Origin of the sequence: Dyadobacter sp. CY261 (genome assembly GCF_021440085.1) — a bacterium.
Classification (GTDB): domain Bacteria; phylum Bacteroidota; class Bacteroidia; order Cytophagales; family Spirosomataceae; genus Dyadobacter.
Genome location: NZ_JAKCPW010000002.1, coordinates 403,701 through 461,371, shown reverse-complemented (window position 1 = coordinate 461,371; position 57,671 = coordinate 403,701). Strand labels below are relative to the sequence as shown.

Below are 57,671 nucleotides of genomic sequence, written 5' to 3'. Positions count from 1 at the left end.
TCGTTCCCGGGTTAATGCAATCAGGAAAAATCAATGTCCTGACATTGATCGGTTCCAGTAAGGTGGCCAATGAATTGAAAAAATCGCACCCGAAAGTAAACCGGCTCCGCGCGGTACTGGGGTTAGATGCAAAGAATGCAGCCATTGTAACGCCCGACGCGGATCTCGGCCTTGCAGTAAAGGAAATCATCACCGGATCTCTTTCGTTTAATGGTCAGCGTTGTACAGCGTTAAAGATCATTTGGGTACACCGCAGCGTGGCGGACGCGTTTCTTGAAAAGTTCAGTGCCGCCGTTGCCGAACTGAAGTTTGGTATGCCCTGGGAAAAAGGCGTGTCATTAACCCCGCTTCCCGAAACGAACAAAATCGAATACCTCAGCGACTGCATTGCCGACGCGGAAGCAAACGGCGCGAAAGTGGTCAACGAAAATGGCGGCAAATCGGAAGGTTCATTCTTTTACCCGGCCGTCGTTTACCCTGTGAACAGCAAAATGAAACTGTACCACGAAGAGCAGTTCGGCCCGATCGTACCCGTTGTCCCATTCGACGACCTGGAAGAAACGATCGAATTCCTCATCGAGTCTACGCATGGCCAGCAGGTCAGCATTTTCAGTAACAATGCCGACGAAGTAGCCTCACTCATCGACCCGTTGGTAAACCAGGTGAGCCGTGTAAACATTAACACCCAATGCCAGCGCGGCCCCGACGTATTTCCGTTCACCGGCCGCAAAGACAGCGCAGAAGGTACGCTCTCCGTCCCCGACGCCATCCGCGCCTTCTCGATCCGCTCGCTCGTCGCCTTCAAAATGAATGACGCCAACAAGCAGCTTATCAACGAAATCGTGCATGAGGACACTTCTAACTTTTTGAGTACGAAGTTTATATTCTAGGTTATCAAATTTTTAGCCACGCCGATGCGCCCGTTCAGGAAACTGGACGGGCGTTTTTTCTGTGCCGGAGGATAATTGGTGGTGGCAGGATTAGGGAGAGATTTGTGGGAGGTGTGCTTTGATTTTTATTTAAGCACACTATTTGCATGAATAAGGACATTTATCCGTTTTTTAACCTTGAAGAAGACTTTATATATGCTTTCGTCAGTGAGGGTATTCGCGGAAAAATTCTGAAGGCTGTTTTGATAAGCCCTTTACCTTATCATCCCGAACAACACTTCAATCCCCTCTTCAACCTAGGATTTGGTGATTTTATCGAACTTGATGATGAATGGATGCTCGACGATTCTGTCAGAAGTGGAAACGGCGACATGCCCAAGGTAATAGCAACAGTCGCAAGAATTGCCATGGAATTTCTCCGAAAACACCTTGAGTACGCTCTATCATTTCAGGGATACAATGACCAAAAATCGATCCGGCATGGCAAGAATCACCGCAACATGCTTTATCAGAGAGGAATCAATTCGAATTGGTCAGAGCTTTCAGCTCATTTAACCTTCTGGGGCGATAAGGCGGGACATGTTGAAGAATATGTTGTTGGTAACCAATACGACCAGATCTTGGTCAAACTTAAATAAATGTCTAACTTTAATCAAATAACCCTATGAACACGCACATGGAAAAACATAAGGACATGGAGTACGAAGCTAGAATTGCAGAATTGCTTAAAGACAAGGAGAAAATCATAGCCGCCATCAAAAATTCTCCAGGGTTACAGAGAAGAAACCGGGAAGCCGCTGAAATGTTGTCGAAGCTTAAACCACCTTTTCCCTGGGATGACGACTATGCTCAAAAGAGAAACTGATATATAGCTATCCGAAGAAAACCAGCCGCATTTTTTCCAATTGCATGCGACTGGTCTTGCTTCGTACCCCTCACAAATTCGCGGCAGCCAAAGCCCTCTCAATTTCCCCCTTTGGCGTTACGCCACTTTTCTTCCAAACAACCTGGTTACCGCGATAAAGAATCAGGGTCGGTAATGCCGTTACGCCGATTTCCTTCGTAAGCGCCTTGTTGTTATAAGCTTCGATATTGATCACTTTCACGGTGCTGGCCTGTTCGTTTTTGATAGAGTCAACAATTGGCGCCAGCCTTTTGCAGGAGCCGCAATACTTTGAGCCAAAATCGACAAGCACCAGCTTTTCTGATTTGAGTGAAGCCTGGTAGTCGCTGAGCGAGAGGCCGGGACCTACTGTGGAAACAACCGGCTTTCCCAAACCGATCCATTTGCTTAATCCGCCCGGCAGTTCGGTAACGTCTTTGAAGCCGTTGTCACGTAGGTCTTTGGCGAGCTTACCGCTGCGACCATTGGCAATAGAATAGATGAATGTCGGTTTGCTTTTATCGAGTCTGGCAATGGCTTTGGAGAAATCAGCTTCGTCGGCCACGCTGAAACTGGTGGCCCCTTCCAAATGGTTTTGCGCGTATTCCTCGGGCAGGCGTGCATCCAGGATCTGTGCATTTTTCCCGGCTTTAGCCAGTCGTCCTTCGAATTCTTCGAAGGAGACAAGGTCGCGCTTAGGAGCTGTTTGCGCCAATAGCGCAGTATGGGCGACGAGTAGCCATACTAATGCAAGCAACGGTTTGAAAGTTTTCATTGAAATGTTGTTTAAAGTGATTGTTAGCTTTCGGTGGTTGCCTATCGACTTTTATTGTGAATTTTTGAAATTGTTCAGCAAAACCCTGGCTGCCCGGATATCATAGTCAAACATTTCCGGCTTTTGCCCGGCGATACGCTCGGCGGCCCCGATTGCCGGTGCAGCATCTTTTCCGGTTAAATCCAAAACATTAAGGGCTTGCAGGCGTGCATAAGGGTTATCGCTTTTTAATGATTCCGTCAATGTGGCTACGGCACCGGATTTGTCGGCCCCGGTCACGTACAATGCTTCGGCAGCAGCGATGCGCACGGCTACTTCCGGGTCCTTCAATGCTTTTTGCAATGCATCTTTTGCCGTGGATGCTTGGAGAACGGTTAACCCCGTAGCTGCCCAGTAGCGGATCACCGGATCGTTGTCGGCGAGTGCTTTGATCAACGCCGGTGTGTGAACCGCATTCCGCGAAGTAGCAATATCTGCCATAGCAACTACCTTTTCCAGACTGTACTTTCCACTGCGGGCGTAATCGTACAAGGGCGTAGTTTTGGCAATTTCATAAATAATGGCCTCGGGAATAAAACCAACATCTTTATAGCTCCTGACCCATTGCTCATTAGCTTTCCTCAGCCTTTCCAGTTCCTTTTTATACTTCGGATCATCGGCAAGGTTATGAATGTTATGCGGGTCGGCGTCTACGTCGAAGAGCTCCTCTGCTGGTTTGGGTTCCCAGAATTTGGATTGAACCGCATTCAATTTGCCGGCTTTATAAAGATCTTCCCATGACTTTACAGAAGGTGCCCGCCACAGATATTCCAGGTATTGACCATAGATTTTATTCGGTAAATAATTCCGGATATAACGGTATTTCTTATCCCGAACGGACCTCGACATGTCAATCCGCTCGTCCATTCTTCCTCTAAAACCATATGCATATTGTGGCTCAGCCTTTTGTTGTTTGCCCAAAAATGCTCCTCCCTGCATATACTCAGGCACTTTAATATCCACCAAACTTAAAACCGTAGGAGCGAAATCCAGGAAAGTAACCAACCGATCCGACACGCTGCCCTGCTTATCCTCCGCCAGATGCGCATATTTCGGCGGCAAATGAACTATCAGAGGGATATGCAAGCCCGATTCGTACATAAACCGCTTGCTGCGAGCCAGTACACCGCCATTATCGGCATAGTAAAACACAATGGTGTTTTCGGCCAGGCCTTCATCTTTCAACTCTTGCAGCAACTCCCCGAACTGCCTGTCCATTTCTTCCAGCTTGTCGTAGTATTGCGCCCAGTCGTGCTTCAACTCCGGCGTGGCAGGGTGATAAGGCGGCAACGTTACTTTTTCGGGATCGTGCTTCAAGGCGGGTAGTGGCTCGTGCAGCGAGCTTTCGTGCGATACATTTAAGTTAAAAACGGCGAAGAATGGTCGGCCCGGCTTCCGGTTCCTGTAAGTGGCCTTGGCGCTGGACTCATCCCAGGCATCTGTCTGATCCGTCGTGTTGTAGTCCTTCTTGGCATTGTTGGTGGTATAATAGCCCGCTTCCCGAAGATACTTTGGGAAGAACTTCACAAACGACGGCGACGGATACGTGCTACGCATATGCTCAGTCCCGAGCGAGGGTGGGTACATGCCCGTAATGAGCGTGTTACGCGAAGGCGCACACACGGGTGCGGTTGAAAATGCATTTTTGTAGCGGATGCTGCGGGTCGCAAATTGGTCCAGATTGGGGGTCGTGGCAAATTTATCGCCGTAACTGCCTAGCAGGATCGTGTTGTCTTCACTGACGATCCAGAGAATGTTCGGACGGTCTTGCGCGAAGGCCGGATGTAATGCGATAGTCAATACCGCCAGAAGGATTTTACAGGTCAGTTTATTCATATGCAGTGCATTGTTGTTACATCGCTACCGATTTTATCATTCGCAGCGTTTGTCCTTTCCTACCTATATTACGTCGCTACGCGACTGGCATTTAATACTGCCGATAATTAGCCATTAAACGCTTCAAATCTTATGAGGCAAATGCCGCTAGGCATGTAATATTGGTAGCAATAATGTGTTACACGCCATTCAGCAAATGCGGTCAGGCATGTAACAACAAATCATCGAAACTTCATTTTACACCTAAATGCGCCTGCTGAGCCGGGGCAAGATCGATGGACACTTTATGAATTTTACCTGTAAATGCAAAAGGCACTTTATAGGTGTCCCCTACCGGCGTAAGATCGTCGAAACCGACATTCACGCCTTCATGCAAATACAATGCTTCAGAAGTTTTGGCAAGCGTTCCCTCCCCTACTTTTGTATTGTTTACATATAAGGTAACCGCACCACCGCCATTCTGATCATACTGAACGCTGGCTTTCAATTCTACCTTCCCGGACGGCAATGTGGCATTTGAAGAACTAACCACATATTTGTTGCCATCGCCTACCGCATACACGAATTGCAATTTCTGGTTTTGGATAAAAAAGCTCAGCCCGCCAGCAGCGCCACCTCTTGAAAGTAACATGCCTTCTGTCTCCACACCCGACAAATCCGCATCCGCGACGATTGAAAACGAGCGTTTCAATGCAAACGGGCTCGTCACATCGATGATAGTCGACTGACCTGGGTACAACACAACTTTATCCACATTGTTATAAGCCGTCGGCAGTGTAAATGGCTCGGTACCATCTTTCAATGGATAAACATTGTATTTCAATGCCTCGCTGTCGAACAATGTTTTCAGTTCTTTCAGTTTAGCCGGGTTGGAAGCGGCGAGATCGTTGGTTTCATTGAAATCCTCATTCAGATTATAAAGCTCCCATTTGTCCTTCTCAAATTCCTGTCCCTTCACGTGTAGGGAGCCCGCTTTCCAACCGTCTTTATAAATAGAGCGCGAGCCGCGTATTTCGTAGTACTGAACTATATGCCGGCTTTTTGCACCAGCGTCATTCAGGCTGTATGCCAGGCTCGTTCCCTCGATCGGATCCTGTTTGATGCCGTTCAATGTAAGCGGTGCTTTGATATTCAGCAGTTCCAATGTTGTGGGCAAAATGTCGGAAACGTGACCGTACTGATTACGGATGCCACCTTTTTCCTTAATGCCTTTGGGATAAAAAACGATCAGCGGATTATGTGTACCGCCCTCGGCATTAGCATCCTGTTTCCAGTGGCGGAACGGAACATTCGTAGCAGCGGCCCACCCGAGCGGATAATTCACTTTCGAAAATTCCGTACCGATCAGGTCGATCTGCTCGATATTCTTTTTCAGGCGTTCGTCTTCGGAAATACCTGTGCCGAAATTATTGACGGTTCCGACAAAGGTGCCTTCCTTACTAGCCCCATTATCCCCTACCGATACAATTATAACTGTATTTTCAAGCTCCCCCGCCTCACGGATGTGGTTAATGACACGACCGATTTCATAGTCGGTATATTCCAGAAAACCCGCATAGGTTTCCATAAACCGTGCATATAGTTTCTTTTCATCGGCACCCAATGCATTCCATTCTTTCACACCTGGGTTACGCGGCGGGACTTTCGCAGTTTTTGGCACTACACCGAGCCTGATCTGGTTCGCAAGTACCTGCTCGCGGTAAGCATCCCAGCCGGCATCGAACTTACCTTTGTATTTATCCGACCATTTTTGGGCCACCTGATGCGGCGCGTGCCCGGCACCGGTTGCCACATAGAGAAAAAACGGCTTGTCGGGATTGCCTGATTTCTGGCTCGCCAGATAGCTGATAGCCCGGTCGGCGATTAATTCATTGAAATGCTTGCCATCCTGGTGGTCCGGCTCTCGGTGCGTGCCCTCCCAAAGCTCAGGATGCCATTGATCGATACTTCCGCGTGAAGGGAAACCGTAAAACTGCTCAAAACCTCGCCCGGTCGGCCAGCGGTTGAATGGGCCTGCGGGGGTGAGGTCCGCGAGCGGGGTAATGTGCCATTTACCCAACGCAAATGTGTTGTAGCCGTTGTCTTTCAGGATTTCGGCAATGGTGCCTTTTTCAAACGGCATAATGGCATCGTAACCTGGTGTGCCAATGGCGGTTTCCGGGAAAAGTCCCATATGCACCGAATGTTGGTTGCGGCCTGTGAGCAGCGAGGCGCGTGTCGGTGCGCAAATGGCTGTGGTGTGGAAATTGGTATAACGTAAACCATTGTTTGCCAGACTGTCGAGCGTAGGCGTCTGGATCAGCCCGCCGAATGTGCTGATAGCGCCGTAGCCAATGTCATCCAGCAAAATCCAGACGACGTTGGGCGAGCCTTTTACAGCTTTCTTTTTTTCTGGCCAGGACTGCTGCGTTTCTGCAACCGTCTTCCCAATTTTTCCCTGATATGCAGGTGTCGGAGCATATTGTGCATTCACACTGCTGGCGGCCAGCATAGCCAGCGCCCCAAGCGATAATTTATTCCAAGGACGATAAACCTTTCCCATAACACATTGTTTTTGAATGTATTTAATCAAATTCACTTAATGGTATTCCAATCCACGACGCCCACTTTCGCGGCCCATTGGAGGTATTCCTTTTCCAGTTCTTTTACTTTTTCTGGATTCCGGTCAGCGAGATTATTATTTTCGCTCCGATCGGTTTTGAGATCGTACAGCTCCCACGGCTGATTGATTTCCGCCACCAGCTTCCAGTCCCGCTTCCTTACCGCGCGGCTGCCCTCGTGTTCCCAGAAAATGGTTTTGTCCTGAACCTGCTGGGGATGCTGAAAAAGCCGCGTCAGCGAGGCACCTGGCAGCTGCGTAAGGTTTTCACTGCCAAAAGTTATGGGATATCGAACACCGGCCACTTCGAGAAGTGTCGGCATGATGTCCGTAATGTGGCCCACCTGTTGGCTCAATGTATTGGCCTTTATTCTCCCGGGGAACCAGGCGATGAATGGCGATGCGATGCCTCCTTCATGTGTGTTCTTTTTGAATAATTTAAAGGGTGTGTTGCTGGCATTACCCCAGGCTGGATCGTAGCTGTCGATGGAGTTCACCGAACCGGGCTCCCCCTTCTTTTGGGTTACATAATCCCATTCACGGACGGTATCGCCGCTGCCACCATTGTCCGAGATAAAAATGACCAGCGTATTCCGGTCGCGGCCGGTGGCTTTCAGCTTGGCAAGCACCTGCCCGATGCACTGGTCCATCCGGTCGATCATCGCGGCATAAATGGCCATTCGGGTATCCCATTGGTCCTTTTCAGCCGCGGTCAATGCATTCCATTCCGGCGCTTTTTCGTAGCGTGGGGAAAGTTTCCATTCCTTTTGGATAATGCCGAGTGAAACCAGTTTCCGGTAGCGGCTTTCACGCAATGCATCCCAGCCTTGCAGGTACTTTCCCTTGTAGCGCGCAATATCCTCCGGCAATGCCTGAATGGGCCAATGCGGTGCATTATAGGCGAGGTATAAAAAGAAAGGATTTTTTTGATCCTTAATGCGATCGATGGATTGGATCGCAAAGTCGGTGATGGCTTGTGTGAGATAGCGTGAAGTGTCGTAGCGTTGGATTCCGCGGCCGTTCAGTTGAAATGTAACAGTGCGGCCGTCGTTGTAAAGCGGCTCGGAATTAAAATAGCTGCTCCCGTTATTTTGGAGCGTGAACGACTGATCGAAACCACGGTTCACGGCCCACGCCGATGGTACCAGCCCGACGTGCCATTTACCTGAAACAATCGTGTTATAACCTCCTGTTTTGAGCAGTTGTGCGATCGTCGCACTATTTTTACTCAAATAGCCCTGGTATGCAGGCGAACCCTTGTCCTGTACCATGTCGCCTATGCCTGCCTGATGCGGGTAGAGGCCGGTAAGCAGCGCGGCGCGCGAGGGGCAGCAACGACCGCTGTTGTAAAACTGGGTGATGCGCAAGCCTTCCCCCGCAAGGCGGTCAAGATTGGGAGTATTTATTTCCGACCCAAAACTTCCCAGATCGGAAAAGCCCATATCATCGCCCAGGATCAGGACGATATTGGGCTTATCGGAGGGCCTTTGTGCTGATGCAGGCACTAGCGCAATTACCGCCAGTGCCCATATCAGGCTTGCCCAAAAGGACGCTTTTTTATTCATTAACATTCAATAACAACAGATTACAAACTCGGTGCGGCATTACTCCCAGAGCGGGTTCTGTTTCAGCAATGCATTGTTGTCGATTTCCGATTGCGGGATCGGGAAGTAGACGTGCTTAGGAGCCGCATTGGTTTTGCCTACTTTCTTCTCGTTTGCTACAAACGTACTGTTGTAAGCCGCGTCACGCTGACGGATCAGGTCGAACCAGCGCTGGTATTCGTAGGTCAGTTCCAGACGGCGGTCCAGGTAAACCGAGTCGCGGAACTGGTCTTTCGTCAGGCCGGCTGTCAGATCGGCCAAGCCCGCGCGTTTGCGGACTTTGTTCAGCGATTTGTAAGCTTTCTGCGTAGGTCCGTTCGCTTCGTTCTCTGCCTCGGCGTGGATCAGTAACAATTCCGCGTAACGTATAATGGGTACATTCGCAGCCGACTGGTTAGTCACAGCGGTCGACGCAGGGTCGGCCCATTTATTCCAGAACGGTGTCGAATCGTTTGGTACAGCCGTGTTCACAATAGGAAGCCCAAATTTACGGCCGTTGGAAGGGCTGGTGAAGCTTCTTACAAAAGTGACGTCACGACGCTTATCACTTGGTTTGTATAGTTTATAAATGCTGAAAGACTTGTCGTTACCCTCAGTATAAAACCGCACCATATGCGCGTAGTTGCCATTCAAACCCGGGACACCCGACAGGATCGCGCGCGGCCATTCATTGTTACCCTGCGCCAAGGAGTTGGATTTAAATTGCGCCGAGAAAATGTGTTCCTTATTATTTTTAAATGCCGGCAAGAACACCTCCGCGTAATTGGTAACAAGGTCGTAACCGTAAGTACCGGTACCACCGTCTGCCGACGACAACGCTTCCTCTGCTTTGGTCACCGCAGCCTGGTATTTTGCACTCACTTTGAGCGGCAACGAGGCCTGGGTGAGATACACTTTTGCCAGCAATGCCTTCGCTGCTCCCGCTGTCGCACGGCCCACGTTGGGCGACGCATACGTAGCAGGCAGCACCGCCGCGGCCTCATTGAGGTCTTTTTCGATTTGCGCATAAATATCCGCTGATGGCGATTTGGCAATGGCATAATCCGACGCATTGACATATTTCTGGTATTCAAGGATCAGCGGAATGTCACCATAGAGGCGCACAAGATTGAAATAATACAATGCGCGCAGGAACTTAGTTTCGCCGAGCAAACGGGCTTTCAACGCCTCATCAAACTGAATAGCAGGCACTTTTTCCAGCACCACATTCGCCTTTTTGATCGCCGCGAAATGCTGTTGCCAAAGTTCGTAAATACGGAGATTGGTCGACGAATGCGCCAGTACCGACAGTGAGCGCACATCCGGATTAGTAGCACCAGGCCCCGGATCTTCATCGTCACCGGCCATGTTCATACCGGTGTTAAAGAGCGTGTTGTAGGGTGTCTGGATCGATGCTCCTCCCGAATTCAGGAAAAAATACACGGCATTCACCGCATTCACTGCATCCGCCTGCGTTTTGTAATACTGGTCTTCCGACAAAAATGCCTCGGGTTCTTCTTTCAGGAATTCTTCGCACGACAGCGAAGCAAATGCCGTGAAACCCAACAGAATATATTTAAATGCTTTCATTTCAATCAATTTTGGAATGGTGGTTATCAGAATGTGAGGGACAGACCTACCTGGTAAGATTTGTTGTTTGGATACACGCCCTGGTCAACACCTTTGTTGATCAGCGACTGGCCGTTCAAGCTAACTTCGGGGTCGAAACCTGTGTACTTGGTCCACGTTTTCGGGTTTTGCGCCGATACATACAACCGAAGGTTATCGATGCGCAGTTTTGAAAGCAGCTCTTTCGGGAATGTATAGCCAAATGAGAGGTTTTTGATACGATAATAGGTCGCACTTTCGATAAACCGGTCAGAAATGGTAATTGCGGGATCCTGGTAGGCCGCTTTTACATCGGTATCGGTGTTCGTTGGAGTCCAGCGGTCGAGAACAACAGTCGAGGCATTTACATAACCTGTTCCCAGTTCAAGGTTCGCACGGTTGGCATTGTATAGCTTACCGCCGAGCGATGCCTGGAAGAATACAGTCAGGTCAAAACCTTTAAAGCTGAATGTGTTGGTGATACCACCTGTCAATGCCGGCTGGTTTTTGATCACCACACGGTCGCCTGCCTGGGTGATCACGCCATCACCATTGATATCCTTATATTTCTGGCCACCCGGGTTTTTGTTTTGTTGCGGGGTCAACGGCGCGTCGCCTTCCTGGATAACACCGTCAGTCTGGTATACGATAAATGAACCCAGCGGATAGCCCACTTTGGCAATGGATGGATTAGATATCACCGGAATGATCTGGTCCACACCGTCGCCAAGGCTCAGGATCTTGTTGGTGTTTTTGGAAACAATAAAGATCGTGTTCCATTTGAAAGCACCTTCCAGGTTTCTTGAATTGATATATAGCTCAATACCCTGGTTGGAAACAGATCCGATGTTTTGGTACACCACTGATGCCTGTCCGTTGTAGAAATCCGAGAGACCGGAAGTCCCTGGTACAGTACGTGTTAGCAACAAATCGGTCGTTTTCTTATAGTAGTAGTCAGCAATGATGTTAATGCGGTTTTTGAATAAACCAAGGTCCACCCCAAAATCTGTCTGGAATGTTTTCTCCCAGCCGAGGTTCGGGTTGGGCACGGTGTTAGGGGCGAAACCTGATACTGTTGTGTTCGAAAAGTTGTAACGGAAATAGCTCAGCTGCGACAGGGATTGGTAAGAAGGGATATTCTGGTTACCCGTCTGTCCGGCGCTCAATCTGAGTTTCAACAGGCTGATCTTTTTGAAACGCTGGAAGAATTTCTCTTCATTGACATTCCAGCCGATGGCTGCCGATGGAAAATATCCCCATTTGTTGCCGCTACCGAATTTGGACGAACCATCCGCACGCAATGTAAGTGTGAACAGGTAACGCTCGTCGAAAATGTAGTTGACACGACCCAGGTAGGAAGCCAATGACCATTTGCTAGCCAGTGACCGCGGGGCGATGCTAGTAATACCAGTCGCGAGGTTATTGTATTCAAATGCGTCCGTCGCAAAACCTGCCGCTTCGGCGATAGCACCTTTACTTTCCGATACCTGTGCCGTGAAACCGGCTACCGCATTGATCTTGTTCTTTTCATTGAATTCCTTATCATAGCTGATCGTGTTCTCATTCAACCAGTTGGCAGTAAAAATAGAACCCACGATGGCGTTGCCGCTCAACGCCTGGCCTTCCGCAGTGGTGCTTGGCAGGTAACGGTTCTGCTTGTTGCCAACCACATCGGCACCGACGAGGACTTTGGCTTTCAAACCATCCGCAAGCGTATATTCAGCCGAAACATTACCGAGGAAACGGTTGGTAATGGTTTCATTTAACTGATTGTAAAGCGAGTTGATCGGGTTTTGCAATGCGGATTCGAATGGGCTGTTCACCACAAAAGTGCCATTGTCCTGATAAATAGGCAGCGAAGGAGGTGTTTGCAGCAGGTTACCAACAATGGCGTTAGGCGCTACATTCGCTTTGGTGTTACTCGCGTTCAGGCTGGTGAAAATACGGAGCCGGTCGCTGTACTGATGATCCAGGTTAATACGGGCCGAGAAGCGCCGGAAGTCTGTATTTTGCAGGATACCGTTCTGTTTGAAATAGTTACCTGAAATCGCAAGCCTCGTTTTATCCGATCCTGAAAGAATCGAGAGGTTATGGCTCTGAATGGAGGCGCTGCGGAATGCCGCGTCCTGCCAGTCGGTGCCTGTGCCTGTGGTATCGAGTGAATAACCTGAAATGGTTGGAACAGAAGCCGTTTTACCGGAGTTCGCAGCCGCATCTTTTCTCAACTGCCACCATTGCGCCGCATTCAGCAAAGGCAAAGTACGCAGCACTTTCTGCGAGCCGTAGTAAGCGTCGTAGTTAATGGATGATTTGTTCTTGCTACCACTTTTAGTTGTGATAATTACCACGCCATTAGCACCACGTGACCCATAAATAGCTGTTGCAGAGGCATCTTTCAGAACGTCGATATTCTCAATATCGGCCGTGTTAATAGACGACAACGGGTTGATCTTTGAACCGTCGGTCACACCCGCGTCGGTCAGGCCGTAGTCATTGTTGATCGGGAAGCCGTCGATTACGTAAAGCGGGTCGCTACCGGCGGTAATGGAGTTGTTCCCGCGGATCTGCACACTCACACCGCCACCTGGCTGTCCGGACGTCTGCGTTACCACAGCCCCCGCGACTGAACCTTGCAAAAGGCGCTCTACGGATGCTACCGGCTGACTTTTGATTTCGATAGGTACCGAAGCCACAGAACCCGTTATGTCCTTGCGTTTTTGTTCTCCATAACCAACTACCACGACTTCATCTAGCAGGTTGGCCGTTTTCAAAACGACTTCTACCGGTTCGGTGGGCTGTTCGTAGATGTCGATTTCCTGTTGCTGGAATCCGGTAATACTGATTTGCAATGTGAATGGAAATTCCTTCGCTGGCGGAATACTGAACTTTCCGTCGATATCAGTTAATGCATATTTAGCAGAGCCTTTTTCGACCACCGTTGCACCGGGCAATCCCTGGCCCGATTCGTCTTTGACCACCCCTGTAATGGCGTCCTGCGCCAGGGCACGGTAAAAACCTGTGAGTAATAAGCCCGTCAGCAGAAACAGGCGAAATAAATGTTTCGTCATTATTTGTGGTAAATAAAATGGATAATCGAGGCACAAGAGGGCTTACCTTCATGCATATACGCAGCACCTGTCGACGTTTGCCGGAAAAAGCTGAGCTATGTGAAGAAGTGTCTGATCCGCATATACCTCCTATGCCGACCAGTCAGTGGTTATCAATGGTTCAGAGTATTGTCTGGGGTCAACAACAGGAACAGGACTTGGCTGTGAAACGGGGAAAATCAGAAGCCACCATCCTTCCGGGAAGCGATCTTCCGGGAAGCGATCTTCCGGGAAGCGACCTTCCGAGGATCGGCCTACCGATAAGCAGGCGCTGGATGAGAAGTAAATCTTTCGCTTTCATAGGTACGATAGAATTTTGGATGAATGCTTGCCCGACTGGTGGCTAATCCGGCAATATCATTTTTATATAGTCTATAAATATGATAGACAAAGTAAACTTATTGAGAATTAAAACGCAAGGGTTTTAACACAGAAACTTTTGTGTAGCAGTGATGACGCGTCAGAATATTGTTTTTTTACTATTAGGACATTGACATATCCAAAATACAATGAAGATACCTCATTACTGCGAGGCAGTTACCGGAATAAATACATGGAAAACCGACCCCACTCCGGGCGTTCCTTCGGCTGTGATATATCCGTGGTGGTTCTGAACTATTTTTTTGCAGATTGCGAGCCCGATTCCCGTGCCTTCATATTCATTTTTACCGTGGAGCCTTTGGAAAAGATCAAAAATGCGGTTTTCATAACGTTGATCGAATCCAATCCCATTGTCGGTAACGTTAATCCGGCATAAAGGGCCCTGGCCGTCTTTCTCCTCAACTATTGTCGATGTTACACGTACAACCGGCTGCCGCTCAGGATTGCTGTATTTGATACCGTTCCCTATCAGATTCTGCATAAGCTGGTGAAACTGCACCGGGATTACTGGTAGGACAGGTAATTTCTGTACTTCCACCACTGCATTTTTTTCCAAAATCAGCTCTTCGAGGTCACTTTTCACTTCGTCCAAAATGCTGTTCAGGTCAACCTCCACGAATTTGAAGTTGACGCCGCTGGTTCCCGAATAGCTCAACAGCGCCTCAATCAGGTTTTGCATCCGTGCCGACGCTGTGATAATCCGTAAAAAGTAATCCTTCGTATTTTCCGAAAAATGGTGCGCCTCTTTTTCCATGATCCTGCTGCTGAATGCCCGGATCTTGCGCAAAGGTTCCTGCAAATCGTGCGACGCCACATAGCTGAACGAAGCGAGTTCTTCATTGTTCCGGCGCAGTTCCAAATTCTTTTTATGAAGTGCATCGGTCAGTTCAATATCCTTCGTCACGTCCTGTAACGCGCCGATCATCAGGTGGTTATCGCCTTCTCTTATAAAATTACCACTAAGTCGAAAATGCCTGATTTCGCCGTTCCTTGTAATAACACGATAGGTATTTTGGATGATGACCTTGGTCTCGTAGGCCCGGATCCCGTCACGGATCGCCTGATGGCGGTCGTCGGCGTGAAGAAAGGAAAGAAATTGCCCGAACGATGGTGCAAACTCCTGCGGCTGGTGACCAATCAGGCGGTAGAGATTGTCGGAGCATTCGAGTTCATTTGTCTCTACATTCCAGGCATAGCTGCCGATATTCGCATTCTCCTCCGAATGCTTGAAAAGGGAGTTCTGGATTTTCAACTGCCTGTTCAGGTCTTTCAGTTTAAGATCCGATTTGAGCTCTTCCGAAATATTCCTGGCCGTCACGGTGACACTGTCTTCCAGCTTTTCAATCGAAGCCTCAAACCAAAACAATTCTCCGTCCCTTCTCACGTCGATCTGATAACTATCGGACTGCCCGGTTTCGACACATCTCACTAATTTTTCGAACACCCCGTTCCTGAAAATGCCCGGGTAAACTTCGCGGCAGGTCCGCCCAACGATACTTCCTCCGTCACGCGCTATTTTTGAGAATTGCTCTTCATTGGAATACACAATCCTGAAGTCCATGATCTTGCCCACCTCATTCCGCATGGCCTCGTAGGATGCAATGCTGTTGCTCGCCGTATTGAGTACCGATTGCAGAAACTGTTCCGAATGCTTCAATTGGCGCGTGCGCTCTTCGACCATTCGCTCCAACTGCTCGGAGAACGTGATCTGATCATGAATATCCATACATCCGCCCACGTAACCGATAAATGTTCCGGTAATTGTGTAGCGGGGCACGCCCTTATCGGAAATCCAGCGGTATTGACCGTCGTGCCTACGGAGACGGTAATCAATGCTGAACTCCTTTCGTTCCTCGAAATGCGAAGTGTAAATGGCGAGGCACCTTTCCAGGTCGTCGGGATGGACACCTTCCATCCATCCGTTCCCGAGTTCTTCCTCTATCGTGCGACCGGTAAAATCCAGCCAGCCTTTATTGAAAAAAAAGCAGAGCTTATCGGGGCCTGCGAGCCAGATCAGGACCGGTGCAGTATCCGCAATAGCGCGAAAACGCCCCTCCATTTCCTGTATGTATGCGGGCGTGTCGTCTGCGCCGTCGGCCGCCTGCCACAGCCGGGCCTTGTCCAGCTGCGCTTCCAGCTCTTCAATGCGTTTCAGTAACGCATCCGTTTCTGCATTCATATAGAGGTTTTTCGCCAATTCTATCCCCACCAATTTACGCCGACGCTGGCAAAATAGCAATCAATGCTCATGCTTAAAAGGCGGGAAACCGAAAGAGGCACCGACGATGCTGCGAATTTCATCCTCATCCCAAGGTTTTTCGAGACTGAAATGCGCCAAACGCTTATGGAGCGCGTCCGCAATTAAATTAGCATCTTCAAATCCCGTTAAAAGTACTCCGACCACATTCACGTATTTTTCAGAAATTTGGGCAAGAAATTCAATGCCGGTCATGTATGGCATTCGCTGATCTGTTATCACTACATGCATTTCGTTTTCTTCCAAGACTTCCAAACCTTCTTCCGCCGAGATTGCCGTAAATACATTGAAATCTTTACGGAAAGCAGCCCTAAAGGAATTTAGGTTATGGATTTCATCATCCACATATAGAACATTCGCTAGTTTAAGATTCATCATGGCAGACTTGCCGTCAAGGCTGGTTTAAGGGATGCGATCGGTTTACATCCTCAAAGATCATCGCCGTCCGGAAAAACACAGAAACTACTTTTCAGCCGGTTACAAAAGGAAATCAAAAGGTTTCGTCACTAATGAAACTTATGCGGGCAAAACCAACCGTTGGAAAAGTTTTAGGCAAACAACATGCCGCAAAAGAGTAAGCAAAGTTCCTTTCCGAGTTTTGAAATAGGGAAATTATCTTAATTTTATACGAATTAATTCTATTATCCGCTATGCAGTCCAAGTTCTCGTATGAATCGCTTGATATGGTGATTACCGGCGTCAATGCAGGGATATGGGACTGGGATTTCAAAACAGGCAAGCAGGTTTGGTCCGACCGTTTTTTTGAACTGCTGGGATACCTGCCAGGCGAAATACCTACTGGTTATGAACCATTTGCAGATATGCTGGTACATCCCGATGACAAGCATATCGTGGCCGATGCAATAAGGGAACAATTAGAGAACAATATCCCGTATCTCGTCCAGGTAAGGCTCAAAACCAAAAGTAACGATTACCGCTATTTCGAATGTCGCGGAAATGTGCGGTTTGAAAATGGCAAACCGGAACGAATGGTGGGATCGGTCAGCGACATTCATGAAAAAGTCATCCAAAAAGAACTTCCCGGCAAGCTCGACGGCGTTTTACAAGATCTTACGCAGCGCAAGCTTGTCGAAGAAAAGCTGAGCGTCATATTTCAATATTCTACCGACGCACATCTACTGCTCGATGAAAACGGCATTACCGATTGCAACGAGGCTGCGGTCAAAATGCTGCGTTGCAAGAGCAAAAGCGAACTGCTTTCGATACACCCGGCAAAATTCTCCCCGGAATTTCAGCCCGATGGTCGCAGATCGTCCGAGAAATCGGTCGAAATGGACCGGCTTGCCTACGAAAATGGCTACAACCGCTTCGAATGGATCCATAAGCGCATGGACGGAGAAGAATTTCCCGCAGAAGTGACGCTCAATCCCGTGCTGATTAGCAATAAAAAAGCACTCCTTGTAGTGTGGCATGACATTACGCATCGAAAACGGGCGGAAGAGCTAATCCGCAGGAACGAGGCTATGCTTTCAGAATCGCAACAGCTTACGCACAGCGGTAGTTGGGAAGCCGACCTCGTTACGGGGCTGAATTACTGGTCCGACGAAGCGTTCCGTATTTTCGGCCTGCAGCCGGGCAGCATCGGCCCGCAAACCGAGCTGTTTTCGAGCATGATCCATCCGGACGACCTGCCGCTCTATAAATCCCGGATCCGAGATGCGATCAACGAACAGATACCGGCGAGATTCGACCTTCGCATCGTTTTACCTGATGGCCACGTCAAATTCATCCACGCTATCGGTAAGCCGTTTATGGATGCCAGTGGCAGGGTTACAAAGTTATACGGTGCGATCATGGATATCGATGAACAAAAGAAAACGGAACAGGAACTCATTAACGCCAAGGAACAAGCCGAAATGGCTGCGATTGCGAAGTCACAGTTCCTCTCGACCATGAGCCACGAAATCCGCACACCGATGAACGCAGTGATCGGATTCACGCATTTACTGCTGCAACAAGACCCCAAGCCGGAGCAGGTGGAATACCTTAATATCCTCAAATTTTCCGCCGAGAACCTGTTGGTACTGATCAACGACATCCTGGATTTCAGCAAAATAGACGCCGGGAAAATTGAGTTTGAGGAAGTTGATTTTAATGTATTGTCTCTACTTGAAAAGATCCGCTCGGGTGTTCTGCAAAAAGCAAACGAAAAGGGCATCCTGCTAAAACTTAAAGTAAGCAATGATGTCAATATCACCGTGGTGGGCGATCCTGTGCGCCTGGGTCAAATCCTGACCAACCTGGTGAGTAACGCAGTCAAATTTACCGAAGCGGGGAAGGTTACCATTTCAGCCGATGTTTCGGATAGGACCAATGACCGCGTCAGGATCGATTTCCGTGTTGAAGATACTGGTATCGGCATCTCCCCGGAAAAACTCGCAAACATTTTCGACAGTTTCACACAGGCCTCTTCCGATACAACCCGGAAATACGGCGGCTCAGGCCTCGGCCTCACGATCACCAAGCGGTTGCTAGAACTACAACATAGCAGCATTCATGTCGATAGCGAACCAGACAAAGGCTCGGCATTCTATTTCAGCCTATCGTTTCCAATCAGCAAAAATCACCTCGCCGAACAAGCCAACGGTGCGCCTGCCAATCATTTCAACCTGGAAGGGATGCGAGTGCTTATCGTGGAAGACAATAACATCAACGTGCTGTTAATGAAGAACTTCATGAAGCAATGGAACGTGCAGTACGACCTGGCTGAAAATGGCCTCGTAGCTCTGGAAAAAGTGAAGCTCCACGACTATGACCTTGTGCTGATGGACCTTCAAATGCCCGAAATGGATGGCTACGAAGCAACCCGGCACATCCGCCTGCTGCCTGAAGAAAAATACAGGCAGCTCCCCATTATTGCCCTCACGGCATCGGCTATGATGGACATTAAGGATATTGCCTTTACGGTTGGAATGAACGACTACATCAGCAAGCCATTCAGCCCGGCCGAGTTATACGTGAAAATTGCTGCCTATCGAAAAAATTGAAGTGGTATCCGCAAAGAGTCGGCTGGAATTTCCTCTTTATGCTCCGGAAAGGAAAAAACTCCTCCCGACTTCCGAATTTCCTTGGCTCTACGCTCAGAACTCCCCACTCCCGGCTTTCCCTCCCTGAAAAGAAAAGGATCACAAAGTCTTAGAATGGCACAAATAGCGAGTAAGATCATCGCCCAAACAGGAGATTTAACTTGCGGTTTTAAAGGTGATTCGATCACGGCTATTACTAATGAAACAGATTGGATATAACCACAATTTCAATCACCTCAGGTAACTGTTTTGCAAATAATTACCAATGGGAGATTTAAGATTATTTAAAGGACTGAGCCAATGGGATGGCAAAGCAATGAGGGAATACGCTACTTGGGTATTCCCCATTGCTTTGCTACCGTCCAATCTTAAAGGCCCTTGTTTATGGCAACTTTCAAAGATTCCTGATTCCCGTCTACGAAAGAAATCAGAAGAACGTATGTGCCGGTCGGAAACTTCTCGACATTGATTTCCTTAGTGAATTGCGTATTCTCGTACACCACCTGACCAACTGAATTGATCAGCTTCAGGGAAGTTACCCCTTCCGGACTGCCATTAAGGCGTATCTGGTGAGACACGGGATTAGGATAAACACCGACAGAAACCTTTTCGTCGTCAAATACCACCGATTGAATGCTGCTGTAAGCAAAACTTTGATCAATGTCCACCATTTTCAGGCGATAAAGGTTCTCCCCGCTCAGAGGCTGATTATCGGTAAAATTGTATTCGTTTTCCTTATCAGAATCGCCCATCGCTGCGATTTGTGCAATAGCATCCCAATGCTTGCCATCGACACTTCTCTGGATCTCAAAGTTCTTACTATTGACCTCCGAAGAAGTGGCCCATTTCAGGTCTGCCTGATTTTCAACCCGATGCGCAGAAAAGCGGATCAGGGTAACGGGCAATGGGGTTCCTTCGTTGAGGCTCCATCCAGACAAAGAGGCACTTATGTACCTCCATGGGCTGTACATTTGACCTGTTATCGCTGTAACCGGATCATATTTTGTCCTCGCGCGTACTCTGGTGGCTTTACCTAGCTTCATGACCATATCTTTCAGCTCGACGGTAAATATCCCGAAGTCTGTGTAGGCACCTTGCTGTGCAGTAGATTGGGTACTATTGGTAATTGGTACATTGGAAAAGCTCTCTCCCTCCTTCCTGGATTCCCAAACCAGTTTTCCTTTGGTGCGACCTAGAAAAGGTTTTTCATGGAAGCCAATACCGAAGTCAGTTTTCGGATAACTGTTATAATTGATCGGCGTTACCAAATCAGAATTGTAGAGTGTAAGATTATTGCGCGTTCCTACTGCGCTGCCTTCATTACCCAGGTAAACAAATGAGCCTCCTTCATGACTCAGGCCATTACTATAATTGTCAGCTCCTATGATTACATCCGCGTACCCGTCACCATTCACGTCACCTGCGGCAGCAACCGAACGACCGAACTCCGCCCCCACCTGGTTCAATCTGATGGTACGATCGGCCTGAGAACCCATACCCGATGCAGAACCATGATAAATAAATACCGCACCTTCCTGTCCTGCGCCAAAATTATATAAATGAGCACCCACAATAATATCACTATATCCATCGCCATTCACATCCCCTGCACTTGCCGAAGCATTTCCCATCCATGAACCACTCTGATTACTATCTAGTATTCTAACCGACGGAAGATCCAGACCCGCCGAAGTCCCCAGGTAAACGAGCGCAGCCCCTTCTTCCAACAATCCGTTAAAATATCGATATGCTCCGATCACCACATCCCCGAAACCATCACCGTTCACATCCCCGGCACTCCCAACGGATGAGCCCAGACCTGCTCCCAACTGATCCCCAAAAAACGTTTGAGGCGAATCGTAATCTATCCCGATTTTAGAACCGTAATAGACACTTACCATCCCCTCTTCCGTCTGGGTTTTCGTATAGACTGCTGCGCTAACGACGATGTCACCATAGCCATCACCATTGATATCTCCTGCACCGTTCACGGCCCATCCCATGAATGAAAAAGTCTGGCCACTGCTAATTGTTTTACCTGGGGCCAGACTGACACCCTGATCAGAGCCGTGGTAAACGAATGCGGCACCTTCATCCGGTTGGTTCTCATCATAAAGTACTGCACCAACTATTACGTCACCATATCCATCCCCGTTGACATCGCCGGCACCTGCGACTGAATAGCCAAAGCCTGCATCCGCCTGATCCGCATCCAGCACTAGTTGCCACCAGCCAAAGCTGAGTCCGCTCCCGTTTCCCTTGAAAACAAAAGCAGCCCCTTCTTTCGCTTCGCCGTTATCATAAAACGGAGCCCCTACAACAACATCGCTATAACCATCCCCATTCATATCGCCTGCACAACTAACGGAGTAACCTAGCTGTGCATCTTTTTGATTCGCATCGAACAATCCGCCGGAAAGTAATATACCCGACACAGTTCCATGAAAAGCGAATACAGCCCCTTCATTTTCCTCGCCGTTATCAAAATATGGCGCTCCGACTATCACATCACCAAGTCCGTCACCATTCACATCTCCTGCGGCAGCAACCGAAAAGCCGAAGTGAGCATCCAGCTGATTTCCATCTTTCGCAATCTTGCTCGTACTGGTAGTGCCCGCAGAGCCGTGGAATACAAATGCGGCGCCTTCGTCGGCATTCCCATCGTCATATGTGTAAGCCCCTACGACTATGTCACTGTAACCGTCGCCGTTGACATCCCCGCTGCTGGCTACTGAGAATCCCATATTAGCGGAAGCCTGCTGCCCTTCGATGGTTGAGACGGCACCCGCTTTAATACCCGAAAGGGAACCCTGATACACAAACGCAGCACCTTCCTGATTCTGACCATTGGAAAATTTCGGAGCGCCCACAATTATATCGGCGAAACTATCCCCGTTGACATCACCAGCGCAGGCGACAGAATTCCCCATTTCCGCATCCGAGTCAACGAATGTCAACGTAATACTGGCTACGGAACTTACACCCATACCGGAGCCATGGAACACAAAGGCAGCACCATCATCCTCCCGGAATTTGTTGGCACCTACAACGACATCACTATAACCGTCGCCATTCACGTCACCCGCACCAGCCACGGAAAAGCCCATATTTGCATCAGTATTAGCCCAGAGAGTCTTGGACAACGCCAATCCCACTCCTGATCCATGAAAAACAAAGGCGGCACCGATTGTGTTAGAGGCCATCGGATCCTGATAGCCAAGTGCCCCTGCGATAATGTCACTCAACCCGTCACCATTTACATCCCCTGCACACGCCACAGAAAAGCCCAGCGCACCGCCGGAAAAATTGCTTTGTGCGAAGGTGGAAACCGACGTCGTAACACCCGATCCCGAACCATAATGGACAAACACAAAGCCCTCATTCGCATTTAGCTGGTCATAGAATGGAGCGCCCACTACCACGTCACTAAACCCGTCACCATTTACATCTCCTGCGGTCGAAACCGAATAACCCAGACTAGCACTGGCCTGATCTCTTTCCAAAATCGTTACGGATGATTGTGACAGCCCGGCTCCCGAACCGTAAAACACAAATGCCGCACCTTCCTCAACCTCTCCGTGGGTGTATTTCGGCGCTCCTACGATAATATCACTGAATCCATCCTTATTGACATCACCAGCGCCACTGACTGAAAAGCCAAATTGCGCTGCCGCCAGATTACCTTCCAGGACAATTGTAGCAGTCGTTGAAATACCGGTAGCTGAACCGTGGAAAACAAATGCAGCACCTTCGCCAGGTTCCCCGTTGTCATATGCATAAGCGCCGACTACCACATCACTGTAACCATCGCCATTCACATCTCCCGCACTTTTAACGGAACATCCTAATCCGGCGCTATTCTGGCCGCTTTGCACCGTCGCCGCCGCATTACCAGGGTTTCCATTGACGATGATAGGATCAATCGTAACCGGGTATACCGCATTCCTCGCATCCACTTCCAGAACGATCTCACCCCCACGGTAAGCCAAAGATGATGCAAGCGATTTACCGGTGGCATCCCAGCTATGAATGTCATTATAGACCAGCTGCAACTGTTTCCCGTCGCCGTTGGACGAATAAAAATGCAACTCATTACAGCCATGATCTTCTACATCAAGACCATTTATGCCCAAATGCACCGAAAGATTCCTCGCGCCCTCGGGCGCACTGTCTATCACAAAATTCTGACGGACACCCTCTTTGCTATTTACAAATTCCTCGGTAAAACCAGCATGCTTGATCCGCAACTGGTTCGCAGAACGGTCTTCTGTTGCATTTGACTCTGGCATGTAAAGCTTTTTCTCATCGGCATAAATTCCTTGATTGATTAATTGTAAAGTAAAATGATTTTGCTCGTCGATATGACGGTTTTCGACCGCCAGAACACCCGGCTCATAGTAAGCTCTCAGATTCTGGTGCCTATTTGGGCTTTGAAGCCGACCCTCTGCGTCAGGCGTAATATGATATTCCCGCTCCGAGATAATGTTTAACAGCATCGCCTGATCAGCCCCGACGGGATTGGGCGCTGCGAGGTGCTTCGATTTCACGCTTACGTTTCGCGGAAGTTCCGTTACGCCGGGAAGCGCGGGCTCAATCTCCCTGCTCACCTCTCCCACGACCAAAGCCGTCAGGCAAAGCGCCAAGACGATTTTCAACCCATTTCTGTTTTTCATTTGCTCAAGATGTTTGTGTGAATAATAAAGTAGCCGTTACGTGATCCGTGCGGTACGTAAGAGGCGGCAACTTGGCGCACCGAAGGCTGATTTCATAAACCGATGATCAACTGCGCAGCGCGGATGATCAAATGGTTAAGCGACCAATAATTCAATACAGTCCTGAAATCCTGGTTTACCGATGGATATTTTTGCCAGTGCCGATAGATCACTCCATGTCAGATTTTACAAATAAGGGTCTGATATTGGCAGTCGAAATGCACAATCATGGTCTGGACATTTGCATACATGAATAAACTTTTCCTAACAGCAGCGGTCTTTTTATACGCATATCATTTGCAGGCACAGCAAATTTCACCCGGGGCACTTTACGCCGCTAGTGGTTCCGGATCGGCCAATGGCGTGAGCGTCGACTGGGTGTTGGGAAGCCTCAACACGTTTTCAGAAATATCTCCACTCCCGGTGAGGCTTGTGAGTTTCGAAGGAAAACTGAATACTGCCGGCCTTGCCGAGTTGCATTGGAAAACAGCCCAGGAAATCGACAATCTTGGGTTCGAGATACAGAAATCGCTGGACGGTAAAACCTGGGAACTTCTGGGATGGATTGACGGGGCGGCTATTTCAAATACTGAGCATAGCTATCGATATATCGATCAGGAATTTGTGACGACGAGCTATTATCGGTTGAGACAGGTTGACTTCGACGATTCTTATACATATAGCAAGACAGTCTGCGTAATCCCTGAAAAGGAAAGCCTTGACCGCTTTCACGTATATCCTAACCCGTCTCGCGAAAACAAAGTCAAAGTACAAATGCCGGAGAAGACCAAAACATTGTTTCTTTTCGACCTGCTTGGCCGAAAGCTAGGGCAGTTTGAAGCTCCCGGTACAACACATATACTTACATTACCGCAGACCGGCTCCTATCTGCTTCAAATAGATACGCCGGTTGGCAGTAAAACAACGAAGCTGGTTTTTCACTAAGGGTTAACTCGGGTTTAGGACAGAGGCCGCCAGCTTGGCGGTCTCCGTTTCGTTGACTTCCGGAGCCTTGAATGACATCATTACATCAAAACTGATAAGAATAGCAAGATAGTAACGACCACCTTGTTCCTCGTAATTACTCATCGTTCCTCAACTTATATAAACAGGCGAAGTAAAAACGAACAAAAGGAATTGAAAAGAACTAACCTCAATTCAGAATATGGACAGGCAACTGATTGCACCCGAAGAACGGATACGGTTGCGGCTCTCAGAACAAACAACCGATCCGAGTATGTCAGGTTAGTAGAGGAGAAGCGGACGGTAGAGCAAGACTATTTTATGAGGGTTAACGGTGATTCGAACAAAGGCCGCCTTTTGGGCGGTCTTTGTTTTGCCAATCAAAATTTCAGCAATGCCTGTAAATAAATGAATTTGTAAATGGTACAAGGCTCGGGCGACTTTCAGGAAGTTTATGTCAATCGCAAATCTGAATTAACTATGCAACACAAAACTACCCTACTTATTCTCATTTGTCTCGGCCTGATCCTCAACATCGCGCATGCACAGGCCCCCTACAAATTCACATTCCAGGGACTCGCCGTAGACGACATGGCGCAACCGGTCCAAAATGCTTCTATCCAAGTCAAAATCAGCATAATCCAGAGCCAGATATTGGGGCCCATCGTATTTGAAGAAACACACACTGTCCAAACCAATTCGAATGGGATGTTTACCGTGGTGGTGGGCACAGGTGGCGGCGATCTTTCGCAGGTCAGATGGCCGTATGATATTTTCTTTCTCAAAGCGGAGGTTGATGTTAAAAATGACGGCAAATTTCATTTCATCGGTATGAGTCAACTACTTAGTTTTCCTTATTCGCTTTATGCCAATGAATCCGGGAAACTAAGGGAAAACTTTCCCATCCTGCAAAAGGATCAAGCTCAACAAAGCGCGGATCTTCCAACTGTCGGCAACGGGGCACGGCTCATCTGGCATCCCAAAAAGGCGGCATTCCGCGTCGGGTATACAAATGGAACTTGGGAGGATAGCAACATCGGACAGTCTTCATTCGCCGCAGGTGACGATGCTCAATCCAGCGGATATGGGGCAGTCGCAATAGGCGGATACTCCACCTCCAAGGGACACAGAGCATTTTCCCTGGGCTATATGACAAACGCCGACCAGCAATTCTCATTTGCTATCGGAAATGGCTGTTACACGTACAATCCGTATTCGTTCGCAATGGGCAACTGGGCCGCGGCTATGGGTGATTACAGCGTTTCACTGGGTTATCACACCGTAGCGAAAGCGCCTCACAGCATTGCTGTCGGCCTCTATAACAACTCCTTCGATCAACCAAATGGAGGTCCCACAGACAGGCTTTTTCAAATCGGAAATGGTTTTGATATAAATAATCGAACGAATGCGATGACAGTGCTTCGAAACGGCAACGTTGGTATTGGAGGAAAGGCAGTTGCACCTGAATTTGTCCTGGATGTAGCGTCCCGGATGAGAATCCGGAATGACGGCAGCACTGCCGGGCTATATTTGAATAATTCCCAAAATAAACCTGAAGGTTTCATGGGTATGAAAACCGACAAACAAGTTGGCTTTTACATCAACGGAGCCTGGCAATTCTGGATCGATGATGCGGGTCACGCGTGGACATCGCTGGGGCAACTTGGATTTTCATCTTCAGATAAGCGATTGAAGCACAACATTACCCCCTTACTAGGAAGCCTGGAAGCGATCAGCCAAATGCGAGGCTATCATTACAGCTGGATTGATACACGCCGCGGAACCGATTTGCAAACAGGCGTAATCGCACAGGAGGTGGAGAAATATTTCCCTGAACTGGTAAAGCAGGATGAAAAGGGCTTCAAAACAGTGAACTACACAGGCCTCATCCCACATCTGATCGAAGCCGTGAGTGAGCTAAAAAGACAGGTCACAGAAATTGCCGGGCTACGCCAAGAATTAAGTGAGCTGAACGCAATGGCTCGCCGAATTCCCGGCAATCGCACTCCAATCCAGAACAGCGTTAGAACAAAATAAGCAAGACTATTTTATGAGGGTTAACGGTGATTCGAACAAAGGCCGCCTTTTGGGCGGTCTTTGTTTTTGACTATTTACCCAAAATGCATTCGGAACACCGCAGAATACCCACTACAGGCCGGTTGATCATAAATTGAGGTGCTTTTTGGGCTATTGGCTACATTGCAATCGGGTTTTTATGCATGCGTTCAGCACTATCTCGAAACCCTGCGAAAATAAAAAGGTTTAGGAGGGCATACAGAGGCCGCCAGGTTGGCGGTCTTTGTTTTTATCGGTCTCTAGGAATGTAGTACCTCCGGCATATCCTTCCGAAAATCTTCTCCATAAATCCGGTTGTATTCCCGCGCGAAGTTCTCGAAGGTGGTTTTGGCCAGTGAATGCTTGCCTAAATGTGCCAAGGCCTTGCATTTCAGTATCATGGCCTCTTCGTTCACCGGGTCGAAATAGAAAACGTAATTTGCAAGTTTCACCAGGAATTCGGCATCGTCAGCGATCTTGACCGATGCGGCATACCTCAGGTAAGCGTCGACGATCTCGTTCGAAATCTCTGATTTGAAGCTGTCGAGCCATTCATATTCGACATTCGACAGGAAATTTCCCCGTTTCGTTATGCTCGCAAGTTCAATAATACTTTGCTTTGTGAGCAGCTTCCGGTGGCCGATCAGATTGAGATAATGCATATAATCTACCTCTATTTTCTCAAAATCAATTTTGATCTTCCAGTAGCCCGTCTCTTTCGACACCTGGCAATGCTTCATTTTATCGAGGATCGCTTTCAGCTTGGCGATGTTGACCGACCGGTTATTGCGAGCGCTTTCCGACGGTTTGTCAAACCACAATAGCTCTTTCAATTTTTCCGAACTGATCCCGTCCCACCGGATCGAATAAAGCAGGATTACGAGAAAAAGCTCCTTTACCAGTGGGCTGAATTGTTTGGTAATCTCATTCCCCTCCTCGTCATATAATTGCAGATTTCCGAATAACAGAATGCAACTCTTATAAGGGATAGCCTTGTCGAATACTTCTTCCTCAACAACTTGCTGCCCGGTATCTGATGCCTGCGGTGGAACCGGCCCGATCACCGGAGTCTTTAGAGCCTTTTGTTTACCCAATTGCCCGGGCATGTAACGATACAGCCAGTAAGCCAGCAACACAATGGCCGCCAGGGCAACGATAACCCAAACGGTCCGCCCAGTGGAATTGCCAGTGGAAGCTGTTTGCGGAGTTACGGTTTCGAGCGGCGGGGCATGAAGGGAATAAACAGCCACTTTGGTCCGCATATTGGCATCCCGGTATAAGGTGACCGCCACGAAGCGCTCATTGGCTTTGTCGTAAAAAAGGTCCGCAAATGACTCGATATCAATAAACTGGTAAGACATTCGCGAACCAACGATCTTGAATTCCGGCCGTGTAAGCGAACCTTTGATCAGCTGCAACTCCGAGCTAAATTGATGTTTCGGAAATATCAATGCATAGTAAGTGCTATCCTGCTCGTTGATAATCATTGAGTTGCCAAAAACGAAGTGCTCTTTAGGCACTTTTAGCTCATATATTTTTTTGAATTTTCGCTGAACACGGTCGAAATACAATAAGTCGTACCAGTTGCGGGGATTCAGCATTTGCTGACCGGTGGAGCTCCCGTATCCGCCTATCATGTACGCTCCGGTGCGGGTTGCTCCCAAAGCGGCCAGATACCTTGGCGTAAACGTGGAGTCTTTCAAGGAGATTTGCTCCCAGGTTCCGGTGCCCAAATGGTAGCGTTGCACTTCATTTTTATAAGCCAAATGTCCGTAGCCCCCCAGCACGTAAATGGAAGAATCTTCCGGAGATAAAAATTTATTGGCGTGCAGGTAGTAGGTTTTTGCCTTGGGAGCAATGTCGCTTTTGTCCCAGGCACGCGTTACCGTGTCGAACGCTGAAACTTGCTTTTCATTCAGAAATATATTGTACAAACGATTTCTCCCGACATCGAAAAGCACCTGATTATCGACGTAAACCGGCTGCTTACCGCTCCGATAAGGCATTGATATCAATCGGTTTTCGGCCAGATTGAGCCTGGCGAGCGAGTCTTGCCCCACCATGAAGAGATTACTGCTCTTTTCGTCAAACCCTACTCTCACATATCCTTTGAGTGAAACTGTTTGCAACAATTTCCATTCGTAATGTAGTTTTTTAATCCAGACCGGATTCGCTGCAAACGCCGATTTTTGATGACTTTCTTCAGACGCCTTCAAACCGTCGGTTTCATCAAGCGGCCAGTTGTAGGCCAGGTGCCCGTCTTCCCGCAACACCACATCGCGCACCTTCATGGGCGGCACGTCGGTCGTGCGGAATTCCTTATATTGATTGGCGCCGAAGAGGATTTTATAGCAGCCCTTCGTAACATATTTCACAGGCTGCGATAAGCTGCGGTTGCCGTACACGACCGTAATCTGCCGCTTTTGTTTCTGGAAACGAAGTACAATGCGGTTCCATTTCGAAAAAAGGTCGTCGCCTCTGAAGTCGAAGGCTATGGGTGAAAACTGTTCGCCGATGATGAGTTTGAAATGGTCCTGATCAACGGAGCTGTTGTCATAAATAAGATCGATGTTCTGCTGGTCGTCCCCGATAACCCGCACGATGTAGCCGAAATAGGTTTTCTTATTCCTGAGAAATGCCAGATCAAATGAAAGCTCAAAGTCGCCGTCGAGGCAAATCTGGCCATCCGGGCTCAGGTCGAGCCCCGTCCGTTTGTCCTGCACCGCCTCAAAACTCTCAAAACCAAGCCCATACGACTGAGCCCGCGTTTTACTCCAGAGGCAGGACAACAGAATTAACCAAATTAAGAGAAAAATAGACCTGAATTTCATAAGGGTGGGCTGGCCAGAAAACCCGAAAAGTTTTCTTCCGGCAATGCATTTAAAGGGTTTCGTTAATCGATTGTTAAGCTTTTCTTAAGCAACGCGCGTTTACTTCGCATTTGTTTCCAAAATCACCTGTTTGGACGATATCAATTTAAAGTTAAACAATAACCAGGGTTTTTAATAACCCGTGAACACATCCGTATTTTTAAGGGAAACGCCGATACAAGGTGTTTTCTGTACCATTTAAAACAACGTTTATTCAAAATTTAAGCGCCGAAACCGAAATTAAAATTTAATTAAGCATGATCCTACCTTTTAAAAAACTGTCAACTTCCTCGTTCATACTCGTTTTTTTCTTTCTTTCATTAACCAGTCGGGCACAAAAAAATCCTGAAAAAGATAACCTGCAATATGTCGACCTGCGCATCGGTAACGTCGGGCAGTTGCTGGAACCGACCCGCCCTACCGTACAGCTTCCGAACCAGATGATGCGGATGTTCCCCGTCCGCCAGGATTACCTCGACGATCAGATTTCAAGTTTCCCTGCCATTATCGTATCCCATCGCCTCGGACAGGCTTTCGCATTGCGTCCGAGCGTTCAACCGGTAAGCGTCGGCGCATGGAAACAAAAAATGGCTTATGATCACGATCTGGAGATTCTGAGGCCTTATTTTTACTCTACGTATCTGATTGATGATGAGGTAAAAGTCGACTTTGTACCTGGTAATAAAGTCGGTATTTATCGTTTCGAATACCCCAAAAACGGCCGCAAAAGTATCCTGTTCGACCTGTATAACAATGGTGAAGGTAGTTGGAAATTCAATGGGGGCAACGAAGTGATGGCCCGCGAAATCTATCATGACGATATTCCTGTTTACCTGTATGGCACATTTAGCCACATTGGGAAAACCGGTTCTTTGAATGGAGAAATTGTGGTTCCGGGTGATGAGGTTAAAGGTAAAAGTGCAAAAGCCTACATCACATTTCCCGACAATGCTTCCACCATCGAGTTTCGCTACGCGATTTCATACGTCAGCCCCGAACAAGCGCGGAAAAACTTTGACAATGAGGTAAAAACCGTCGGATTCGAAGATCTGAAAAAGGCTGGCGAGCAGGTCTGGGCAAAAACAATTGGCCAGATCCGCGTGGAGGGCGGTACCGAGGCACAGAAACGCAGTTTTTACTCTTCTCTCTACCGCACCTATGAGCGGATGGTGAATATTTCCGAAGATAATCAGTATTACAGCGGTTATGACAAAAAGATCCACACGAGCAACCGTCCGTTTTACGTCGATGACTGGACATGGGACACCTACCTGGCACACCATCCGTTACGTGTGATCCTGAACCCAGCGCAGGAGGAGGACATGCTCCAATCGTTTGTGAGTATGTATGAGCAAAGCGGCTGGATGCCCACATTTCCGGTTCTTTTCGGTGATCATGCGTGTATGAATGGCTTCCATTCGTCGGTGACGCTGCTCGACGGCTACCGCAAGGGGCTCCGAAATTTCGACGTTGCCAAAGCTTACGAAGGCATGAGGAAAAACGCCGAACAGGCCACCATGTTGCCCTGGCGGAATGGCCCCAAATGCGAGTTGGATGACATTTACCATACCAAAGGTTTTTTTCCTGCATTGAGCCCCGGTGAAAAGGAGACCGTCAAACTCGTGGATGCCTTTGAAAAACGACAGGCTGTGGCGGTTACACTTGGCGGCAGCTACGACGACTGGGCCGTTGGCCAGCTCGCCAAAGACCTGGACAAAGACGCAGATTTCCAAAAATTCAATGCAAGAGCCACGAACTACAAAAATCTTTGGAATGACGAAAAGCAAATGTTCATTCCTAAAAACAGCCAGGGAAAATGGATCAAAATCGATCCGAAGTTTGACGGCGGAATGGGCGGACGCGATTTTTATGATGAAAACAACGGCTGGACCTACAAATGGCAGGTGCAGCACGATATCAAAGGATTGATAGCGCTTACGGGTGGTAAGAAACAATTTGAAAACAGCCTCGATCAGCTTTACCGTGAGGGACTAGGCCGCAGCAAATATGAATTCTGGGGCAAATTCCCGGATGCGACAGGTTTGGTGGGCCAATACTCCATGGGTAATGAGCCAAGCTTCCACATTCCCTACCTTTACAACTTCACCGACGCTCCCTGGAAAACTCAGAAACGCGTGCGCTTTCTGCTGGATGTGTGGTTCAAAGACAATATTTTCGGGATTCCGGGCGACGAAGATGGTGGTGGTATGACGGCCTTCGTGGTGTTCTCGTCCATGGGTTTTTACCCGATTACACCCGGTTTGCCGGTTTACACCATCGGTAGCCCCGTGTTTGAAAAGGTTACCATCGATCTTCCGAATGGAAAGCAATTCAACGTCCTCGCAAAAAATTGTTCAGTGGTAAACAAATACATCCAAAGCGCCAAGATGAATGGCAAAACACTGAACACGCCAACTTTTACGCACGAAGAGCTTACATCCGGAGGCACCCTGGAACTGGAAATGGGCCCGCTGCCAAATAAGAGTTGGGGGGTCGGCCGATGAATGAATTTTGAATGACTGAATGAGTGAATGGATCTAAAATATTTACTTTCCCGAAATAATTTAGCCTGGCTCTGGCTTTTTAACATTCAGTCATTCGATCATTCAGTCATTCATTTATTCACTCATTCAAAATCCCCTTCCCATACTCCCCGGGCGCCACTCCCGTCCAGCGCTTAAATGCTCTCGAAAAAGCACTTAATTCATTGTAACCCAACATATAAGATATTTCCTTTACATAATAACCTCCCGATTCCAGGTAATGCAATGCGAGGGATTTACGTACGTCGTCGGCCAGTTCCTGGTAGGTTACATGCTCGTCTTTCAGCTTTCGTTGCAGGCTTCGCGGGCTTACGTTGAAATTCGCAGCTATTTCTTCCAGTGAGACAATGCCGAGATAAGCGTTTTTTACCAAATATTGATGCACCCTATCCTGCCAGGTTTCCTGTCGCATTTTTCCTGGCAACGCAGCGACTACTTTTTGCAAAAGGTTCTGCTGCAATGCATAATTGGCAGTCAAAATGGGCAGGTCCCAGTATTTGTTATCAAACGTGATCGAGTAATCCAAGTCCGAGCGTGTTGGCGTGCAACGCAGCACCCGTTCCAGCTCTCGCGCTGCACTGGCCTGAAACGGCATCGTCACATGCCCCGGGCGGATACGGGCGAGGATGAGGCCATCGAGCTCGTGAATTGCAAAGACCATGAAAAAGGACGCCATTTGTTCAAATGCGAAAGGCGAGGCGGCACGGTTTGCATCGTTGGGGATCAGGCTGAGCGTGAAAGAGCGCGCATTACACGCCACCGTCATTCCAAACAAATCGGTAACAAGTGGTGTAAGTGCTACGGCGTGCTCCACGCCTTGCCCGACGGTGGTACTGCTTTTAATGATTTCCCCCACCATACCCAATGCCGCCAGTTGCAAAGATTCACCCAGGTGAAGCCCAAACAATGGATCGTTGCTCAAATGGCAGGCATGCAACCACAGGTAATTGAATTGCTTGAGACTAATTGGATTTGATCTGTCCCCTGTGATTTCTCGCAGATCCACCCCCGAAAGCCGACATAGCTTGTCCAGCGAGAGATCGCGCTGCGCCGCGTAGGCCAGAAATGCCAGTATGAATTGTTTTTGCTGATCGTTCATGAAGATAAATGTAAGTCTATCCCTCCGACCGTGAAAGTGGTTGTCGTATAATGGTAAGCGATTGTCGCCCAAGTGATCGATTCTGTCGACCTCTTCCAAAAAGTGTCGCTTCGCAATCAGTTCTAAGCTGGTTAATGGCAAGGGCGAACGTTCAACTTCAATATACTTCGAGATTATATAGAAACTAGTTTTGTATTTTTAACACAACTAATTGATTAACAGCATTTTGGTGTAGATAATCTTAAATTAACACAGAAATCTTTCTATACTTCATTCCGTGCAGCGCTACAAATCCGGAAGAACCGGTTACTTAGATTTGCCAGCCGGAGAAAGGTTTTCCGCACTGCAAGCACATCCTGACCCAATTGGTGAATGAAACACATACTACTCATTGACGACCATCCGGTGGTCAGGTTGGCGACCATCGTCATTATCCGCGATGCGCTACCGGCAGTTACCTCTTGGGAAGCCGAAAACTTTTCCGATGCCGTCCGCATCGTTGCCTCGCAGCATCTTGATCTGGTACTGCTTGACATCAATCTGCCTGACGGCGAGGGGTTTCAAATGATTGAAAAGATCAGAAGATATCAGCCCGATGTTCTGATTTTGATATTTTCCGGTGTCGATGAAGAAATCTACGCCGCCCATTATCTGCGGATCGGGGCCGATGGCTTTATTTCCAAAAATTCTTCCACGCCCGAAATCCGTGCGGCCATTCTGGCTGTTTTTGAAGACGGCCGTTACATCAGCAAGCAAGTACAACAACTTTTCCTTCAAACCCACAAGAGCCAGGAAAAACCACGAACCAATCCACTTGCCGCACTTTCACAACGCGAGCTGGAAGTAATGGACTTGCTTCTCGAAGGCAAATGGACCAAGGAAATCGCCACATCCCTGAATATCTCAGGCAGCTCGGTTAGCACCTACAAGGCACGGATATTTGAAAAGTTGGGCGTAGCGACGGTAATTGAATTATATCAGCGGGTTATGACGTTGCGGAGGGCGTTTTGACGGCTGACCGCCGGTTGAGACGATGGACAATAGACCATAGACAATAGACCATGGACCATAGACCATGGACCATAGACGATGGACGATCGTTTACATAATCATAGACCATCGAATGCCATCAATAGCTGTCAAATATGCTCTATTTATCAAAAAAACTATGGTCTATGGTCTATGGTCCATCGTCTATGGTCTATCGTTGACGGCCAGCGGTGAAAGCATCAACCAGCAGTGGCTCCAAGAATTTCCTCGCGTATCCGGCGTGCTACGATTTTGTCCTCGCCCGGTTGTAACATCCATGCTGTGACACGGATAAGACTGGCTCCGTTAAGCGTTCCCTCAATTGCTGGATCGATGGAGTCGGAACCGGCCTGATAATAGTACAGCGGCAAGCCGGAAAATCCCGCCTCGATCGACGGATTCCCAAACCGCAGCTTATCACGCAATTCACGACCGGTTACCTTAACAATGCTGTCGTCCCAACTGATCGTCAATGTCGGCGTGATATTACCCAGTTCGGGAACAGTCACGCTGGTAGTAATGCCGGGCAAACCTTTCACTGCCCCTTCAATGCGGGCAATTTGTGCTTCCCATTCCGTCCATTCGCGATCATGGTCCCCCGATATGAACTTTTCGAGCGCCACATACATCCCCAGGATTTCTTCCTTGTTGACCTTATGCCCGCGAGCTACCGTAAACCCGCGCGGAGGCGCATTCAAGCGTGCCGCGGCGACAATGTCCTTCCGCCCCATCAGGATTCCCGCACTTTGCGGGCCACGCATCGCCTTTCCCCCTGATATAAATACCATATCGAAACCCATCTCATTGAATTTCCAGAGGTTCGAAACAGGCGGTACATCTGCTGCAATGTCGATCGACGTCGGGATATGATGTTTTTTACCTAATGCTACCCACTCCTCATACTTGATCTGCCCTGCATGCGCCGTAATGTTGAGAAAATGAAGCAGAGCCGTTTTTTCACTGATCGCCTTTTCCACGTCTTCAATCGTTTCTACCTCCACCACAGTACAACCAGTATTCAGAAATGCATGATTATAGCGTTCATTATGGCATTTCTGACAGATCACTTCCGACTTCATGTCTGTCCCGGTAAGGTGGGGCAACTGTTCTGCTTTCCGCACATCAAGTCCGGTCAGCACACCTGCCAGGCCGAGTGTCATGGCCGAAAATGCACCGCAGGTCACCATCGCTGCTTCCGAATGCACGAGCTTCGCGATCTTTTCCCCCACCTTGTCCTGCACTTCATCGATCATGCAGAAATGCTTCGAGGTATTGTCAATGGTCTCGACCACCTCGTCGTGCATAATACAGCCCGACATGTAGGTAAGCGTACCAGCAGCATTGATAAATGAGCGTATGCCCAATTCGGCAATAACGTCGCGTTTTCTCTTCTTTGAAACACTCTTTGCACCGGCCTCTGCAAGCGGCAAAGCACCGAATAATGGTAATGTGGAAAGGCTCTGAATGACTTTTCTGCGTTTCATGGGTTTAGGTATTTGTAAAACCACAAGATACACAAAATGGGTGAGTGGTGGCTTGACGGCCGACCGCCGTCAGCCATCAGCCCAGAAAAGGAAAGATGTACTCGTAAAAGTCCTGCGGCATAAAAGGTTTGATTAAGTACCCCGAAAAACCACTTGCCATGGCCCGCTCCTTTTCATTTTCGAAAGCGGAGGCAGTAAGCGCGATAATCGGAACGGCGGGATCCAGCTCCCGGATCAGCGCCGTGCTTTCGAAGCCGTCCATGACGGGCATCCGCAAATCCATCAGCACCAGATCGTGCCGGTTCCGGATGAAGAGGTCCAATGCCTCCTGACCATTTGCGGCGGTATCGTAAAAGATATTCTTGCGTTTCAGGAGCTGGGTGGCAAGTATCAGGTTTGTTTTGTTATCATCGGCCACAAGCACCCTGACCGCCGGATTGACCGTTGCGACTGCGTCCCGTACTATCCGTTTCTTCTCCGCGGCGACTTCCGAAAACGGTAGCGATAACCGGAAAAAGAATTTGGAGCCTTCACCTTCGTCACTTTCAAGATGAATCTCGCTGTTGAACAAACGTATCAATTCTTTTGAAATCGCCAGCCCAAGTCCGGTGCCGCTGGCATTGTCCGAATGTGTTTTCGTTCTTACCTGCGTAAATATTTCAAAAATACCTGCCTGCTCGGATTTCGGGATGCCGATACCGGTATCGATAATCTTAAAATCCAGTGTGACGGTTTCATGGGTACGGGCAACTTCTGTTACGTCCAGCGTCACCGAGCCTTTTTCAGTAAATTTGATCGCATTGTGGACCAGGTTCGTGATCACCTGGCTCAAACGCACGCGATCCGCGACGAGTTGTGGAGGCAACCGGGAATCGATAGAGAAGACCAATGAAATCCCTTTTTCATTGGCTTTTGGATCGAAGGTCTTTTTAAGAATATCAAAAAAATCGAATGGATTAAACGGCTGCGGATCGAGCACAACATGGTTGGAATTGATTTTGTTGAAGTCCAACACATCGTTGACGACAGCCATCAGGTGATCGGCAGAAAATTTCATGGTTTTGAGTAGGTCACTGGACTTTTCGTCACTTTCTTCTTCCTGCATCATCAAATACACCATCCCTACAATGCCATTTAATGGTGTGCGGATTTCATGGCTCATCATCGACAGGAAATCAGTTTTCGCCCTTGTGGCTTCCTCAGCTATGGTTTTCTGCTGTTCAAGGGCGTCGTTCTGTTGTTGTAGTGTATAGCGGAAATAGAATTCCCGCTTGTCCTTATTGTAGTTCAGTTGGGTGACAAACGGAAAAACGCAATGTGCGATCATCACGAACAATCCTCCTTGCTCAAAAAACTTCAACAAGGCCGTATTGCTGAAAAAATGAATCGAGACCGGATATAATGTCAGGCCGAGTGCAGATATCACCAACGAATACCGCAATGGCCAGCGCAGCACCAGACCGGCAAATATGACCGCGAGCGTCAGGTTCAGGCACGATTGTACGTAGGAAAGGTGCGGTCTCGAAAGCAGAAAGGCATAAAATAAGATTAGCGTAACGAATGCGTAATAGCTCATTTGCTGCCCCGATATGACTTTCTTGTAATGCAGGAACATATACCCCAGGATAATGACTCCCGACAGCAGATGCGCAGTTATTAAAGTATAGAAAAAGGGATCCCCGGAAAGTAAAAAGGCGATCGCCGACATGGGGTTGCAAATCAGGAAGGTGATACAGAACAGCTTGTTTTGCATCCGGGTCCTTATTTCCGACTCCTCCTGCCAAAGCCGCTCAAAAGATTCGGAGTATTGAATGTCTTTCAAATAGAGGCCTCTTTATCGTTATTGGTCCGAAATTATGTTTAAAAATAGCAAATAGGGCACGTTTTGGTGACAAGAACCTATCTTTTATTATTGTGAGGAAGCAAGAAAAACATCCTATATGACATCGTCAAAGAACCCGCGCAATTTCTCAGAGCCGATAATACGGCGGCAGGTTTCAACGGTTAGGGGCTTTTGCTGGTAATCGATCACCTTTTCGAATGAAAATGCGCGAGCCTTCTCAGTTTCCTCGGTGGCCGAGCTGACCATCACGATCAGCACTTGCGGCAGGTAGGGTTTGTCACGAATGGCGCTCAGAAATTCCCAACCATTCATAATTGGCATATTAATATCAAGGAGGACCAGGAAAGTTGATGCAACCGTCTGGTTTTTATCGAGGTAATCCAGAGCCTCTTTTCCATTGTAACAAAGCACTGTATCAAAGGACACCCCGCTTCTTTTGAGAAAGGTTTGATGGAGAAACAACATAACCTTGTCGTCGTCAACCAGAAGAATTTTCAGCCCGTCATTCGTCATCATTCTGAACTTTATCTGCTATACGTACAATTTCCCGAACTACCTCGTCCAATTCATTGGCCGACGATCTTATCAGCCCTAAGGCTGTTTCGACAATCATTCCCTCGCAATCGCCGGTTTGCAGCAGCTCCACGAGGCCCATCAGGCGCGTTAATGGTGCGCGTACCAGGTGCGACTGCGTCCAGGCAATTCTTCTCAACCGTTCATTTTGTAGCCGGTAACGCTCGTTACTGACCAGCAGGTCATGTGCCTTTTCCACCGCCTCGGTAATATCCCTCGAATTGGCAACTACCCCGCCTACCGCCGGATCGTCGGTCATGTTGGTGGCCGTTGTCAAAATCCACCTGTATCTGCCCGAACCATCTTGAAAGCGGAAAGGCTCCGTTTTAATTTGCCGATACTCGCTGATTTTTAAAAATAATGCCAGCACGTCCTCCCGGTCGTCGGGATGGATCCAGTCGAATGCGTTTTTACCAATAAATTCTTCCGGATGAATGCCCAGGATAGGGCCACTGCTTTCACTGACAAATTTATAATTGCCTTGCTCGTCGAGTATGGCAATGAGGTCTGCTCCTTCCTGGACCAATGCTTTGAAGCGTCGCTCGCTGGCAATGAGTTCGCGCTTCTTTTCAAGCCGCTCGGTCACGTCAATGATCATGCACATATGCAAGCCCGGTAAAATGTTCGGTTTCGCGTTGAAGCTACCTGTTATCAGAGAGCCGTCCTTCCGCCTTATATTTATCAAACCGTTGAGAATTTCACCATTGAGGAAGTTCTTCCATAGTAGGGCAAAAGGTGTTTCCTCGGGGAGCAGGATAAAGTGGTCAATGCAAATGCCTTTCATATCTTCCGTATCATACCCAAGCACACGCACGGTAGCGTCGTTCAGGTCTAGGCAGGAGCCATGATCGTCACATAATATGATGGCATCGGTAGTATTGTCAAAAATGGCTTTGAATTTGTCTTCTGAAGCTTTTCGCTCCCGTTCCGATTCGACCCACGAAGTAATATCTGTTGAAAGGATCAGTTCGGCCTTTTTGCCGTCGATATAAACAATATTGCTCTGGATGAGCACGTCAATGATCTCTCCGCTCTTTTTCCGGTGCTTGTAAGATCCGGAAGTATACAGCTTATCATGCTTCCTCACAAACTCCACTGCCTCCAGAATCACGGGTATCTCCTCTCGCGGCCTCAGATCCAGAATGGTCATGGATAAAAATTCGTCCCGGCTGTAACCATAATGCCGGACAGCCGCTTCATTCACATCCAGTACCCGGTAACTATCCACGTCGTACACCCACATCGGCTGCGGGTTGAGGTCGAACAAATCGTGGTACATTACCTCCGAAGCCAGCGGCTTCCCCTTTCCAAATCGTTCCTGCTTCTCTGTACTCATTCAATTCAACCCTGGCGGGGAATACGTGCTTTGACGATCAATAAATATACAAGTGTCCATTGAGGGACCACGAGTTGGTTTCTGCAATCTAATCTATTTTTTCGATTTCGTAGAACTAATATTACTATTCCGAAAGTGCTGGCATAATAATTATCCGCCCCGTGAAAAACAAACTGAAAACCTATGCGCAGATACCTATTCTTCATGCTGCCGGCCCTGCTACTTGCTGGGGCGGGTTGTGACGACGACAATGAAACTGATCTGAGCCTGATCAGCGAGATCGACAAGCAGTTCATCCTGGCAGCAACCGGTGACGCCCTTTTTCAGGTCAATGCAGGACAAGTAGCCACCTCCGGCACTACCATAAAAGGGATTCAGGACTACGGAGAAGAAATGACTAAATCCCACACGCAGGCAGGACAAGAACTACAAAAACTGGCAGCGGACCGACATGTCCAGATTCCCACGACACTTTCGGATGACCGCCAGCAACAACTCGACAGCCTTTCGATGTATACCGATGAGAATCTCGACACATTATATCTCAACCAGATGGTGGTAGCACAGCAGCGGGTGATAAGAACACTGGAAATAGAAACCACTAATGGAAATGATATTGAATTAAAACAATGGGCATCCGACCGCCTGCCCATAGTGAGGCAGTTTGCAGAGCGGGCCAGGACAATGCGCGATTCGCTCGTCACACCAGACCCCCAAAAGAAGTAAGTACACATAAAGCTCATAGAAACCATGCGACGAACAGTTTTGAGCGGCAGGATTGATCGCAGATAGCGGTATGGGGACGGTATGCGTGATGACCATGGACGATGGACCATGGACTATAGACCATGGACCATGGTTTACATCGTCTATGGTCCATCGTCTATCGTCTCAATGCACAATCGGCGGTCGGCGGTCAGCTGCCAGCGGTCAGCTGCCGTCCCCCCCGTCAAAACCAAAATCCCAACTGCACCGCGATCCTCGGTTTCTCCTCATTCTTTTCTTTGGGGATAAAGGCTCCTGCGGCGATTGTGAGAGCGTTTACCGGAGATAGCCAGATCCCGCCGCCGTAATTGTAATGCCATTTATCCGACGATTCGCCCTCGAGCCATACGCGACCGTAATCGAAACCGCCGAAAATACCGAATGTAAGCGGTAGTATAGGATTGTAACTGCTGCCAAGTTTCAGGCGCAGGTCGGTGTCGTGCCAGAACGAGCTTTTTCCGTAGAAGCGTTCGGTGCGGTAGCCGCGCAATCCAAGTTTTCCACCGATTTGCGGCCTTTGGAAAAATTGGTACCCTTCACCAAAGTTCAAGCCTGTTCCTACCTGTGTTGCGAGGATGAGGTTCTCTTTCTGGTCGAGAGAAGCATAATAGGCGAATTGTGCGCGTAACCCGGTGAACTGATCGTCGCTTTTCAAATCGGAGGTCCAGTTTAAAGCAGCATTGAAACGGATTCCTGTGTGGGGAGAGAAGATATTGTCAATGCTGCTGAAATTGAAGGTAAACTTCGCTCCGCTATAATATTTTGTCCTGAAAATGTCATCCGGGAGGCCATTTTCGCTGCTGGTAATGAACCTGGCACCGGTTGCCTGAATGTCGTTCAGTTCGAATACAGGACCTAACGTTACAAAACCGTTGTGGCCGGCAAACCGCTTTTTAATCGCGGGATATACATAGAATGCGCTCTGGCGCACGCGGTAAAAATTGGGGTCGTCTACGGGGCGTTCGGTTTCATTCCCCAGCCCTGCGTAGTTAAATGCATACCTCGGACCGCGGTAATAGCTATCCAGGTAAAAATCGAATTTTCTAAATGCGTTGATGAAATCCCCGGTATAATTGACCTTGAATCCCTGTGTTTTGGCTGCAAAGCTTCCTCCTATGGTCTGTATTGAGGCATAAGGCTCTTTCTTAAAACCATACTTGGTGAGATTCACGGCACCACCCAGAAAGAAACCATCATCGGGATTGGCACCAAGTATCGGCAGGGGCAATGCGATATCATAGTTGCTGTCGCCGCTCCGGCGGTCGTATACATTGAATCGGTACAGGCTGGTACGCTTGTCTTTGGTATCCGGACCGGCAATGATCGTGTTGTTTTTCAGATCGTCGTAAACGAGCGTTTTCTTGCCACCACCGCTCACCCGTGCACTGTCGGCAAAAACGTCTTTTCCTAGCCCACCGATCAGCCGCAGCTTAATGCCTTTATGTACATCACCTTTTACGATAAACTCGTCTTCGTCACCGTTACCGTAAATGTTAATCGCATCGGTAATCGCATTTTCAAATACCCGCTGATAATTCTGGTGCTTGACTTTGCCACCCTTGCCCGTCTCATATACGGTCACGCGGGTATGTGCGTCGTCGACCCGCTCCACCACAAACCGCTCCTCCTCTTCGGTCCCGATTACGTTCACCGACTGGCTCACAAATTCATAATGCGCCCGGGCGATCTTCATCAGATCGGCACGACGGGCTTTAAGGCCCTCGATCATTTTCGGCGAAGCTATTTCGCGGGCTTTGGCCGGCCAATCGTTAAATGAAGCATTAATCGCTTCGTCGGTCAGGTTCTTCTGGATAAATTTTACCTGCTCTTCCCATTGCTCCCAGCTCAGTTCATTCAGGAAAGAGCGGTCAAAATGCCTGGCGCTCCATGTGGTCCACTTCATACTCTGGATTTCCGGACCATAGGTTTGCAACTGTCGCAGGAATGGAAGCGTGAGGCGTGCAATATTCGTGAGGAAGCCGTCATAGCGCGAAAACGCCTGATCGCGGTCGCGCGGAATAGGACGGTACAATACGGTGCCATCCTTTTGCTTGGTAGACGCCCATGCCCATTGGTCATCGTGGCGGTCCCAGTCACCGATAATAAAGTCGAGCAAACGGGTACGAATAGCCCAGGACTCATCGATCTTGTTCTTACTGCTTTCCAGCAATGCCTCAACCAGGTCGGGCGTGCTTACGATCTTGTCGGGGTTCCCGAAGTAATCGGCGTCCTTCCATCTTTTGCCATCTGCACGTTCCTCTACAAGGTTCATGGAACCGCCAAAGATGTTATTGAAACTACCCAATGCGGGCTGGGCCGGCACATAATAGAACTTCGGATTGGTGTGGTAAACATTGACGGCCCCCGCAAGCGCAGGCATGTTCAACGGCGCGAAGGGATTCGTTGACAGGAAGTTATCCTCGACAAGATATTTGGCCGCCACCATCTGATTGAATGGAAACGGCAGAAACCGGCTCACATCCTTCGTTAGTCCGCGCATCGCATACTCTCTTCCCTCCTTATCGCGCAGGCGCAACGAGTTAGTTTGGTTGCCCCCGCCCTGCTTGGTAGCCACCACGCCGCCTTTGTAGGTGGCGAGATCGAGCACGGGAAAACGATACTGTTCCAGGTACAGCGGGCGGTAATGTTCGCCCAGCATCGCCTTGTGAAATTTACCAATCGGCTTGACTTTAGTACTTGTCACAAATTTTGTGGTGGAATCGGCATGCTGATTGTATTCGGTAAACGCCACAACAGAATCGGGCAATTCTACCCGTTGCTTGCCTTTCACTTTGTGTTGAAATACCACTTTGGCATCCTTGCCGTCGGGTGTTACCTCCCAGAACTTCGCCCAGGTTTCGCCACCCTCATAAAAGCTCAATGTAGAGAAGCCAAGTTTGGAAGAAGAAAATAAAGAACCTCTCCCAAGGCTAACAGGGCTGTTTTTGGATCCGCTGCCACTTACAATAAACTCCTGGCCATCGTTTTCGATAAACTGCAATGCATGCTCATGCCCGCTCGCGAAAATGAATTTACCATTCTTTCTGGCGCCCGCGAGTACAGCGGTACGTAAATCCTTGTAATGCTTGTTGGCTACATCCTGTCGCGAACCGATGGTCGCACGGAAGAGCGCGCTCAGGCTGCCCAACACGGGAAGCGGGATATATAGATTAGGGCTTAACTCGGTAAGCGGGAAAATGTGCTGCTTAATTGTGAACCTGCCGCCATGTGGGCCATAAGTGTAAGGCGGATGATGCATCGCGATCACCACATTCTTGCTGCGGTATTTGCGGACGACATTTTCCCACACAAACCGGAACTGCTCACGGTTCCTGATCTCACAGCCGTCATTGATCTTCTCATCGCGGTCCCAGTCGGTCAGCCACCATTGCGAATCGGCGACAATGATAACAATGTTGTCGTTGAGCTCCACCACCTCCGGACCTGAGCAGCCGTTCAATGGAAGGAAATAATCTTCATAGTCATCTTTGTTAGTTTTTCCCCGGCGTTCGTTGAGGGATTTCTGAATATACTTTTCCTGCCTTTTTAACCCCTTTACTCCCCAGCCGCGCCAGTCGTGGTTACCCGGTGTAAAAATGGGTCGACCCTTAAAATTTTCCAGCGTTTCGAGTTGGGAATCGATGCGGAATTCCGCCAGTTTCCGTGCAGCCGAGTCCTCCGAGGGCGGCATGCCGGATTCGTAAATATTGTCGCCTAGGAACAGGGCAGAGCTGTTGGCCGGTTCCGTAGCCAGTTTCATTTTGAGGTATTCCAAAACGGGGGCACGGCTTTCGGGTGAATCGTTGCCGGCGTCGCCGATCAGGTACATGGTATGCGTCAATTCCAGCCCAGAATCGGGCGAAGCCGACTGCCATTGCGCACCTTGTTTCGAATAATGGGTTTTGTAGCTGGCGCAGGAAAAAGCGCCCGCCAACACAGACCCGAATGTGAGTAAACGGAGTAAATATCTGGTCATAGGATGTCATGGACGGGCCTTAATGGCCTGATTTTCTGAATTTGAGCACATTTCCGCTAAACAGGTCGTCGCCTTCATTGGAAATATAAAGATTCCCCGCCTTATCGAAAGCGACGCCTTCGGGCTGAATAAACATGTTGGCATTCAGGTGATGGACGTCTTTCACATTCCATTGCTGATCCACTACTACGATCATCTGATTGACAGCCGAGATGATGTACCATTCTCTTGTAGACGGATTTTTCGCGATGCCCGACGGCCGGAAGCCACGGGCCACTTTTCCATTTATAGCTTTAATCTGATTGACATTGATCGCAAAGCTGCCGGATTGTGTAATTACCGAGTCAGACCCCGTTTTTAGAATATAGCCCGATACGCTGTTTTTGGAATCGTCGCCTGCGCAGTTCTTGCAAATGATATAGAGCTCGCCGGTCGTTTCGTCTCCATACATTCCTTCATACTCACCTTTCGGCAACAGACCTTTCACTTCCGCAATACCTTGGGGCTCCCCGTAAAACACCTCCGACATGGGAAATGTAAAAATGGAACCATTACTTTTCAGGATATATGCACGGTCGCGCACGATAGCCAGGTCCTCATAATCTCCTTTTTTCGCAAATTTGGTATTAAGTTGCTTGGGAACATCCCAGGCCAGCCTGAATAGCTTCCCATCCTCATCCTGAATGGCATAAACCGTGTCGTTCTGTCCCTTATCGAAAGTGATCCCCGAAACCTCGAAAAGACTTTCAGGCAGATTGAACTTCTCCGGTTTGTTTAAGTCGTATTCGCGGAAAACTTCAGTTTCCTTTTGTGTGGAATTGCAGCCGGCCACTAGCAGGGATATTGCCAGAAGGGCCGGAGCCGATAGTATTGCTTTGTATAAATTTTTCATCAGAATGTCTTTCTAATATGCTCGACTGCTCCCGTGAGATATTGGTAAATGGCCTCTTGCGACCTTACACCGTCCGAATTGGCCGTAATGGCAACATTATGCAGCCGTTCGTCTATCCATACAGCCTGCACGGTGTCATTCCACTGCAGGCTAAGGATATCGATCAGTTGTTGTTTCAGATCTTCATGGTAAATCGGAAAACACACCTCGATACGCCGATAAATATTACGGTTCATCCAGTCGGCAGAGCCCATAAAAACTTCCGGCTGTCCATTATTATGGAAAATAAACACACGTCCGTGCTCAAGATAACGGTCCACGATCCGCTTGACACGGATATTTTCACTCTGTCCGGGAACACCGGGAACCAGCCTGCAAATGCTCCGAACGATCAGGTTCACTTTAATGCCTGCATTCGACGCTTCGTATAGTTTATTAATCAGGACTTCTTCTTCCAGGTTGTTCAACTTAATGGTAATACCTGTCGGCAAACCACTTTTCGCATGGTCAATCTCCCTGTCAATCAGCTCAATAAAGCGATTTTGTAAATTAAACTGCGCCACCAGCAAATGCTCGAAGCTCATGACATCGATCTTCTCGGGCTTTTTCTTTTTACTTAAGAAGCCAAACAGTTGCTCCGCCTCCTTCAACATAGCCGGATGCGCGGTGAGCAAAATGTGATCGGTATAAAACCGGGCGGTACCTTCGTTGAGGTTACCTGTTGCGAGCAAGCCCAGGTAAGCATGCGTTTCGTGCTTCCGTTTCGCCAGGGCCAGTTTGGCATGCACCTTCAACGCATTCACGCTGTGGATGATCTTCACCCCCGCAGTCTTCATTTTCTTGGCCCAACGAATGTTGTTAGCCTCATCGAAGCGTGCTTTCAACTCCACTAACACGGTAACCTTTTTACCATTTTTCGCCGCGGTGATCAATGCGTGCGCTATTTTAGAGTCGTATGCGACCCGGTACATGGTCGTGTAAATTTCCTGCACCGACCGGTCTATGGCAGCTTCGTTGAAAAACCTCAGGATGGTATCGTAAGTCTGGTAAGGCGCATGCACCATCAGGTCCCGACGCGTAAGCGCTGCAAACAATGTTTCCGGTTCTTCAAAACCTTCCAGATGCTGTGCTGTGGGCCATGCGGGATAGGAGATCGCCGGCGAAGCGACGGGCAGCGACGATAAGTCTTTCAGGTTATGATAACGCCCGCCTTCGACAAGCGACGCTTTTTTCAGGTCAAATACGTTCACGATGTATTGCAAATGCCGCAAAGGCAGACCTGGTTCGTAAAGCATTCTGGTAGCGAGACCGAAATCACGCTTGCTTAGTTGCTTTTCCACCTGTTCGGCCATATCCTCGCCGTCTTCGTCGAGCAAATCCAGCTCCGCATCGCGTGTAACCTTGATATTGAATGCTTTAATATCAATGGCGTCCGGAAAAAGGGCCCCAAGATTACAACGGATCAGATCTTCCAGAAAAATAATGTATTCACCGTCGGGCTGTTTAATCTTCACAAACCGGTCGAGCTGCGGTACCGGAATGTTGACAATCGCAATTTTTTCCCGGTCATTCGGCAGTTCCAGCACTACAACGATGTATATCTGATTGTTTTCGGGGAAAAAGGACGTTTTGTCGTTCAAGTAAACAGGTTGCAAAAAGCCTGCAATCTGGGTATAAAAATAGTGTTTCGCGAATGCCGCGATCGATTCCGAAATGTGTTCTTTATATAAAAAATGAAAGCCCAGCCGGCTCAATGCCGGAATGATCGATTTGCTCAGGATACGCCCAAACTCATCGAGCTGCCTGTTCACAAGCGCCTCCGCTTCCAGGAATGCATTGTTGGCTGCATCCTGCATGGCGTTCTTTTGCAGGTAGGGCATTCGCACCCGGTAAAACTCGTCGAGATTGGATGAATAGATTGACAAAAACCTGATCCGCTCCATCAACGGGACAGCTTCATTCGCTGCTTCCATCAATACCCTTTCATTGAAAGTAAGCCAGCTGATATCCCGGTTAAAATAACGGAACGATTCCATATGTGCCCAGATCAGTGTTCGAAGAAAATGGACGCGATGACAAATGCAATAACCGATACTACGATTCCATACATAAAGACATTATAGCCTATGCGCAACAAACGGTATTTGCGCCCGAGCACAACGCCTTGTGAATAAACATCTTTGGTAAGGCTCCCATACAGAAACTCCCGGTCGTTCATCATCGTCTGCATCCCTTTGGAGTATTCATCGAACGACATCCGATAGAAGTTACCGAAAAAGAGCAGGTTCACACTTTTGGCATCGATGTCGGCATCCGTGAATGTTCCCTGGGGAATGGTCGGTCGGGTCGAAAGAATTGAAAACACCATAGTAACCATACAAATCGTGAGCAACATCATGGTCGGTATGATGAGGTAGGTATTGTCTTCCAGCTTACGCACGAGCACGCTCAACAGCACCGAAATGATGATCGAAGTCGTCGTGATCATGATATGCGCCTTATTGTCGGCCATATCGCTGAGCCGCTGGTGGTTGTTGGAACTGATCCGGAACATCGTTTCTATGCCCTTGTCCGGCCGGTCGTCCTTTTTCTTTTTACCTTCGGCTATTTCGGGAATGAATGCGTTTTCCTCCTTATGATGATGCTTTGCGATGGGCAAAGCGGCAGTCAGCGCAGCAGGCACATGATCGGCGGTCATTTCTCCGGCAGAAGCGTTCACCGTGTGCGAGTTTTCTGCCGGTTCTTCCAGCGTGTCTTCGAGCAGCTTTTGCTTTAATTTTTCCAGGTTCTTTTTTTTCTGCTTATCCAGCAGATCGCGGCAGTAATCTGTTTGGAAAGTGTGGGATTCCAGCAGCTCGATAGTGCTTTTGCGCCATTCCGTTTTATCGATTTTCCTGCCGAGCCGCTGCTCCGCTTCCTTACGCACCAACTTGTTCCAATCGTTGAATTCGGGCATACCGAGATGAAAAAGGTCAGCGTCGCATACCACCTGTTGAAGGAAGTTGGTCGGATTTTGCGGCCATACCGTCGCCAATACGCAACCCGCCACTTCGGCAATCACATCTTCCTCCACACCTTCCGACCGCAGGAATTCCGTGGCCAGCTCCGCTCCGCGTTTTTCGTGCCCGGAAGCCTCTCCCGTACAATATCCCGTATCGTGGAACCATGCCGCCGTTACAACAATGAAAGTTTCTCTGTCCTCCAATCGGTAATGGTTAGCAATTTTGACAGCATTGCCTACCACCGACTCTGTATGAACGAGATTATGGTAGGTGAGCTGCGTCAGTGCCTTTGTACCGAAAAAATGGTGGACGTGATGCTTAACCTTATCGAGCCGATGGTTATAGTTCATAGAACGTTCATTTATGATTGATGCCCTTCGTTAATTCCAGTCCGAAAGCAGATTGACGCCGACACGCAGCGCTTTCAGCCCCGTAACTCCCTGTAAATCTTCAAGATCAAAGAATTCCAGATCATCCAATAAAGTATTTTTTTCCTGTAAATATCGGATATACCCCACATATTCTTCGGCCGACTTGTTATTGAAATATACCAGTGCGATTTTGCCCGGCTGGGTGAGCCGCTCGCCGGAACCTTTCACATGCACTTTGTCGATCCGCTTCTTAATCACCTGGTAACGGATATTATACGCTCCTTCCACATCAAACCGCCGCTCGTCGTCCCGGAAACTGATATCGATACTGCCCGAGTTGATGAATATCAGCTGAGTGGTGTCTAGCGGTTTTTCCAGCTGCGGAACCAGCGAATGTGTAATACGGGCTATGGCAGCCATCGTTGTCAGTTGCCACAGGCGAATGTTTTTAAGGTAAAGTTCGCTGAAACGCTTCTGCGGTTCAATGGACTGACCAATGTAAATGTCGTACTCAATACCATCCGTCCTGAATTTCTCGAAGTAACAGGGGTACGCTTCCTGAATTTCTATCCTGAAAAGATCAAGATAAAGGTTTACCGCCGAGTTGATCGCCTGCATTGATGCTTCCAGCTCGCGCCGGTTAGCAAATGCGGAACCGTGATCTTCATCTATCATGGCGAAATACTGATCGATGCGGTTACGTAAAACCAGCTCGCCCGGATTCATAGCACCAGAACCGAATTCCTGGAGACTTTCCTCTTTAAAATGCAGCAGGAACGGATGCGCCTCATTTTCCAGGAAATCCCGGATCTTCATCTCGTCGTTATCCATGGTTTCGTCGCTGATTTCCGCGATCCATTTCCGGCATTTGAAAATCATCTCGTCGGCGAGCCCGAAACTGAGTTTTTGTTTAAGAACAGTAAAGGTTTCTATCAATATGTTGAATTGGAGGCGAAGATCTTCCCTGAGTGCCGCATTTCTTTCAATCGTCGAATTGCGGATGTCGACTGCACCGTACAGCGGGAACACGTTGCGGAACTGTATGCCCTCGATCTCGGCGCTTTGTGGATTGAGTGCCTTGTCGCGGATGTAATGCCAGGCCGTTTCGCGGAAACGCCATTGTACAGCGGGCTGCAATGATGTAAACTTGTCGCGGATCACGTTGTCGATCTGGACATTAAATTCATCAATGTAATTGTTCATCATCTGCGCAATCCAGGGCAATGCGATATCGAGCTTGGCGAGCAGCCGCTCATCAATCGATTTCTGTTCTTTGGAATACACCTCCAACACACCTACTACATTGTTGTCATGGTAAACCGGCAATAAAGCATAGGCTTCTACACCATCATTCTGAAGAATACGTATAAAGTCTTGCTTATTAGGATCTTCCAAACCCAAATTACGGAGCAGCAATGTTTTAGGAGCCTCGAAATATTGGGTCGCCATGTCCAGATATGTCTGCTCGGCGGTATCATTTTCGGTTGCGGCCGACATTAATTTACTGAACAATATCGAGCTGCGGTCAAAAACGAGCTTGTTATTGACCCGCAAAACGGCCATTAACCCAAAATCGATACGTGGGTTTTCGACGAGCATTTTCAATGCACCTGCCACATAATTGAAATATGTTTTAGGATCAAAGGAAGCCCTGTCGAGAATAGTGTTCTTAATATTTTCCACTGCGTGCTCGGCAGTGACGTCATAGAGCGTTATCACCGAGAAACCTTCGAAATGAAAAAGGCTATGCGGCAGCAGGCTGGAAAATACATTGATATCGAAATTATCCTGCAAATCTGCACGTAGCGTATCCAGGTCCAGCTCGGGAAGGCTGCCTTTGGCATACACCTCACAAAAACGGTTGTCGATATGTACGCGGTAATATTTTTGCAAGCCCGACCCATCGTCTTTTAATGTGATGATCATGTCGGGCTGATGCAGCGGCGGAAAATGGTAGAGCTTTTCCAGAATGAAGGAATAAAGCATTTGCATTTTCTGCTTGTAATTGACGCCGCGGTCCTCGATGAGGTCGCACCGGATATTGCCGTCCTGCTGGAAAAGCAAACTGTAAAAACCCGACGTGCCGTAGAAAACCACGGGACTAACGGGAGCACTCAACGCCCAGAAAACTTCCTTTTCATTGGCGATAGGTGGCATGAGCATGCCATAGATCAAACTCAGTTCTTCCTTGTAGTTGGTGACTTCCGAGAGCGGAATATCCTGGCTAAAACCCGGATTGGCTTTCAACTTGTCAAGAACCAGCGAAAAAAATGTTTTTTTGACCGTTTCTTCCTGATCGATTTTGCTTTCCAGGAAGCTGATAAAACCCCGGAAAGAAATGGAAGAGTCAAGTTTCTGGAGACCGTATGGTGTGTTTTGAGTTACATCAATAGTGATCGGTTCCATTATTCGGTTTTTTGCACACTGAATGAATGCTCTAAGGCTTTCTGCTGCTAAAATTCAGTGTTTTTTATTAAACTGCCAACGATAAACGTTGAATTACGGTTCCATCAGACCGATTCGACTTTTTCCTGCGTCACCGAGGGCTTAATGATCATTCGCAGAGACTGATCTTTTGTGAAATAGGCCACCATCCAGTTGTAGAGGGTTTTGACCCGGTTACGGTGGTTAATAAGCGATATAAGGTGTATGAAAAGCCACGCCAGCCAGGCGATTACCCCTTTGAAATGCACTTTTGGAGATGGCAAATCTACCACCGCCTTGGCCCGGCCGATGATCGCCATGGAGCCTTTGTCATTGTATTTGAATGCGTGCAATGGCTGATGCTCCGCAATGAGCTCGAAGTTGCGCGCCAGGTTCTTACCCTGCTGGATTGCTACCTGTGCAACCTGCGGGTGGCCGTTTGGAAAATGCTCGTCGGATGTTTGCAGCGAGCAATCGCCGATGGCATAAATATTGTAGGTACTATTCACCTTGTTGTATGCGTCGACAATCATTCTGCGTCCACGTCCATAGGCTTCCGGCGGAACACCTTCGAATACCCTGCCCGTTACGCCTGCCGCCCAGATAAGCGTTTTGGCATCAATGCTGTCTCCCTCGGAGAAATAAACCTTATCGTCCACGAAATCCGTCACATGGCTGTTCAGGCGGATTCTGACCCCGAGTTTACGCAAAGCATCATAAGTATCCTGCTGGGAATCCTTGCTCATCGGCGAAAGCAATGCCTCGCTGCCGTCGACCAGATAGATTTCACTGCCTTTTCCCGCCAGCTCTGGATATTCCCTGCGGAGAATGCCATTGCGCATTTCGGCGAACATGCCTGAAATTTCAACGCCCGTGGGCCCGCCGCCGGCAATCACCACCGTCAGAAGTTTCTTGATCTCCGCCGGGTCGTTGCTGAGCGTAGCCTGTTCCATTTGTAACAACAGCTTGTTCCGCATACCAATGGCATCTTCCAATGTTTTCATCGGCGTCGAATTTCTCTTCACATTCTCCATGCCGAAGAAGTTCGTTTCTGCACCCGTCGCAAAAACGAGGAAATCGTACGAAAGCTCACCGTTATGCAGGATAATCTTATTTTCCCCCGGCACCACCCTTTGCAGTTCTCCTAACCTGAAATGAAGATTTCCCTTACCTGCAAAAAGCTTACGGAACGGGTAACTGATGCTGGATGGTTCCAGATAGGCCGTCGCCACCTGATAGATCAGCGGCGGAAAGAAATTGTAATTGTTCTTATCGACCAGCGTTACCTCGAACTTCTTGCTTTTTGCAAGGTCCATTGCCAGGTTTACCCCGGCAAATCCTCCTCCTATGATTACGATATTCATGGTGCTTTTTATTAGGGGGTTAACAAATATGTGATTCTTAGGGCGGTCCAGGAGGTTGTAACCAATAGTATGCCAAACGGGATGGCTGGTAGGCAGTTTGTCCTCAAAACTGCCTACCAAAGCCTGTCAAGCCATGCTGTCGGTCATCTTGCCGGATTTCTTCAAATACCGTACATAAGCGTAGCACATGCCAAGTCCCAGTACGATCACCGCGAAAGTGGTAATGCGGTTATCAGGTTCCGGCACGATTTCCGGGTATTTGAAAATAAGTATGGCTACAATACCTATCAGCCACACCAGCAAAGTGTTATATTCTTTTAAAAGCCAACGCTTATAGTTGAAACGCATACCTTTCAGGGTCTCCAAGATCCCGCTCGGACTAATCAGCCAGCGGCTAACCCTGCCACAATACGCATCGAACTGAGCGCCAAACTTGTTTCTTAAAAAATTCTCTTCGGCCAATACAATGGCCTGATATATAAACAAAAACAAAGGCATTACGATTCCGACATAGATCAGCGAATTGGCCACCACGCCTACCCCGAGCAGCATCAAAATATTGCCTACATACAACGGGTTACGGCAATGCCGGAAAATGCCTTCCGTCACCAGCGTTTCGGCATACACTTTTTTGTCGCGACCACCCCGGATAATGTAAGCAAGGCCGATGGTAATGCCCCGGATGATCTCTCCCGAAAAGGTGATTAGCAGACCCAGTATCACCGGGTACAGGTAATAGTTCGGTCCGAACTGTTGCGGCGAAAAAAGCTTCGGCGATGGCAAAAACAGCAGCAGGTACAGGATGATAAACAGGTTATTCCTGTACTTGAAAAAGAAGTTACCAATCGCGATCATGATTTTTTATGAGCTATCAACCCTGAAAAATTGTACCACTTGAAGAAAATTTCGCAGTCGGCGAAACCGACCTCTTTCAGCAGAAGCATGTTTTCAGACAACTTGTAAGGGATCAGCACATTTTCGAGCGCTTCCCGTTTCTGGGATATTTCAAGCTCACTGTAATGGTTGCGCCGCTTATAGTTGTAATAGTATTTGATAAAATCACGATTGAAGATGCTGCTTTCCGCCAGCACTTTCTCTACCAGCAGCAACACGCCGCCGGGGTTCAATCCGTCATAGATATTTTTCAGAAGCCTTTCGCGGTACAATGGCCTCACGAATTGCAGCGTAAGGCAAAGGATCACTACGGAACCGTTGGAAATCGGAAGCTGCTGGTGCAAATCACCGGGAACGAGGTCGTACGGCCTTACGAAACCCTCCTCTTTCAACTTTAAATCACATTTGGCGAGCATTTCGGGTGACTCGTCGATTCCGATAAACCGGATATCCGACGGAATGAGCTGGTCCAGACCTATCATTGTGGTTCCGGTTGAACACCCCAGGTCGTACACGAATCCTCCTTCCTTCACATGGTCGGCAGCGATCTCGGCGAGCATACGCTGCATTTCGTTGTAATATGGTACAGACCTGCTGACCATGTCGTCAAAGACACTGACCACATTTGTCCCAAACTTGAAGTCCGAAACTTTTGTGATTTCATCTCTGAAGACCTGGTCCAAATTCTCACTTCCAAGGTTCTTCATAAGTTAAGGTTACAGTTAGATTGAGTTAGATTTTTGGGGCCGATTTGCGTTTGAATCGAAAACTCTGTCCCAAATATCTGAACTTACACCGTAACCTTTACTTGCATCTGAATAATGATGTTGCATGTGATGCCGTTTTAATTTCTTCCAGAACGCGGACTTGAAATTGGCATGATGCAACGCGTAATGGCTCATATCATAAAAAAGATACCCCGCCATAAAACCCGAATAAAAGGCCGCTGCATAATATTCACTCAAAAAAACGGTGAACAAAAAGTAGAAGCCCGTCGCCAGCGGGATGCTCACCGATGGTGGCATTACCAGCCTTTTGGCGTCATTCGGGTAGTCATGATGCACCCCGTGGAAGACAAAATGGATACGCTCCATAAACCTTCCGTGGGGTGTAAAATGAAACACAAACCGGTGCATAAAGTATTCGGTGAATGTCCAGAAGAACAGCCCCCCGAATAATACTCCTACAAAAGTATACCAGGCCATTTCACCAGGCCCGAGTGCCTTCCACGAGAAGTACAGTATTACCGGTATAAAAATGAAGAGTGGCACGCTGTAATGCACCTTCGAGAACGCCTCAAGAAAGTTGCTTTTAAACATCCTTGAGGAATCCGTGGAATTGGAGACATAATTTTTAGGCATGTCAGGATGGTTTAATGCGCTGAATAATAGTTTTCCCGGTGGCAATTTCGGTGCCTTTCAGCTCGATATAGAGCACATTGGGCGACCAGAACGTCCCACCGTCGATCCGGATAAATACCCTGCTGAGTATGCATTCCTTCTTATCGATGCTTGTATAGACATGGTATTCATTGCGCTTGTCCCTTTTCAGGTAAAGCGGCAATTTTGAATACGCTACTGACCGCAGTTCATAGACAGCATTGCCGATCGCTTTCGAATTGATACCGTAGGCAAATTTACGCTGCAAATAGTTGAGGTCTTTCCTCATCCCGCCTTCCGGATACCTGATCCAGAACGTATTGACGGGATTTTTTTCACTGATTCTTCCTTGTTTATCGACATTAAGCTGATAACAGATTGTATTCGTATTCGGATCACGCTGAATGTAAAAAAGTAACCCGGGGACGTCGTTGGGGACTGGAAAATCGTCCGGTTCCGCGGCTGCCGTGCCGGTCTTTTTATCGGATAACCCTGCTGCATACGAAACAAGCGTCAGGCCGAACGCCATCAGGATGCTGAGTATGAATTTCATGACTTTTCTGAACTACTGGTACTACAATAAAATGGCTTGTGCAATTACTTCACGGTCGCATTCGCCGTACTGCAACACTTCCTGCACGTTTTCCGCATTTCCGGAGAACGGCCCAGACGACTGAATTTTCAAGGTAGCCATCGCTGCCCCGAACTCTCCTGATTCCTGTATGCCCTCACCTTTCACGCGCTGGCTCAGGTAACCAGCCATGTAAGTATCGCCACAGCCGGTTGCGTCCACGACGGCGGTCGGTTTGTAGGCCGGGATCTGGTAAAAATGGTCGTCTTTATACACCAGCGACCCTTTGCTGCCGAGAGTGATGATGACTTCTTTTACCCCCAGATTGGCGAGATATTTCGCGCCTTCAATGACGTCACTTGTTCCTGTTACCACCTCCATTTCGAACTCGTTGGCTTTAAGGATGTCGATATAAGGCAATGCTTCCTTCTTGTCTTCCCAATCTTTATAGAAAACCTTCTGGTCCTTCACATAGCGCAGGTAGCCCTGAATGTCGAGCGAAACCTTGCCTTTAGCAGCCAGCATTTTGATCAGGTCCACAGTAATGTCGTCCGAAAGCAATGGTCCCAAATGGAAGTATTTTGCTTCGATGGCAGGCATTTGCGAAACGGTGAACGGGGCGGCCTTATGCAGCACATTCTGCTCGCGGTAATCCTGGTTGGCGCTGTAAATGTTTTCGAAATAAACTGTGTAGGGGCTGTTTTGTGAGAAAACTTCGATGTTCTCCCCGCGCAAGGCCGCAACGATATGGCCTTCTTTCTCAGCCAATGCAGTCACAAGCATGTAGCGCACGTCGAACTGCCGCAGCGCCTTCGAGAAATAGAACGAAGTGCCGCCGGGCATATACTTGACAGACTGGGCAGTAACCACCTTATCCAAGGTAATGTGCCCGATGGTACAAATGTCGTACATGATACTCTTTATTTTCCTAACCCAACCTTTAAAGGCCGAGTTATACGTGATAACTAACCCAGGCTCTTAATGGTGTCAGCCACCTGGGCAAAATCTGTAATCTCGGCATCGGCAACCGATACCTGCTTTTCGTTAGCTTCTTCAAATCCCTGCACATTCAGCCAGATCGCCTTCGCGCCTGTTGCCTTTGCTGGCAGAATGTCTTTAGAATAAGAATCACCTACTGCCACGCATTCATTGGGAAGAAAACCCTGCGCTTCCACGCCCAGCTGCCATATTGCGGGGTCGGGTTTCCGGACGCCGACCACTGCCGATTCCACGACAGCCTGAAAATAATGCGCAATACCAAATTCCTTTAAGACACTGTTCAGGTTCCCGTAAAAGTTGGATACCATTACGAGAGGATAGTTTTGCGCCAATACTTCGAGTACGGGTGCGGCTTTTTCAACACTAGTGCGTGCGATGCGGTCGCATGCGCGGGCGATGGCCTCGATGGCCTGGCCGTCCAACTCGTATCCGTTTTCTTTCAAATAGCCAAACTGCTGTTCTACTTTGAGATACAGCACATCATAAAACACATGATGCGGCAGGATGATCGGATGGATGGCCAATGCCCTCTCGCCAAACTTGTATGCACTCGCAAATGACTCTTTATCAACCCTTACCTGATTATGCTGATAGGCATCCCACAACACATTGGCCCAATGCAAGCCATTTGTATCAATTGTACCCCCATAATCAAATAATATTCCCTTTATCATTTTGAGTTTCCAGGGATTGAAATCCCTGGATATTAAATTTATATTGATTATTTACTTGAAACCTTCATCCGCTGGCTTCATTATATCATCAGCTATTGGCTCTGATTGGAACTGGTTCCAGTTCCGGTTCTGTGCTGGCTGTTTGATTGTTTTTAGTTTTTTTATTAATCAGAGCTAATCCAATTATAATCCAGACTATCTCTCTAATCCTTAAGACAACTCCAATAAAAATACCTTGCGCTGCGGGCAAGCCTACACTCCTTAAGGCCAGCGCCAGGCCGCCTTCGCGGGTGCCGAGTTGCATAGGGAAGAAGAAGATCAGGTTTGCGAAAAGGGACGAACCGGAGCTTACGATCAGGGATTGCGCCAGCGTCATTTCCATTCCGATGGCGTGGGCCGTGAAATAGATTTCCAGACAGCCAATCACCCTTCCTACAAATTCATAGAACAGTGAAGCATAGAATGCATCCCGGCGATCTGAATACAGAACACGGATCTGCTCGTCCACTTCATACAGGTTTTCGGCATTCTTCAATGCGAATTCCCTGGCTTTGTGTTTGATAAAAGGCACTTTTTCCAGCAAGCGGAATGTGCTTACGGTAAAGCCTTTTTTGTATACATTAATAAACCAATACCCTAAAACCAACCCCACAACGAGCAAAATGCCGCAGCCGATCAACATCACATCACTCAATGGGACTACCGCGACGATCAACACAATGGAAGCCAGCCAGAACAGCACGTGAGAAAACATGTGCATCAGGCTGTACAACAACACCGAAGATGTCGCTTTCTGAATGCCTAATGCCGGTTTAAGCTCCAAAATCCGGTATGGCTCGCCGCCCAAT

Annotated in this window: 37 protein-coding genes (2 of these 37 cut by a window edge); 9 read left to right on the top strand and 28 right to left on the bottom strand. The window is 48.4% G+C overall.

Features of this window, described 5'->3' with window-relative positions; translation table 11 throughout:
* The 3 genes from LZD49_RS09120 to LZD49_RS09110 all read left to right on the top strand — a co-directional run.
* Positions 1-890, top strand: the 3' portion of a protein-coding gene (locus LZD49_RS09120; RefSeq protein ID WP_234667034.1) for an NADP-dependent glyceraldehyde-3-phosphate dehydrogenase. The gene continues 736 nt to the left of window position 1, outside the view; 890 of the gene's 1,626 nt are visible here — the last part of the coding sequence; the start codon falls outside the window, past its left edge; its stop codon occupies positions 888-890.
* A gap of 146 nt (positions 891-1,036) precedes the next feature.
* On the top strand, positions 1,037-1,528 hold the full coding sequence (locus LZD49_RS09115) for a DUF6934 family protein (protein ID WP_234667033.1): 492 nt from the start codon (positions 1,037-1,039) through the stop codon (positions 1,526-1,528).
* A 38-nt stretch (positions 1,529-1,566) separates the two neighbouring features.
* Entirely contained in the window at positions 1,567-1,755 is a 189-nt protein-coding gene (locus LZD49_RS09110; RefSeq protein WP_234667032.1) for a hypothetical protein, read from the top strand.
* 70 nt (positions 1,756-1,825) lie between these two features.
* Here the strand turns inward: LZD49_RS09110 and LZD49_RS09105 are convergent, their stop codons facing one another.
* The 8 genes from LZD49_RS09105 to LZD49_RS09070 form a co-directional block, all read right to left on the bottom strand.
* Entirely contained in the window at positions 1,826-2,548 is a 723-nt protein-coding gene (locus LZD49_RS09105; RefSeq protein ID WP_234667031.1) for a thioredoxin domain-containing protein, read from the bottom strand.
* A 51-nt stretch (positions 2,549-2,599) separates the two neighbouring features.
* Complete coding sequence (locus LZD49_RS09100; RefSeq protein ID WP_234667030.1) at positions 2,600-4,423, bottom strand: sulfatase-like hydrolase/transferase; 1,824 nt, start codon at positions 4,421-4,423, stop codon at positions 2,600-2,602.
* A 232-nt stretch (positions 4,424-4,655) separates the two neighbouring features.
* Positions 4,656-6,965, bottom strand: a complete 2,310-nt coding sequence (locus tag LZD49_RS09095; protein WP_234667029.1) for an arylsulfatase — start codon at positions 6,963-6,965, stop codon at positions 4,656-4,658.
* Between the two features lie 32 nt (positions 6,966-6,997).
* Positions 6,998-8,587: an arylsulfatase gene (locus LZD49_RS09090; RefSeq protein ID WP_234667028.1), complete on the bottom strand. Its 1,590-nt coding sequence runs from the start codon at positions 8,585-8,587 to the stop codon at positions 6,998-7,000.
* 39 nt (positions 8,588-8,626) lie between these two features.
* Positions 8,627-10,195: a RagB/SusD family nutrient uptake outer membrane protein gene (locus LZD49_RS09085; protein WP_234667027.1), complete on the bottom strand. Its 1,569-nt coding sequence runs from the start codon at positions 10,193-10,195 to the stop codon at positions 8,627-8,629.
* A gap of 26 nt (positions 10,196-10,221) precedes the next feature.
* Complete coding sequence (locus LZD49_RS09080) at positions 10,222-13,281, bottom strand: TonB-dependent receptor (protein ID WP_234667026.1); 3,060 nt, start codon at positions 13,279-13,281, stop codon at positions 10,222-10,224.
* Between the two features lie 562 nt (positions 13,282-13,843).
* Positions 13,844-15,880: a PAS domain-containing protein gene (locus LZD49_RS09075; protein WP_234667025.1), complete on the bottom strand. Its 2,037-nt coding sequence runs from the start codon at positions 15,878-15,880 to the stop codon at positions 13,844-13,846.
* Positions 15,881-15,940: 60 nt separating this feature from the next.
* Positions 15,941-16,336 carry a response regulator gene (locus LZD49_RS09070; protein ID WP_234667024.1) on the bottom strand — a complete coding sequence of 132 codons (396 nt, stop codon included), beginning with the start codon at positions 16,334-16,336 and terminating at the stop codon, positions 15,941-15,943.
* Between the two features lie 272 nt (positions 16,337-16,608).
* Between LZD49_RS09070 and LZD49_RS09065 the strand changes: the two genes are divergently transcribed.
* On the top strand, positions 16,609-18,966 hold the full coding sequence (locus LZD49_RS09065; RefSeq protein ID WP_234667023.1) for a PAS domain-containing protein: 2,358 nt from the start codon (positions 16,609-16,611) through the stop codon (positions 18,964-18,966).
* Between the two features lie 407 nt (positions 18,967-19,373).
* On the opposite strand, the gene LZD49_RS09060 is transcribed toward LZD49_RS09065, so the two are convergent.
* Positions 19,374-23,678, bottom strand: coding sequence for an FG-GAP-like repeat-containing protein (locus LZD49_RS09060; RefSeq protein WP_234667022.1), 4,305 nt, complete (start codon positions 23,676-23,678; stop codon positions 19,374-19,376).
* A 288-nt stretch (positions 23,679-23,966) separates the two neighbouring features.
* Between LZD49_RS09060 and LZD49_RS09055 the strand changes: the two genes are divergently transcribed.
* Both LZD49_RS09055 and LZD49_RS09050 read left to right on the top strand, forming a co-directional pair.
* A complete protein-coding gene (locus tag LZD49_RS09055) occupies positions 23,967-24,662 on the top strand; it encodes a T9SS type A sorting domain-containing protein (protein ID WP_234667021.1) in 696 nt (231 codons plus the stop codon).
* 498 nt (positions 24,663-25,160) lie between these two features.
* A complete protein-coding gene (locus LZD49_RS09050; RefSeq protein ID WP_234667020.1) occupies positions 25,161-26,717 on the top strand; it encodes a tail fiber domain-containing protein in 1,557 nt (518 codons plus the stop codon).
* Between the two features lie 278 nt (positions 26,718-26,995).
* Here LZD49_RS09050 and LZD49_RS09045 read toward each other — a convergent pair whose 3' ends face one another.
* Entirely contained in the window at positions 26,996-29,524 is a 2,529-nt protein-coding gene (locus LZD49_RS09045) for a galactose oxidase (protein WP_234667019.1), read from the bottom strand.
* 338 nt (positions 29,525-29,862) lie between these two features.
* Between LZD49_RS09045 and LZD49_RS09040 the strand changes: the two genes are divergently transcribed.
* On the top strand, positions 29,863-32,109 hold the full coding sequence (locus LZD49_RS09040; RefSeq protein WP_234667018.1) for a GH92 family glycosyl hydrolase: 2,247 nt from the start codon (positions 29,863-29,865) through the stop codon (positions 32,107-32,109).
* Positions 32,110-32,227: 118 nt separating this feature from the next.
* On the opposite strand, the gene LZD49_RS09035 is transcribed toward LZD49_RS09040, so the two are convergent.
* On the bottom strand, positions 32,228-33,247 hold the full coding sequence (locus LZD49_RS09035) for an AraC family transcriptional regulator (RefSeq protein WP_234667017.1): 1,020 nt from the start codon (positions 33,245-33,247) through the stop codon (positions 32,228-32,230).
* Positions 33,248-33,619: 372 nt separating this feature from the next.
* Here LZD49_RS09035 and LZD49_RS09030 point away from each other — a divergent pair, with 372 nt between their 5' ends.
* A complete protein-coding gene (locus LZD49_RS09030; RefSeq protein ID WP_234667016.1) occupies positions 33,620-34,258 on the top strand; it encodes a response regulator transcription factor in 639 nt (212 codons plus the stop codon).
* A gap of 218 nt (positions 34,259-34,476) precedes the next feature.
* Here LZD49_RS09030 and LZD49_RS09025 read toward each other — a convergent pair whose 3' ends face one another.
* The 4 genes from LZD49_RS09025 to LZD49_RS09010 form a co-directional block, all read right to left on the bottom strand.
* Positions 34,477-35,760 carry an aminotransferase class V-fold PLP-dependent enzyme gene (locus LZD49_RS09025; RefSeq protein ID WP_234667015.1) on the bottom strand — a complete coding sequence of 428 codons (1,284 nt, stop codon included), beginning with the start codon at positions 35,758-35,760 and terminating at the stop codon, positions 34,477-34,479.
* 76 nt (positions 35,761-35,836) lie between these two features.
* Entirely contained in the window at positions 35,837-37,582 is a 1,746-nt protein-coding gene (locus LZD49_RS09020) for a response regulator (protein WP_234667014.1), read from the bottom strand.
* Positions 37,583-37,696: 114 nt separating this feature from the next.
* Positions 37,697-38,119: a response regulator gene (locus tag LZD49_RS09015; RefSeq protein ID WP_234667013.1), complete on the bottom strand. Its 423-nt coding sequence runs from the start codon at positions 38,117-38,119 to the stop codon at positions 37,697-37,699.
* Positions 38,106-39,512 (bottom strand): PAS domain-containing protein, encoded by a 1,407-nt coding sequence (locus tag LZD49_RS09010; RefSeq protein WP_234667012.1) that lies wholly within the window; start codon positions 39,510-39,512, stop codon positions 38,106-38,108. The genes LZD49_RS09015 and LZD49_RS09010 overlap by 14 nt, the downstream gene beginning before the upstream one ends.
* Positions 39,513-39,695: 183 nt before the next feature.
* Here LZD49_RS09010 and LZD49_RS09005 point away from each other — a divergent pair, with 183 nt between their 5' ends.
* Positions 39,696-40,238 carry a DUF4142 domain-containing protein gene (locus LZD49_RS09005; protein ID WP_234667011.1) on the top strand — a complete coding sequence of 181 codons (543 nt, stop codon included), beginning with the start codon at positions 39,696-39,698 and terminating at the stop codon, positions 40,236-40,238.
* 223 nt (positions 40,239-40,461) lie between these two features.
* On the opposite strand, the gene LZD49_RS09000 is transcribed toward LZD49_RS09005, so the two are convergent.
* From LZD49_RS09000 to LZD49_RS08940, 13 genes are all read right to left on the bottom strand, one after another.
* The gene (locus LZD49_RS09000; RefSeq protein WP_234667010.1) at positions 40,462-44,253 is read right to left on the bottom strand and encodes a metallophosphoesterase; all 3,792 of its coding nucleotides are present in this window, start codon (positions 44,251-44,253) and stop codon (positions 40,462-40,464) included.
* Positions 44,254-44,272: 19 nt separating this feature from the next.
* The gene (locus LZD49_RS08995; RefSeq protein WP_234667009.1) at positions 44,273-45,145 is read right to left on the bottom strand and encodes an SdiA-regulated domain-containing protein; all 873 of its coding nucleotides are present in this window, start codon (positions 45,143-45,145) and stop codon (positions 44,273-44,275) included.
* On the bottom strand, positions 45,145-47,181 hold the full coding sequence (ppk1, locus tag LZD49_RS08990; RefSeq protein ID WP_234667008.1) for a polyphosphate kinase 1: 2,037 nt from the start codon (positions 47,179-47,181) through the stop codon (positions 45,145-45,147). The genes LZD49_RS08995 and ppk1 overlap by 1 nt, the downstream gene beginning before the upstream one ends.
* Before the next feature lie 11 nt (positions 47,182-47,192).
* On the bottom strand, positions 47,193-48,497 hold the full coding sequence (locus LZD49_RS08985) for a Pycsar system effector family protein (protein ID WP_234667007.1): 1,305 nt from the start codon (positions 48,495-48,497) through the stop codon (positions 47,193-47,195).
* A gap of 30 nt (positions 48,498-48,527) precedes the next feature.
* Complete coding sequence (locus tag LZD49_RS08980; RefSeq protein ID WP_234667006.1) at positions 48,528-50,924, bottom strand: GAF domain-containing protein; 2,397 nt, start codon at positions 50,922-50,924, stop codon at positions 48,528-48,530.
* 104 nt (positions 50,925-51,028) lie between these two features.
* A complete protein-coding gene (locus LZD49_RS08975) occupies positions 51,029-52,306 on the bottom strand; it encodes an NAD(P)/FAD-dependent oxidoreductase (RefSeq protein ID WP_234667005.1) in 1,278 nt (425 codons plus the stop codon).
* A gap of 126 nt (positions 52,307-52,432) precedes the next feature.
* Positions 52,433-53,161 carry an isoprenylcysteine carboxylmethyltransferase family protein gene (locus tag LZD49_RS08970; protein ID WP_234667004.1) on the bottom strand — a complete coding sequence of 243 codons (729 nt, stop codon included), beginning with the start codon at positions 53,159-53,161 and terminating at the stop codon, positions 52,433-52,435.
* Positions 53,158-53,907 carry a carboxy-S-adenosyl-L-methionine synthase CmoA gene (gene cmoA / locus LZD49_RS08965; protein WP_234667003.1) on the bottom strand — a complete coding sequence of 250 codons (750 nt, stop codon included), beginning with the start codon at positions 53,905-53,907 and terminating at the stop codon, positions 53,158-53,160. The genes LZD49_RS08970 and cmoA overlap by 4 nt, the downstream gene beginning before the upstream one ends.
* Positions 53,908-53,922: 15 nt before the next feature.
* A complete protein-coding gene (locus LZD49_RS08960) occupies positions 53,923-54,561 on the bottom strand; it encodes a sterol desaturase family protein (protein WP_234667002.1) in 639 nt (212 codons plus the stop codon).
* 1 nt (position 54,562) lies between these two features.
* Entirely contained in the window at positions 54,563-55,132 is a 570-nt protein-coding gene (locus LZD49_RS08955; protein ID WP_234667001.1) for a DUF4833 domain-containing protein, read from the bottom strand.
* Between the two features lie 21 nt (positions 55,133-55,153).
* A complete protein-coding gene (locus tag LZD49_RS08950) occupies positions 55,154-56,062 on the bottom strand; it encodes a PfkB family carbohydrate kinase (protein WP_234667000.1) in 909 nt (302 codons plus the stop codon).
* A 53-nt stretch (positions 56,063-56,115) separates the two neighbouring features.
* Positions 56,116-56,823 carry an HAD family hydrolase gene (locus LZD49_RS08945; protein ID WP_234666999.1) on the bottom strand — a complete coding sequence of 236 codons (708 nt, stop codon included), beginning with the start codon at positions 56,821-56,823 and terminating at the stop codon, positions 56,116-56,118.
* Positions 56,824-56,911: 88 nt separating this feature from the next.
* Positions 56,912-57,671: the 3' portion of a lysylphosphatidylglycerol synthase transmembrane domain-containing protein gene (locus LZD49_RS08940; RefSeq protein WP_234666998.1), read on the bottom strand. It continues 257 nt past the right edge of the window; 760 of the gene's 1,017 nt are visible here — the last part of the coding sequence; its start codon lies beyond the right edge, outside the window; its stop codon occupies positions 56,912-56,914.

Excerpts from the sequence above, each read along its gene's own strand:
- LZD49_RS08955 (WP_234667001.1), bottom strand. The coding sequence starts at position 55,132 with ATGAAATTCATACTCAGCATCCTGATGGCGTTCGGCCTGACGCTTGTT.
- LZD49_RS09085 (WP_234667027.1), bottom strand. The coding sequence starts at position 10,195 with ATGAAAGCATTTAAATATATTCTGTTGGGTTTCACGGCATTTGCTTCG.
- LZD49_RS09090 (WP_234667028.1), bottom strand. The coding sequence starts at position 8,587 with ATGAATAAAAAAGCGTCCTTTTGGGCAAGCCTGATATGGGCACTGGCG.
- LZD49_RS08980 (WP_234667006.1), bottom strand. The coding sequence starts at position 50,924 with ATGGAACCGATCACTATTGATGTAACTCAAAACACACCATACGGTCTC.
- LZD49_RS08970 (WP_234667004.1), bottom strand. The coding sequence starts at position 53,161 with ATGATCGCGATTGGTAACTTCTTTTTCAAGTACAGGAATAACCTGTTT.
- LZD49_RS08950 (WP_234667000.1), bottom strand. The coding sequence starts at position 56,062 with ATGTACGACATTTGTACCATCGGGCACATTACCTTGGATAAGGTGGTT.
- LZD49_RS09005 (WP_234667011.1), top strand. The coding sequence starts at position 39,696 with ATGCGCAGATACCTATTCTTCATGCTGCCGGCCCTGCTACTTGCTGGG.
- LZD49_RS09035 (WP_234667017.1), bottom strand. The coding sequence starts at position 33,247 with ATGAACGATCAGCAAAAACAATTCATACTGGCATTTCTGGCCTACGCG.
- LZD49_RS09105 (WP_234667031.1), bottom strand. The coding sequence starts at position 2,548 with ATGAAAACTTTCAAACCGTTGCTTGCATTAGTATGGCTACTCGTCGCC.
- LZD49_RS09065 (WP_234667023.1), top strand. The coding sequence starts at position 16,609 with ATGCAGTCCAAGTTCTCGTATGAATCGCTTGATATGGTGATTACCGGC.
- LZD49_RS09060 (WP_234667022.1), bottom strand. The coding sequence starts at position 23,678 with ATGAAAAACAGAAATGGGTTGAAAATCGTCTTGGCGCTTTGCCTGACG.
- ppk1 (WP_234667008.1), bottom strand. The coding sequence starts at position 47,181 with ATGGAATCGTTCCGTTATTTTAACCGGGATATCAGCTGGCTTACTTTC.
- LZD49_RS08945 (WP_234666999.1), bottom strand. The coding sequence starts at position 56,823 with ATGATAAAGGGAATATTATTTGATTATGGGGGTACAATTGATACAAAT.
- LZD49_RS09010 (WP_234667012.1), bottom strand. The coding sequence starts at position 39,512 with ATGAGTACAGAGAAGCAGGAACGATTTGGAAAGGGGAAGCCGCTGGCT.
- LZD49_RS09030 (WP_234667016.1), top strand. The coding sequence starts at position 33,620 with ATGAAACACATACTACTCATTGACGACCATCCGGTGGTCAGGTTGGCG.
- LZD49_RS09040 (WP_234667018.1), top strand. The coding sequence starts at position 29,863 with ATGATCCTACCTTTTAAAAAACTGTCAACTTCCTCGTTCATACTCGTT.
- LZD49_RS09100 (WP_234667030.1), bottom strand. The coding sequence starts at position 4,423 with ATGAATAAACTGACCTGTAAAATCCTTCTGGCGGTATTGACTATCGCA.
- LZD49_RS08960 (WP_234667002.1), bottom strand. The coding sequence starts at position 54,561 with ATGCCTAAAAATTATGTCTCCAATTCCACGGATTCCTCAAGGATGTTT.
- cmoA (WP_234667003.1), bottom strand. The coding sequence starts at position 53,907 with ATGAAGAACCTTGGAAGTGAGAATTTGGACCAGGTCTTCAGAGATGAA.
- LZD49_RS09070 (WP_234667024.1), bottom strand. The coding sequence starts at position 16,336 with ATGATGAATCTTAAACTAGCGAATGTTCTATATGTGGATGATGAAATC.
- LZD49_RS09110 (WP_234667032.1), top strand. The coding sequence starts at position 1,567 with ATGGAAAAACATAAGGACATGGAGTACGAAGCTAGAATTGCAGAATTG.
- LZD49_RS09050 (WP_234667020.1), top strand. The coding sequence starts at position 25,161 with ATGCAACACAAAACTACCCTACTTATTCTCATTTGTCTCGGCCTGATC.
- LZD49_RS09095 (WP_234667029.1), bottom strand. The coding sequence starts at position 6,965 with ATGGGAAAGGTTTATCGTCCTTGGAATAAATTATCGCTTGGGGCGCTG.
- LZD49_RS09015 (WP_234667013.1), bottom strand. The coding sequence starts at position 38,119 with ATGATGACGAATGACGGGCTGAAAATTCTTCTGGTTGACGACGACAAG.
- LZD49_RS09000 (WP_234667010.1), bottom strand. The coding sequence starts at position 44,253 with ATGACCAGATATTTACTCCGTTTACTCACATTCGGGTCTGTGTTGGCG.
- LZD49_RS09115 (WP_234667033.1), top strand. The coding sequence starts at position 1,037 with ATGAATAAGGACATTTATCCGTTTTTTAACCTTGAAGAAGACTTTATA.
- LZD49_RS09080 (WP_234667026.1), bottom strand. The coding sequence starts at position 13,281 with ATGACGAAACATTTATTTCGCCTGTTTCTGCTGACGGGCTTATTACTC.
- LZD49_RS09075 (WP_234667025.1), bottom strand. The coding sequence starts at position 15,880 with ATGAATGCAGAAACGGATGCGTTACTGAAACGCATTGAAGAGCTGGAA.
- LZD49_RS08975 (WP_234667005.1), bottom strand. The coding sequence starts at position 52,306 with ATGAATATCGTAATCATAGGAGGAGGATTTGCCGGGGTAAACCTGGCA.
- LZD49_RS09025 (WP_234667015.1), bottom strand. The coding sequence starts at position 35,760 with ATGAAACGCAGAAAAGTCATTCAGAGCCTTTCCACATTACCATTATTC.
- LZD49_RS08995 (WP_234667009.1), bottom strand. The coding sequence starts at position 45,145 with ATGAAAAATTTATACAAAGCAATACTATCGGCTCCGGCCCTTCTGGCA.
- LZD49_RS08985 (WP_234667007.1), bottom strand. The coding sequence starts at position 48,497 with ATGAACTATAACCATCGGCTCGATAAGGTTAAGCATCACGTCCACCAT.
- LZD49_RS09055 (WP_234667021.1), top strand. The coding sequence starts at position 23,967 with ATGAATAAACTTTTCCTAACAGCAGCGGTCTTTTTATACGCATATCAT.